A 57,469-nucleotide genomic window follows, 5' to 3' on the forward strand; every position below is an offset into this window, starting at 1 on the left:
CTGGCGCACGCCAGCCGGGTGATTGCCAACTGGATCGGGTTCTACAACCACCGGCGCCCACACCAAGCTTTGGGGATGAAGACGCCGGCGATGGCGTATCAATTAGCAGCCTGACCTGTGCAGAAAGGGCTGGGTCATTACACAAACTGGAAAAGCGCGGGCTGATCGAGGCGATACCGGTAGAGAGAACAGCAGGCAGTGGCCGGCGCATGGTGAAGCAGTACAACAGGATCAATACACCAGCCGAAGAATGAAGAATGGCCAACCCGATAGGTTGGCCATTTTACTGATGAAGGGTGCGAAGTTCGCACTTGGTTAGCAGGGGGCGCAGTGCTGTTGATCTTGAAATCGCCGCTGAGGGGAAAGCCAATCTGTGGAGCTAATCGGTCCGTGAAGCTTAGGCGCAAGACTGGTTGAATGAAATATTAGAATTACAACGGAGTAGGGCTGAACCAGAGGTTCGGCCGTGCAGACCGACAATGCTGCCTGCCAGACTGTTTACGCCCGACGTGACCCGCTTCAAAAATGGGAAGCCACACGCACCACGAAGTACCAAGTTGGCAAATTTCGGCCAAGTCGAAACAACCAACAACTGTTTAATGCTAGTAATATGGTTCGGTGGCAAAACTCAGCGCCGAAGACCTGATTTGATTGTCATTTTAGGCCTTGATTACATCTTGCAGCTCTTGCGCAAGTAACATAATTTTTTCCACAGGAAAAATCTTCACTAGTTCATCCTTAGGTTTTTGTTCGAGTTCGACGAGTGAAGGAATCACCTTGGACATAAAGGATACTCGATCCAGCGCAATATCCAGATTACGAGCAGATTGTTGCTCATTCACGGACTCTTCTGGAGACTGGAACTGGCCTTTCGTCCAATCAACGTAAAGAGACGCATTTTTTCTCGTGTTCGTGTATTCGATGGTTCCTGAGTTGAAAAGAACCTTCGGATCGAGTTTTTGCCCTTCAAGCTCCATAGATCCAAAGAATAGATAGGTGAATACTCGATCATTTACTATCTTTTCTTTGTGATCTCTAAATCGTCTATCGACTTTTTTCCAGTCGATTGAGCGACCCAAAAGACGATCAATAGCTACTTTGAAGAGCATTGCGCTTTTTCCTACCTCCTCGCGTGCTAAGTGTGACAAAGCATAAGATCTTGCGAACATTTTATTCTGATGAAGCAACTCAGATTCATTGCACAACTGCTGTGCATTTCGGACTGTTTTTAGAGCGCCTTCGATGACGTACTTTGCTTTGAGATTATTTATTCGTTCTTTTGCCATTTTGTAACCTAACGCCCAAGGTAAGCGGAGCCTGAGCACCGAAGGTGCGTAAGACACCAATACGGGATAGAGGAATGACGATGGCATGACCTAGGCTGGCGTCCGCTTGACCGCAAGTTTAGGCTGCTACCTGCCATAGATTATTTTTCGAGCCTCTGCCAGGTTTAACCAACGCTTTTCTGACGCAATGGCCTTATGTATCAGCCTATGGCAGCAAGCGCAAAGAAGCGCCATGTCGGATAACTTAGTAGTGCGTTCGTCCCCTGCTGCGAGCGGTACAACATGATGTGCCTCATACATTGATTCAGCTAGTCTTGCGGCAACAGCGCTTGGGGTTATGCCGCAGAGGTCGCAAGCCAGGCCTGGGCCCTTAGACCGAATTGCAATAAGTCGATCGCGAAGTTTTGGGTTGCGCTCTCTTCGCAGGTGAGTCTCAGTAATTACTCTGCCTTCAGCAAAGACTTCGTAGTCTGGTTCTGATTCACGGACCTCGTGAAGGGCATTAACACCGGTGCGGATGAGTATTGCAAGTTCCTTGACTTTACTTGGCGAAGAGCCCAGTTCCTCCCACACTTCTCTATCTGTTTTGGATGCGTTACTCAGGCCTTTGCCAGTAGCCACCTGCCGTAGGTTCTGTAACTTAAAAGCAACTCCATCCGGGTTGCGAAACGATTCTTTTCTTGCCGCGTCGCTATGATGTGGAAATGCACGGAGCACTTTAGATAGCGACATCACTCTTTGATCGGATGCCGATGGGACTCTCCCTCTGCATTCAAAGTACAATTCCAACGCGAGAATCACTTCTTCTCGCGTCCATTTCGGGTTTCCGTGACCGCTCGTTACTGCCATAGTTACCTAACGATTTAAGCCAACGCTATCAAGCGATCGGCTTGAGTGAATTGTTATGTGGCTATTCGCCTAAGAATGAGTGCAAAGACCTGGCTTTCTTGACGTCGTCCAAATAAGCGCCACTGGTCGGATCCTGAGCCATAAGAAGCATTGTCGATAGTATTTGTCTTAGAGCTTCTTTTTCAGATTCACTCAAATGATCAAGATCTCCTTCTTTCAGTACATCAATGATTGGATTGATACTCTCGGCAGCGATACTCTCGCTAGAGAGTATGTGTTTAATGGTGGAAATATCCATTTGATACCTTTCAGGTTAGAGGCAAGTAACCTCTACGATGTGACATAACTTGTAATAGAAATCTGTTCAGGCATCTATTATCTTATTTAATGTATAAAACATATCAATGTTTTTGTTTTTAATGATTGATTGACAAGACTTTTGCATGCAGTTAGCCGACCAAGTATACATGTTAGACGGGCTTATGTTGCTAAACATGTCAGGAGAAAATAAGCTATCGCGTTTCTATTTCGGTTGGCACTGTTTATTTCCAGCCATGGCAGAAGTTGCACATCAGAACGAAACTAAAACACTCTGCTCTTCGTTGGCTGCCAGTTAAGAGCTGCTTCAATTAGAAAAGCGTTAAATGCTCTAGTTCAAGGAGATCGCAGGGGGGTATCAAAAGTCTGGGTACCCCACCCCTCTAGACCGCACGTATTCTCACGCGCAGATTTTTTTCCCTTTTTCAGTTGGGAATTCAGCAAATGCCCTAGGACATCAATGCTCTGCGCCTTGCCTGGCAACGATTGCCGCTGATTGGGCGAGAGTATGGAAATCAGCAAATAGAGTTGATGCATTACACAGCTGAGCCCTGCCTTGTGCGGGGCTTTCCTTTTCTGGAACACCTCCCGCACAAGACTTACCCAAGACCACTCTTATAGTATGGGCTTCGGCCATGAAATGGTAATATCCGCGGGCAGCGACATTTTTTAGGTACACATTTAGGTACACAGACTATGCAGATGAATGGCACTTTCCTTAACCAGCAAGCCTTTCAGGCATGCTTGTAACATTCTGCATAGCACCATGCCACGCCTGCTTGCCGCCCTGTTGATCTTGAATTTCTGCGGGGCCGGGCAGGCAGCAGAGCCGGCTACACTGGTTTTTGCCTTCAATACCGCCGAGCCCTACAAGACGCTGGACGCCAATGGCCAGCCGGCCGGTGCCTATGTCGAGCTGATCAAGGAGCTGGCCAGCCGCAGCAAGCTCAAGCTGCAGATCGAACGCTGCCCGCTGTAACGCTGTCTGGCGCTGCTGGAAAACGGCAAGGCTGATATCGCCATCGGCATCAAGGGCAGTGGCGAGCGCGACAGCTACCTCAATTTCATCGACCCGCCATTTGCGCCCGCCAGCAAGGTGATTTTGCTGCAACGCCACGATGACCCGCGCCAGATCCGCAGCTATGCCGATCTGCGCCCGCTGCGCATCGGCGTGGTCGAGGGCGTCAAATACTTCCCGCAATTCGACGAAGACAGCAGCCTGCAGCGCGATGCCGCGCTGAATGTCGACTCGGCCCTGCGCAAGCTGCAGGCGCGCCGTTTTGACGTGCTGATCATCAACGAGCGCCAGGCGCGTGGCGAATTGCTCGCCAGCCGCCAGCCCGGCCATTACCGCCGCGCACTGTGGCAGATACAGGTTGGCGAGCCACGCCGCATTGCGCTGAGCCGGCAGTCCCCTGCCGCCAAACAGTTCAGACAGCAACTCTCCGGCAAGCTGCAAACCATGCTGGACGATGGCAGCATCAGCCGCCTGCTGGCCCCTATCGACAGCCGCCTCGCCGACTTTCCGCTACAAGCCCCACCTGCCCGCCCCTGAGCCTGTTGTTACGCCAGACGTTACTTTCCCGCCCGAAACAGCCGAAAGTGTTTGATTCGCGCTGCAGTTTCCGCCTTATCCCGCCTGCTTAGTATTAACCCTTCTTTACAAATGGTCTCACAAGACGGTTTACTGTATGACGAAATTGTTGCATTGCAATATGAACATCCGTTCGACATTGTACTGTTGCGACGCAACAACGGATTTGCAGATGCCATCATGCTGAAACAGTCTTGCGGCAAATTGTTTTCTCTATTGTTTTCAGAATATTAAAAAATTGTCTGACAGTAGACAAAGCAGACAAGACATTTCGCCAAAGGCCAATTTGCCGCGTATTGACGTCGCAAAACTGTAAATAAATTGCGCAAATCCGCAAGCCATGATTAATTAAGAATTCAAACGCTCGTTCGAAAAAAGCCTCGCACGGGCGTTCGCTATCTTCAGGTTTTTTATTTGTCATTCATCTATTTGCAGAAAGGAAGACCATGCAAATCGCTATTGCCACCGAAAGGTTGGCTGGTGAAAGCCGCGTGGCCGCCACACCGGAAACGGTGAAAAAACTCGTTGCCATGGGTCATGCCGTGGTAGTCGAGCAGGGGGCCGGGTTGGCTGCAGCCATTCCCGATTCCGCCTTTGTCGAGGCGGGCGCAACGTTGGCCGCAAGTCGTGCCGCGACACTGGCACAGGGCGACATCGTGCTTGCCGTGCGACCATTGGCCGAAGACGCTATCGCCGAGCTGAAAGACGGCGCGGTGCTGATCAGCCAACTCGCGCCGTATCAGAACAGCACCTTCCCGGCGCTCGCCGCGAAGAAGGTGTCGGCCTTCGCCATGGAGCTGCTGCCGCGCACCACGCGGGCGCAGAGCATGGACGTGCTGTCCAGCCAGAACAACATCGCCGGCTACCGCTCGGTGTTGCTGGCCACCTACTACTACCCGCGCTTCATGCCGATGCTGATGACCGCGGCGGGTACGGTGAAGCCGGCACGGGTGCTGATCATGGGTGTCGGCGTGGCCGGCCTGCAGGCGATTGCCACTGCCAAGCGGCTGGGGGCGGTGGTGGAAGCCACCGACGTGCGCCCGTCCACCAAGGAGCAGGTCGAGTCGCTGGGTGCCAAGTTCATCGAAGTACCGATGACCGAGGAGGAGAAGAAGGCCAACGACGGCGTGTACGCCCGCGAAATGTCGGACGACTACAAGCGTCGCCAGGCCGAGCTGGTGGCCAAGCATGCACGTCAGGCCGACATCATCATCACCACCGCGCTGATCCCGGGCAAGAAGGCACCGACGCTGATCAGCCGCGACATCGTGGCAGCGATGAAGCCGGGCAGCGTGATCATCGACATCGCGGCCGAAGCCGGTGGCAACTGCGAGCTGACAGTACCGGGCGAGGTGCAACGCACCGACAACGGCGTCACCGTGGTGGGCCTGTTCAATTTGCCAGGTCAGCTGGCGGCCGATGCCTCCAGCCTGTACGCCAAGAACCTGCTGACCTTCCTGTCGCTGATGCTCAGCAAGGAAGGCTTCACCCTCAATCTGGAAGACGACCTGCTGGCGGCCACTCTGGTGACCCACGACGGCCAGGTGCGCTTCGCTGCGGCCAACTAAAGGAGAACCCAAATGGTTGACCCGTTCATCACCAGTTTCACCATCTTCGTGCTGGCAGTTTTCGTCGGTTACCACGTGGTGTGGAATGTCACCCCGGCACTGCACACCCCGCTGATGGCCGTTACCAACGCCATCTCCGGCATCATCATCGTCGGCGCCATGCTGCAGGTGGTGGATATCAATGGCCAGCAGATCACCATTACTTCGGTATTGGGTGCCATCGGTATCTTCCTCGCCAGCATCAACATCTTCGGCGGCTTCATGGTCACCCAGCGCATGCTGGACATGTTCAAGAAGAAAAAGAAATAAGGAGCCAGACCCATGGAGAATCTTTCCGCAATCCTGTACCTGGTGTCGGCGGTACTGTTCATCCTGTCGTTGAAGGGTTTGTCCTCGCCCACGACTGCGATCCAGGGTAACCGCTACGGCATCTTCGGCATGCTACTGGCTGTCGGCACCACCTTCATGATCATGGACAAGCCGGTGCTGCTGCTGATCCTCGGCGCCATCGCCGCCGGCGGTGCCATTGGCGCCTGGAAGGCCAAGACTGTCGAGATGACCGGCATGCCGGAACTTGTCGCCGCCATGCACTCGCTGGTCGGCCTGTCGGCGGTGTTGATCGCCATCGCCGCCATCTTCCACAGCGGTGTCGAACACACCGGCGTGCAGAAGATCGAGCTGTTCATCGGTGCCTTCATCGGCGCGATTACCTTCACCGCTTCGGTGGTCGCTTATGGCAAGCTGTCCGGCAAGTTTGGTGCCAAGGCCGTCAACTTCAGCGGCCAACATTTGCTGAACCTGGTGCTGGCGCTGGCCATGGTGGGCTTCGGTGTCGCCTACTTCCTCACCGACAGCCACGCCGCCTTCCTGATGATGGTCGCCATCGCGCTGGTTTTGGGCATCACGCTGATCATCCCGATCGGAGGTGCCGACATGCCGGTGGTGGTGTCGATGCTGAACAGCTACTCCGGCTGGGCGGCAGCGGGTATCGGCTTCACGCTGAACAACCCGGTGCTGATCATCGCCGGTGCCTGCGTCGGTTCGTCCGGTGCCATCCTGTCCTACATCATGTGCAAGGCGATGAACCGTTCCATCGTCAGCGTGCTGCTGGGTGGTTTCGGTGCCGAAACCGCCTCCGGCGGCAGCGCCGACAGCGGCCCGAAGAACTACAAGTCCGGCTCGGCCGAGGATGCGACCTTCCTGATGAGCAATGCCGACAGCGTGATCATCGTGCCGGGTTATGGTCTGGCCGTATCGCGCGCCCAGCACGCGCTGCAGGAGTTTGCCGAGTTGCTGCACGAGAAAGGCGTCAATGTGCGCTACGCCATCCACCCGGTGGCAGGTCGCATGCCGGGCCACATGAACGTGTTGCTGGCCGAAGCCGAAGTGCCGTATGAACAGGTACAGGAGATGGAGGAAATCAACGCGGACTTCTCCAACACCGACGTAGTATTGGTGATCGGCGCCAACGACGTGGTGAACCCGGCCGCGCAGAAGGACAAGGCCAGCCCGATCTACGGCATGCCGATTCTGGACGCGCACAAGGCGCGCACCGTGATCGTGGTGAAGCGCTCGATGAGCGTGGGCTACGCCGGTCTCGACAACGAGCTGTTCTACATGGACAAGACCATGATGGTGTTTGGCGACGCCAAGAAAGTGGTGGAAGACATGCTCAAGGCCGTCATGCACTAAGCCTGCGGCAAGTTGCGGCCAAGGTTGGCCGCAAGAAAAAAGGGCGGATCTACGATCCGCCCTTTTTTTGCGTTGTTACCGGCTCAGAAAAAACGTTGCCATTGCTGGCGATACACCTCAGCCGTACCGGCTGCACAAGCCTGCCAGGTAAAGTCGCCTGCGCGCTGCAAGCCGACCGTACGTGCCTGCTGTACCCACTGCTCGTCTTCCAACATGCGCTGCAAACCATCGGCCATCGCCTGTTCGTCCAGCGTATCTACCAGCATACCCGCCTCGCCCAGAATCTCGGCCGGTGCGGAACGATGCGCCGCCAGCGCCGGTACGCCCGAAGCCATTGCCTCCAGTACCGGCAAACCGAAACCTTCGTAAATCGACGGAAAAGCCAGTGCCTTGGCCCCGGCGTACAGCAGCGGCAGATCCGCTTCGGGTACATAACCCGGCCAGATCAGCGAGTCGTTTGCCTGCAGCTTGTCCAGCTGGGCATAAAACTCCGGCGACTCCCAACCCTTGCCGCCAACCAGCAGCAGCGGATAGGCCTGCTGCAAGGCCTTGGGCAGCAGCAGATAGGCATTGATCAGACGGCGCAGATTCTTGCGCGGCTCAACCGTACCGACCACCAGCAGATAGCGCTGATACCCCAGACCGTAACGCGTCAGCGTCTCGCGACACTGCGCCTCATCCCGCGGCCGGTAGTTTTCATCCACCCCGTTGTAAGTGGTGGTGACCTTGTCGGCAGGAATCCCCAGCAGATTGATCAGCTCCTCACGGACAAAATCCGAGACCGTCAGAATGTGACAGGCACGCTCGATGGATTTCGGCAGGTGCTCGTTGAAGAAGCGGATACGGTCTTCCGGATGGCATTCCGGATGATGGATATGCGAGAGGTCATGCACCGTAATGATGGAAGGCCCTTGATAGGCACCCAGCATGTAATTGGGCTCATGAAACAGGAACTCCCCCTGCAAACGAGCAAACTCGGCCTGTGCGCGTAAATCCTTCCAGCGATGATAGAACCGGCGCACGTGATACTTGAACGGGATGAAGCGTTTAAGTGTATTGCGATTGACTGGTGTGGCAGGTTCACGCAGCGGATCAGGCCGTGCAATGATCTCGGTGCCGGAAAAATAATTGAGCTTCAGCTCTTCATATTCTTCCAGCGCCAGACCAAGACGGTAGGCATATCGCCCGACCCCGGACATCGGGTAACGGATACAATGTGCGCTATAAAGTACTTCCATTCTTTCTTTCGATATCAGTTTTTGCCGCTGACAAACCATTTGTCCAGCCAAGCCACATCCTCTCCCTTCAGATCACCCTGCAAGGATTTTAGTTGCACCCAGCTATTGACCACCTGACTCTGGGCATCAACCAGATCGCGGCGGGAGATGGACAATTGCTCTTCGGCATCCAGCAAGTCTGCCAATGTCTTCACCCCGACACTGATTCCCTTCTTGTTGGCCAGTACCTTTTTCTCACCCGCCTGTACCGAGCGGGCATAGCCTTCTATCTTCTGCAGGCCAGTCTTCAGCCCATGGTAATTCTTGGCCAACGCCATTTTTACCTGCTGTTCCATGTTGTCGCGCTCGGCCTCTGCCCGCTCCAGCCGGGCACGCATCGCTTCTCCCTGGTAGTAGGTCTGACCACCAGAAAACAAAGGAATATTCAGCTGCAAACCGATGACATTCTGCCGAGTAGTCTGGTCCCGGGTAGAAAGACTCTCCGACAAGGAGTGTGATTTGCTGGCAACCAGATCAAGGGTGGGCAGGTGATTCGATCGCGCCTTTTGCAGCTCGACTTTGGTAATGTCTACCGTCTGCTGGCTCTTGCGCAGCTCTACACTCCCCTGCACTCCCGACACAATCTGCTCGACCGTTCCCTGGGGCTGCAAATTACGGTTAATCTCCCGTTGTATTGTCGCCGTCCCGACAACCGGGCTGCCAATCATCAGTGCAAGGTTTTGTTCGGCATCACGGAGCATGCCTTCCGCTTCGATCTTGCGAGCTTCGGCCACTGACAACCTGGCTTCAGCATCCATCAGATCAATAATGGTACCTTCACCCTGCTTGTACTGGCCTTGGGCAAGCTTGACTACCTCACCCAGAGAGGTAATCAGCGCCTCCGCGATTTTCAGATTCTGCTGTTGCAGATAGACATCCATATAGGCCGACAGATACCGACCAATCAGCTTGTTACTTTCAAGCTGGTAATCGGTCACAGTCTGATCCGAACGCAAACGGCTTTGGCGATAGTCCAGATACCTGTAAGCATTGAACAAGGTCTGGCGCAACTGGATCTGCTTTGAGTCGCTCCGATAGTCCAGCGGCGTTGTACTGGTTGTACCCAGAATATTCGGTGCCTCCTGGTTGCCCGTTATCTTGCTGCGGCCAACATACGCCGAGACATTCGGCAATAGCGCGGCACGACTGACGCCTACCGAAGCCTCCCCCTCTTGCATGCCAGCACGTGCAGCTCGCAGCATAGGGTCATGCTCCAGTGCCAGACGGTAACCATCCAGCAGACCGAGTGCCTGCGCTGGCAAGGACAAGCTAGCCAGAATGCTTAATGCCAGAATTTTCTTGCGCATAGTTTTACTCTTCCGTGAAGGCAAAGTGCATGCGGTCTGCCAATGGTTTGACCAAGTACTGCAGCATGGTGCGCTCACCACTCTTGACTACCACCGATACCGGCATACCCGGGAGAATCTTTTGCTGGCCGATCTTCTTCATGCCAGCTTCGGTGACTTTCACGCGGGCAAGGAAGTATGGCATCCCGGTTTTCGCGTCAACAATGCGGTCCGCCGAGAAAGTCTCAACCTGCCCATCAATCACAGGCGTCTTGGTCTGATTCAACGCGACAAAGTTGATATCTACAGGCATGCCTGGATGTACTTTGGCACTCATTGACGGATCAATCTGCGCTTCGACAATCAGCGGTTCATTGGTCGGCACAACATCCATCAGCGGTTGACCCGCCTGCACCACACCACCAACTGTATGTACATTCAAGCCGACTACCATACCGTCAATCGGCGCCTTGATCGTGCTATTCGCCACATCAAAGCGGAATGACTCCAGTCTTTCACTCAGCGCTCGTGTCTCCTTCTGGACATCTGTCAGCTGGGTCGCAATCTCGCGCTGAAAGTCCTGACGACGAGTCAGTTGCTTGAGCTTGATCTCGGCAATACTGTTCTGGATACGTCCCATATTGGCAATGGTATCCGCCATGCCACTATTGGCTTCTGCGGCACTGCGCTCAAGTTGCAGCAAGCGATTCCGTGCCACATAACCTTCAGCCGTCAGCTCTCGCATACCCTTCAGCTCTTCACTGAACCACTTCACCTGATTGGCACGGTTATTTCTGACCTCCTTCATACCCAGTAATTGGGTTTGCAGCCCCTGGATAGTTTCATCCAGCGTGGCCAGCTCACTCTGCAGCATCGCGCGACGAGTCTGGAATAATTGCTGCTGCAACTTCTTGGCCTCATCCACACGAGGATCGCCCTTCAGTTTTTCCAGATCGGCAGAGAACGCAATATTGGCTGCATTGCTGCTCTCAGCCAGCAAACGGTCTTCAACCGCGCGAGCCGTAATGAACTGCGTCAAAGCGACTTCCAGTTGCGAACGGGGATTGGTGTCGTCCAGCTGGATAATGGCTTGACCCTGCTTCACCATATCCCCTTCACGTACATTCAGCTTGGCAACCAGCCCGCTGGTAATCGACTGGACAGTCTTGCGTTTATCCGCAACAACCACCGTACCATTCGATGCCACCCCCTGATCAAGTGGCGCGAAAGCCGCCCAGAGGATAAACCCGGCAAAGCCAATCAACAGGAAGCGGGTGCCAAAACGGGAAATACGGCGATCATCGGTATCGATCTTCAGCTGCCCAGCCGCATTTGCTGTCGCCACGCTGTCTTTTTTATCAAACAAGGCCATGGTGACGGCTCCTTATTGTTTCAACTGTTGAACCTGATTCTGCTGGGCGGCTTGAGCCAATGCCTGCAAAACCTGATCGCGAGGGCCGTAAAAGCCGACCTGCCCGTCTCGAAGTACCAACATCTTGTCAACCGCATTGATGATGCTGGTCCGGTGGGTAATCAGGATCACGGTAGTACCAGCCGCCTTCAGCGCCGCAATAGCACGAACCAATGCCTGTTCACCGATATCATCCAGATTGGAGTTTGGCTCATCCAGCACCACGATAGCTGGGCTGCCATAAATTGCACGAGCCAGACCAATCCTTTGCTTCTGACCACCGGACAATGAGCCGCCGCCATCACCCAGCATGGTTTCATAGCCTTGTGGCAAGCGCAAAATCATGTCGTGCACACCCGCACGCTTGGCCGCGTCAATAACCTTTTCGGAATCGATTTCACCAAAGCGCGCAATATTCTCGGCAATTGTGCCCTGAAACAGCTCAATATCCTGTGGCAGGTAACCAATATGCGGGCCAAGCTCATCCTTGTTCCACTGGAAAACATCTGCACCATCAAGACGAATCTTGCCAGCCTGTGCGGGCCAGATACCAACCAATGCACGTGCCAGCGTCGACTTGCCCGAGGCACTCGGACCAACGACACCCACTACATCACCGGCATTAATCGCAAAAGTCAGACCTTTCAACACCGAAGCTTGCGCACCAGGGGGCACTACAATGGCACCCTCAACACTGATATGTCCTTCGGGACGAGGCAGACTCATCTGGGTTCCACGGGCAGGATAGGTTTCCAGCAACTCCTCAAGGCGCTGGTATGCAGCACGAGCACTGATCAGCTGCTTCCAGGTACCAATGGCCAGCTCGACCGGACCCAGCGCACGCCCCATCAGAATCGAAGTCGCAATCATCATGCCGCCGCTGATATGATTTTCCAGCACCAGCAAGGCACCAAGACCCAAAACAGTCGATTGCATGGAAATACGGATGAACTTGGTGACAGCATTGATGCGAGCCGCCTTGTCCGATGCCTCGGTCTGTTTCTCCAACAAGCGGCCCTGGAAGCGGAACCAGCGTTCACGCAGCGCCGGCAGCATGCCCATGGACTCGATCACCTCGGCATTGCGCAGATTGTTGTTGGCATAGTTGCCGGCAGCAATCGCGGCACGGTTGGCCTCAGCCAGCGGTTCCTTGGTCAGTTTTTCGGTCAGGTAAGTCATGAAGACCAGAATCAGCATACCGACCAGTACAAACACACCCAGCTGCCAATGAAACAGGAAGCACGCCACCAGATAGATAGGTGCCCATGGCGCATCAAAGAAGGCAAACAGGCCATTACCCGTCAAAAACTGGCGCAATGTCGTCAAATCATGGATGGACTGTGCGGCATTACCGTTACTTTTTCGCAAATTCTGCTCGAATGCCGCAGTAAATACACGGTGATTCAGCGACATATCCAGATGATTACCGACGCGAATCAAGGTTTGCGAGCGTACCAGCTCCAATGCTCCCATCAGCATGAACATACCGACGGTCATCAAGGTCAACATCAACAGAGTCGTTTCATTACGACTATGAAGTACCCTGTCAAATACCTGAATCATGTAAACCGAAGGCATCAGCATCAGCAAATTGATGACGGCACTGAATGCCCCAAGACGGTAAAAGGCCTTGCGATACTGCTGCAATACCTTGCCCAGTTCGGAAGTACTTTGAAGTAGTTTTTTCATGACGAGAAATCAGTGATGCCATTCCTGGAAGATGCTGCATCCTAACACATCGGCTCACACGATATGTGACGATCATCACATTCTATAGGCATGCCACATTCCCTTATACCCTCTAGACGTTGCTTGTCCACAACTAACGACCTCAAACTGACACTACATAGTCATAGCAAATGGCATAATTATATAAATTCATCCAATTTGTATAAATTTCCGCGGAGGAAATCATGCCAGCAAGTACTTATTTTCGTGATGTACAAAAACTTTACTTGGGCTACTACGGTCGCGAAGCGGATGCTGAGGGCCTGGCATACTGGGCAAGTCGTGCAGAACAAGAAGGGGGAAATCTCGGTAATATCATCAGCCAGTTTGCCAACTCGAACGAAGCTAATCAGCTTTATGGCAATTTGAACAATCTGGCCCGCATCGACAAGATCTATCAGCAAGTATTCGGCCGCCTGCCGGATAGCGAGGGTGCAAAATACTATGCCGGCAAACTGGATGACGGAACCTATACACCCGGCTCGCTGGTTTTCGCCATTATCCAAGGCGCCCGAAATGAAGATCTGACAGGCCTTAACAGTGCACTGAATACCGCAATGAACAAGCTGGATCAGAATGCAATCAATGGCTATCTCGACAAGTTCCTGCCAACAAGCAACTGGGCAGAAAGCTATGCGGGTAAAGACTACGGTGGCCTCATTCTTGATGCCAAAATTCTCCAGTCAGAAGACGGTTTTGGCGCATCACTGGATGAAATGGAAACACTGGCTCTTGGCCAACTGAACAATCCCAATGCGCAGAAAGCAGCGGTGGCTTATCTAGGACGCGATGTACTGAAATTACTCGACAATCCATATGGGGATTGGATAAGCGATGAAAGCGGCTCAAATGATAGTGGCGGGATCCACCTCAAGATCGGCCAGTATCATACAGATCTGACTATCGAGGAATATGCGTCGTATGTCGTTCTGGCAAATGCAAATCAGTTTGCTGCCGCTTGGTATCCTCTCGCACTTCGAGAAGAGTCTGGCCAAAACGTCCCAGACGCAGAATGGCTCGCAGTTCTTGATCAGGTAGATGACCCTATTCTGCAGCTGATTGGGCAGTATGGTTTGTCACATGAGATGCTGATGAACAACTGAGCGTGTAAATAAAAAAGCCGAAGCATTTATTTTGCTTCGGCTTTTCTTGCGGCCAACCTTGCAGTTGGTCTGAATATGTTTGCTGGTGCCCATGGGCAGAATTGAACTGCCGACCTCTCCCTTACCAAGGGAGTGCTCTACCCCTGAGCTACATGGGCGCTCAGACAAGGGCGCGATCATACCATCGCCCTATACATGCCGCAAGCTACTCAAAAAGTGCCAAAACTCAGGGTATCGCCGCTAGCCATAAAAGACAGATCCAATTCTTTAGCTGAATCACGCTCTGCCAGTTGCTTCTGTACCGCATCCTGATGTCTGGAAAGCTCGGCAAGACGTGGCAGGTGCTGCATCGACAACATCTGGCAATACACAAGGCCCATGGCACCCACTTCGCGCAGTCTCAGGTAATCACTATCCGACAAGGCATACAGCTTTTCCTCATCAACCCGATAAAGCCCCTGCAATAGCTGTTCACCGTTTTCGCCTTGTACCTTGACGTTCCAAGGAACAATCAGCTCAAGCTGCTGGAGCACTGCACACTGCTTTACAGTCAACAAGCGATTTTGTTCCAGAGCCTGCAAGAATTCGGCAATCTGCCGGATAAAAGGAGTTGGCTCGCCATCTTCCTGATAGAAAGCTTCTCCCTCGTCTGCCAGCAGCTGGCTATCCTCATCAAAGCACAGGATCTGTTTGCCTTCCCCACCGTCAACCGCACGAAACGGGTAACTACGATAAGCCGCCGGAACATATGGCATCAACCAAGAGCCATCAGGAGCAACCAACAGGTTTCTTTGCGCAGCCAAACCCTGCAGAGCGACCGGCACAAAACCCTCATCCTGAGGGATAAATGCCAGTGGCAAATGCACCATCGCTTTCGGCATCTCCTGAGTCACCAACTGGCACACCGTATCATTTGCCGTAAACGAATAATTACTTACCCGTTGCCAGTGCTTACCGGTAAACACCTGTCGGCTGATTGGTAGCAATTTGGCCATGATCAGGCTTTCTTGCTACGTGAGCGTGCCGCTTTTTTGGCAGGCGCTGGTGCTTCGCCTGCAGGAACTGCCGCAAGCAAGGCAGCCACATAGGCATTACGTGCAGTCTGCAACACTGCTTGCTGCTGCTGCAATCGGGTCAGTTCTGCATCTACAAACTGGATATTTGCCAGCTGCTGTCTGGCTTCCTCGCTCAAGCTATCCAAAGCGTAGGTCTTCTCATTAATGGTCACAGTAGACATGGATGTATTGGTTTATTCGCAAAAAAAAAGCATTCTAACAAAACAGGGCACCCGGGTTGCCCCCAAGTGCCCTGCCAGCATCAAACCTTTGAATCAAAACAAGGAAAAATCGCTGAAAATACTGCCACTGTAAGTACCGGTATTAACAATTTCAACGAATGCCTGAGTGGATACCACAATCGCCTGACTAATCATCTGATCGTTCATTAGCGGAGGATTTGCCTCATCAGCAAACACATTCACCAGCAAATCCGTGTAAGCCTTGATAGTTGCCGAGTCACCATTGGCAATTTGTGCCTGATGGGCAAGGACAAACTGCTGCAGATCAGTGATCTCTTGCATATCGATCGATTTGAGCGCCTTGATGATCGTGCCGTAGTACAGGCTTTCAATGGTCTCTCTTGTTGCTGGCAAATCGCCTAGCTGGGTAAATCCCAACTCTGCCGTAGTCAGGACACCATCTTCTACACCTGCATACTCGCTAATATCAAATGCATCGTTGTAATTGCCGGCACCTACTTTGGCAATTACCGCATCACGCAAGGCACTGGTAGACAGGCTGCCGCTATTGCTGTTCAGCGCAATGACCGCCAGAAACTGCTGTGAAGCGTCGTCAAGAATCGAAATGCCACTACTGTCGCCACCACCACCTGAATCACCACCACCATTACCACCATGCTGGGCATTCCAGTCATCGCTTAGCTTGTCCATCTGGTTAAGCAGGTTCGCCAGCGTAGATTTGGCCGAATCCAAAGTTGCTGCATCGCTTTTCACTGTCGAAAGAAAATCTCTGACCAGTTTGGCCGCATCATCACCGGCATAGCTCAAGGCACCACTATGCTGCTGATCTGTAAACTGTTTGGCGACGTTCAAGCGGTTGCTGATCGTTGTCGCATCATCACCTTGCGCACCATACAGCACATCCAGGGCAAGATTTGCCAGAGTACGGTGGCCGGCCTGCAATTCGGCAACCCACCAGTTCTTGCCCTCGGCTTCTGCCTGACGCCCGAGCAACTGCTGATAAATCCTGTCAACGCTGTCCGCAACACTGCTATTGCCATACAGCTGCTGTGCTTCCGCAGAGTTGGCAAAGGCATTGATGATGGCTGAAAAATCACCCGAAGCCTGAGCCAATTTATCAGACCAATACACCATCCCGTCATAATCTGCCGGGCGACCATAGTAGGCGATATAGACACGCTGAACGACATCAAAAAATTGGCTGGCCATAGTTGAGCTCCTGAATCATGAATCGACAAGACAAACTAGTACGTCATCAGCATTTCAATAAATAGGTGATTAGCAGATACATGACAATACTCAATTCGAGTTTTAGCCGAGTAGCCACACATCATCATCAATAATCGTACGCATGGCCGTAAGTGTCACGGTACCCACGCCAAAACTTCCCCCTACCGGATTGAACACATCCAGGAAAAAAGTCTCATCACCTTCCTGCACGGCATCACCCATGATCTCGACCGGAATAACCGCCTTATTCTCACCGGGGTAAAGCACCAGCTTGCCACTGGTCGCAAAATAATCTTCACCAGCCTTGGCACTACCATCACGGGTACGGTAATCCACGCTCAACAACTGGTTCTGATCGCTGCGAACCCCACTGAATTCCAGCAAAAAATAAGCCCGTACCGCCTGATCATTCCCTTCGGCAATACTCGTCTTCACATTAGCTACCGTAGTTGGGGCATCGAGATACTGCGCGCGCATATTCTGGTCAATCCACTGCTGGTAATAACTGACTTTTTGCCAGGCAGACAGCTCGCCGAAACTGGCATTATTGGTTACACCATCCGCATCTGGCTTCACCCCATCACGAGTCAGGCTGACGCCATAACTGGCAACCCCGGCGACCTTGCCAGCCAGAAAAGCCGGGCCACCGCTATCACCTCCGGTCAGGACACCTTCCTCCCAACCCAGACCACGATCGTGTATGCCCATAAAACGTCCGAGAGCATCCTGCGCCGGCAAGCCATTATCAAAATCAGCCATCAACTGGCTACCAGACAATGGTTTCCATGCCATCTCGTAACCAAACAGCTGCTTCATGGTTGCCGGATCTGTATCGAAACGGTTCTTCGCCCACTGGCGAATGGCTGGACCATCATAAAGCTCGTCAATGCCGGTGCGCCCGGTACCCGGTACGCCATACCCGACAAAGGTAAAATCTTGCAGCAACTCATTGCTGTCACGGTTTATATCGTAACGCTCTGCGGCCAACGGCGCCGCAGCATCCAGCCACAGCAAGGCCAGATCGTTATTGCCGTCATTATCATAAGCCGTGTGCAACAGCACCTTGCTGACGCCAAGCGTCTGGCTGCCTTTGGCGGTATCAAAACTGACGGTCGTCACGCCATCCGGAGCATCAAACAGATGTGCTGCCGTCAGCACGGCGCGTCCGTCAAACAGCAAAGAGCCTGTGCCGTAATAGCTGCCAACCGACACCCGCACCACACCATCCCAGCCCTCGCCGGTCAACGCCCGGTTACGCTCTTCAGCAAACGACAATACTGTTGCAACCATTGTTTTTCCTATCTGCGGCCAACATTCAAGCGGCCATCAGTGTGACAGGAAAACCATGTCATGGTAAGACAGAAAAACAATTAAAAATGACAAATGGCTTAAAAAAGTAAGGGTAATCAAGAGCATGCATGACCACAAAATGAAAAATCGCCGTCTGACACCAAAGTGCAAGACGGCGATTCCAGTTGTTTAATCAATCATTACTGATTGATCAATCCAACTTAGGCCAGAACGTTGATCAGCAGATCCAGGTTCACGGTACCAGTCAGCTTGACAACGGTATCAGCAGCATCGATCAGACCAGCAGTGCCGGCATCAACGAATACATAAGTGTCGCCACCGAAGGCAAATACCAGGTTATTGTCAGCGGAAGCCGCAGCATCCTTCAGCAGGAAGTCCAGATCGGTCTGGGTGCTGGTGAATGCCTTGTAAGTAGCAGCAGTGCCAACGTTCAGGTTGTCAGACTTGGCAGCATCAACCACTTTAGCATCAGCAGCGCTAGCAACCAGGTTCAGACCGGTAACCACATCCACCTTGCCGAAAGTAGAAGCATTGATGGTAACCACGTCCAGGCCAGCGCCCAGCTTGATGGTTTCAGCAGCAGTGTTGCTGGAAGTGTAGGTCAGACCGGTAGCAGCCTTGCCGTCAGTACCAACACTGTTCAGCGCGGAAGCGTCAACTGTAGCCAGCTTGGTGCCGTCAACGTTGGTCACGGTGGCCTTGCCGTTGCCGGACAGGGTCAGCGAAGCCAGGTCTTTCAGTGCATCAGCGCCAGTACCGTTAGCAACAGTTACCGAGTTAACAACCAGAGTGTCGTCGGTAGTAACCTTGGTACCCTTGGTGTCGTTGCTGTTGTTGATCACAACCGATACGGTCTTGGCTTCGCCAGTCACGGTCAGGTTGTTGGCAGCAGGAACGTTGCCATCGTTGGCAGCAACAGTCAGCTTGGCAGTTTCAGCCAGAACCTTAACGGTGCCGGTGGCTTTTTCGGTAACAGACACGGTACCTGCGTAGGTGATCGGGTCAGTAACAGTAGCAGCCTTGTAACCATCAGCAGTCACGGTAGCGTTGCCGTTAGCCACGATAGCCTGGGAGCCCACGCCCTTGATAGCCGAACCAGCGTTCAGGTCAACGGTGGTGTAGGCAGCGGCCAGTTGCTTGGCGTCCAGATCGGTAACAACGACACCGCCAGTCAGCTTCAGCGTTTCGAAGTTGGTGATCACCTTGTTGAACACGATGTAGTCGTCAGCAACGTAAGCAGCCTTGGCAGCCAGGCTGATGGTGTCGGTACCAGCGCCACCATCGACCTTGTCGGTGGTCTTGATGGTGCCAGTCACCACTGCGGAGTCATCACCTTCGCCAGCAGCAACGGTGTAGGTAACAACGGATTCTGTGACGATGTTCAGATTGATGGTGTCCTTGCCAGCGCCTGCATCAACGTTGACAGCCACGGCAGAAGCAGCGCCTTTGGTCACGTTAACGGTCAGGGTGTCATCGCCTGCGCCAGTGGACAGGGAAGCAGCCTTGACATCAGCAGTACCAGCAAAGGCGATGGTAGCAGTGTCAGCACCAGCACCGGTCTTAACGGTAGCAACGGTGTTGGCAGCAACGTAGGTCAGGTCGCCAGTGCTGGCGGAAGCGTCAACGGTAGACACTTTCTTGGTGCCAGCGCCGTCAGTTACGGTCAGGGTGGACTTGATGCCGCTGTTTACGGACAGGGTCTCAACGTCTTTACCAACGGTAACAGCCAGAGTCTTGGCAGCAACGGAACCATTGCTGTCAGTATCTTTAACGGTGCCAGTTACTTTCACGCTGTTCAGGGTGCCAGTAGCAGAGCCGGCAACAGTCAGAGTACCGCCTTCGCTAACGTTGTCGAAAGCAACAGTAGCGGTAGCAGCAGCGTCAGCAGCAGTTACGCTCAGGTCGCCAGTAGTGGCCTTGAAGCCGGCAGTAGTAGTAGCAGCCAGCTTGGTCACAGCTGCAGCAGCGGAATGCTGCCACAGTTCGGTTACGCCTTCGAACTTGGAAGCATCACCAAAAGCAGCGGCTGCGCCGTTGTTGTTGTAGATGTTCACAACTTCAACGTTTTTCACGGAGTTGGTAGCCGCGAAAGTTTTGTTCAGATCAGTAGCAGCTGCCGGAGTACCAATTACCTTGTTATCGGTATAGATGTGCAGCGTATCTTTACCGGCACCACCATCGATGGTGTCAAAGGAAGTCAGAGTGGATGCATCAGAGCCATCAGCCTTGATAGTCAGAGCAGTGATGGTGTCGTTACCGGCAGTACCAGTGATGGTGTCGGCACCAACGGTCAGGCTGAAAGTCTGGCCCGGGTTGCTGTTGGAACCAGTCAGACCGGAAACGGAAGTCTGAGCAGCTTCAGCAGTCGGTACGGTAGCGGTGTCAGCAGTCACGACTTTCAGGAAGTCACGAGCTTGCTGGGCAGCGGTGTCGCCAGTGTAGGACAGAACTTCAGCAGCAGTGTCGATAGCAGCAGTGAACACTTTGGCAGCAGCCAGCTTGTTCGCTACAACTTTAGCGTCGTCACCAGTGGTAGCGCCGTCCAGAATGCGCTGAGCCAGGGAAGCCAGGGAGTATTCGCCGTTGGCAACTTTTTGCGCGTAGAAGTTCAGACCGGTAACGTCAGCGTCACGACCCAGGATGTTCTTGAATACGTTGTTCACCTGAGTAACGGTGGACACGTTGCCGTAGATGGACTGGGCTTCGGCGGAAGAACCGAAAGCGTTAACTACGGACTGGATGTCGCCCTTGGCAGCATCGATTTTCTCAGCCCAGTAGTTCAGGCCAACGGTGTCAGCCGGACGACCATAGTAAGCAACATACAGTTTCTGAACTGCGTCGAAGTATGCAGAAGCGGCCATTGAAGGCTCCTCTCTATAAAGCGGTTGTTGGGTGAAACACTTGATCAAGTATTCCGTCGAAGATCTTTCGACTCTGCGGATTATAGTGGCGTTGCGTCAAAAGCGGTGTGATGTTCGTCACATGCAATGTTGATTTGTATACAAGGAAAATGTTGGCCGCAAAGCCTTGTGTACCAAGGATTGATGACTACCAGATATGGTGTGTCAATGCAGTTAATTATTCACAAGGCATTATCGGAGAACTCTGCTTCAGCGCTTTTTTACCCTGAAACAGGTGGCTATCCGTGGCGGTTTACCAGCTTTTTTTCCAGCCAAGACGCCACTCATGGCTGGCAATATCGTATAGCGCGATATTGCTGCGCTGGGATTTGCGCAGCCAGGCCAGCTGCCAGCTGCTGTCCGCGCTGGCCAGCCACTGTAATGTCAACGCACTGTTGAAGGTCTGATCTGTACGGCGCGTGTCGCCAAACAGCCCGCTGAATGCTTCTGACTGCACTTCCTTGCGCCAACCGGTTTCAGCCTGCAGTACCAGCCGAGGAGCCAGCAGCCACTGCGCCTGCAGATTGATATCCGTGCGCTGGCGCTGGCCGCCGGGCCGATTCCCCAGTGCCTGATCTTTGGCAAGACTGACATCCAGCTGCCATTGCTGGCGTGCCATAGGCAGCCGATAACTGGCACCGACTTGCCAGACGCGGTTGCTGTTGGCCGCATCTTGCGGATGACGCTTTTGTTGCAAGCCGGCATTCAGCCATAGCTGGCCGGTCAGCAGCGCTTGCTGCCACGCCACGCTGCTGCTGCCGGCCTGATAGAGGGTATTCGCGTTTTGAAAGCTTTGCCCCAGCTGGGCGTTGAGATGCACGGTGCCGTAAGTACGCGGCCATTGCCAGCTAGCGCCACCGAGTATCAGTGCCTGGTTGGCATCGCGCTCGGTTTGCCATTGACGCTGATACAGCAGCAGGTAGCGGCGATGGTTGTCAGACAGGCGCTGTACATCGGCCTGGTATTGCCACTCGGCATAGCCATCGGCACGGGCCAGGTAGTACGGGTCCAGCTCGCCAAAGTCGAACTGGCTGTTGGACAGCCCCTGATTGGCATTGTTGCTGCGGCCCAGCCCTGCGCTGAAGCTGTGCTGCCAGTGCCATTCGGGTGGCGGCTCAAGGGCTTCGAGATAATGTTGTACCAGCTCGGCTATCGGCTGCGGAATAGCCGCCAGGCGGGACAGATCGTTGAAGCTGGCGCGCGCGCCATCGAGATCGCCCTGTTCGTACTGGCTAATGGCCTTGTCTAGCCGTGCGCCGGCATGGGCAGGATTGGCCGCAATGGCGGCGTCAAACAGCCGGATGGCCAGGGTGTAATCCTGCACCTTGTAGGCGGCCACGCCTTGCAGATACAGCGAATCGGCAGCCGTGCTGTCTGCCATCACCGGCAGACTGGCCAGCAACAACACGGTGGCGAGCAGCTTTTTCATAGCGGGCTGGCCACCTGCACCGCCTGCTGGCGACCACGCAATTGCTGACGACCATGGCTGGCGAGGACGGCGTGCTGCAACTGCCGGCAGGTTTCCTCGCCCAGCAGGATGTCCACCCCCAGATCGCGGCTGCGCTCTTGCAGACGGGCAGCCAGATTGACGGTGTCGCCGACTGCGGTATAGGCGCGGCGCTGGCGGCTACCCATATTGCCGACTGCGGCCGGGCCACTATTGATACCGATACTGAAGGTGATGGCTGGCAGGCCGTGTGCGGCCAACTCTGCATGCAGTTGCGGCAGATGCTGGCGAATGGCAAGGGCGCAGGCCACGGCGGCATCGGCGTGCGCGGCATTGGCTTGCGGCGCGCCCCAGAAGGCCATGATGGCATCGCCGATAAATTTGTCGAGCGTGCCTTGCTGTTGCTGGATGTGCTGCGCTAGGTAGTCCATCACGATGTTAAGAAGTTGGGCCAGTTGCTCGGGGCTGAGCTGTTCGGCAATCGGGGTAAAGCCGCGGATATCGGCAAACATCACGCTGATATTATGCCTTTGCGCTTTCAATTGGCGTGGATCGGCGCCGGATTCTACCAGTTGTAACAGCACTTCGCGTGGCAGATAGGCGCTGAACTGGCGAAAAAGTCGCTGTTCTGCCAGCTGCGCGGCAATGCTTTGCCAAGTATTGCGCAATGGCAGCAACAAGAGCAGACAGGCCAACAACGGCAAGGCGGGCAGATCGATGCCGCGCTGCCAGTACCACCACACCAGCAGCAGCCAGCCAAGGTTGGCAGCCAGTGCCAACAGCAGCAGACGACGTGGATGGCGGCGACTGCCACCGGGCAGCAGCAGCCAGCACAGGGCAAAGGTTGCCGACAGCGCCAGTGCGACAGCCCACGACGGGCGCTGCGGGGTATTTTGCTGCAAGAGCATGTCGAGCACGGCCGCGTGAATCTGCACGCCGGCCAGCCGACTGGCCACCGGAGTGGACACCAGATCGCCCAGCCCGGCAGCAGACGAGCCAATCAGCACGATACGGTTTTGCAGCAGGCTGGCCGGCAACGTGCCATCCAGCACTTTGGCTGCCGGGTATTGTGGCGCAGGGTTGGCCGCAAAGTGCAGGCGCAGACTGCCATCTTCCTGCAACGGCAGGCTCAGGCCGCTCAGACTGTGCTGCAATTGCCCCTTGCTGTATTGCCAGCTGGCGGCATGAGGCAGGCTGCCGCTGAGAGCGTCGAATACGCCCAGCGCCAGCGAGGGATAACATTGCTGCCGGTATTGCAGCAGCGGCAAGGCGCGGCGGATATTACCGTCGGCATCAATCAGCGGCGAGATATGGCCGCCACGCGGAATCGGGCCAAATGTCGGGCTGACGCCCAGCCAGCCTATAGCCTCGGGCACGCTGATGCCGGCCGGACAGGCCTGACCGGGCAAGAGCTGGCCAAAGCCGCGGCCGGGGTTGGCCGCATCTTGGTCAAACACCTGGGCAAACACGAGGGGAAATTGCTGTGCGAGACGGCCGAGACGGACATCACCAGCCGGCGGGGTGCCGGCCTCGGGAAACAGGATATCCAGCCCGACAGCCGCAACCTGGTACTGACTGAACAGCTTATCCACCAGCGTGGCCACCGTGTCACGCGGCCACGGCCAGCGGCCAACACTGGCAAGACTGCTGTCGTCGATATCAATGATGGCGATGGTGTCGCTGGCATTGGTGCGGGGCAACCATTGCCACTGCAAGTCTTGCAAACGCTCGCGCCAGACATAGGCCTGCCCCAGCCCGATCGGGCCGAATGCCAGCCAAGCAAACAGCGAGGTCAGCGCTGCTGCCAGCAGCGATCGTTTGAGCAGGGAGAACAAGACAGTAGCGGCATCAATAAGGAATGCCGCTACCTTAGCACGTTGGCCGCATCAGCGCTGCCAGCTGGTGGCGCCGGAGATTTGATTGCCATCTGGCAATTTCTGCTGGAAAACGTAACCGGCTTGCTTGCCATCACCGGACAAGGCGCCACTCAAGGTCATGGTGTTGCCATTCCAGTACTGCAAGGCATCCAGCTTGCCATCAGCACTGATCCCACCTGTCGCGCCAAGCTGTGCCGCTTGTACCAGCCCCCCACCTTGGACTTGCAAGGCAGTTGAAAATTCTTTGCTGGCAAAATCGATACTCAACCTCGCCTGACTGACTGTCAGCGTACCAGCCTGCGCCGAGTCCTGGCTCTGTAATACCGCGTTGGCAGCATTCAGTTTGAACTCAAACCGACCACGTTCAGGCAATGCCATCTCTCCGCCAGTTCGATACAAGGTATCTTGCAGACCTTGCGCCAGCATCAGACGATCAGCACTGCCATCTTGCAATTTATCCGCCCAACGCCCCCACTCGAGTTGCGCCAGCTTCTTGCCCGGATTCTGCTGTTGCAAAAGCTTGTTATCCACACCTTGTACGGTTTTTTGCAAAACATCCTGATAATCGACACTGGATGTCTTGCTGACCTTGCCTTCAAGCGACTGCTGCTCTTCCGGCAAAGCCGGGGCGATGGACTCGGGCAGCAAGGTGCCGGTCTTGTCCTGCCTCAGCATCGGCTTGTTGTCATGACTGCGCACCTGCAGCAAGGCGCTGTTGTTGCCGGCATATAAATCAGCCACCGAGCTGCCACTGCAAGGGCCGAGTGCCGCGGCCACGCAACTGGCGGTGAACGGCGACACCGCCACGCCGCCGCTGCGCACGGCAACGCGGGTTTCGTTATTACTGGTGTACACCGTGAAGTCGGTGCCGCGAATGCCGATGGCCGCCACCGGGGTGCTGAGGCGGAACTTGTCCTTGGCCATTTCGCCGCCCTTGCCCGTCACACTGCGCACCACGCCGGATTTCAGCTCGAAACGGATCGCGTTTTCTTTCGGATTCTGCGCGGAGTAGTGGTACTGATGAATCAGCAAGCGGGACGTTGGCCGCACGCTGACAAAACCGGCATCGACTGTCTTGAGATGGATATGGCCGTTATTGCCTGTCAGCAATTCGTCGCCGGCAAACACCTTGTCACCACGCTGCAAGGGACGCAATTGGCCATTCTGGCTGATTTTGACATTGCCGATGGCAAACACAACCTCTGCCGCCTGATCGCCAGCCAGCACGCCGGTACTGGCAAACAGCAAGCCCAGTGCCATGAGGGAAAGACGGATCGGGGAACGGGATTTCATGTCAAGATTTCCGCAGCGGGGAGTGAGCAATAACAGCTTAATTGTATTGATTTTCTGCCGCCGCAACCGCCTAGCTTGACGGAAAGTGTAACAACCATCACATTACGCCGCATGATCAATGCCAACCTTCTTTCCACTGTCAGCCTGTTCGCCAAACTGGATAGCGACAACCTGACCTGGCTCTCGGGCAAATGCCACTTGCGTGAATTTGCAAAGGGCGGCGTCGTCCTGAACAAAAATGAGGCTAGTTGCGATTTGATGTTCCTGCTGCAAGGGCAGCTGGTCGTCACCGATTTGACCCAGGATGGCAATGAGATCGGCCTGCACATCATCAAACCTGGCGCGTCGTTTGGCGAAATCTCCGCAATTGATGGCCTGCCGCGCGCGGCTTCCGTCAAAGCCATGGATAATTCCATCGTCGGCTATCTGCCGCGGCAAGACTTCGAGCAATTGCTGATGCGTGCGCCTCAAGTTGCCAGCCAGTTATTGCAGCAGTTTGCCTCAGTCATCCGCGCCAACAACCGCCAACGGGTGATTCTGTCGATCAATAATGTGCAACGCCGCGTGGCCGCATTACTGCTCAGCTACTCCAAACCCGATGGCAGCAAGAACAACCTGATTATCACCCGCTTGCCGACTCAGCAAGAGTTGGCCGCAATGGCCAACACGACCCGCGAATCGGTATCCCGCGTCATCAATGCGTTGGTCGAGCAAGGCCTGATCGAGAAAAAAGGCCGTGACCTGCGCATCGTGCAACCCGAAGAAATGAACCGGCTGATTCAGAACAGCGAAGTCAAACCTGCCGGGAATTGATGTCTTGGTAGACGCACCAGCATACTTTTCTTTGCCAAAGTAGCACCCTCATACAGCCTTCTGCTTTGAGTCTCCAGGCTTGCCTGCCTTGCGGTGACACCCGTCTGAAAAGCCAAGAATGCCATTCAAATTACCCATGAATTTTTGTACAATTCAATTCAAATAAATACGCACAACCATGCTTTTTTATTTCATAAAATTGTCAGATTTCCATGGATAACCTTTGCTAGTTCATAACAAATTTGTACGTCTATCATTATGGCCGGCCGGGTTGCTGGCCATAATGCTATATAGCGGCTATCTGCTGGAAGCCATTGCGATTGACCGGGCACTATATGCTGATGGTGCCAATTTTTTTGTTGCCTTGCTCGCAGACAGCCAAGGCTGGCCATTGGCCGATGATGGCAAACATATCCGGCTAATGGCGAATATGGTGAACCAACTGCCGGCAGCATTGGCGTTGCAGTCTGGCATAACTGATATACCGCTGCTGCGCAGCCTGTTTGGCGCAGGACTGTTCCTGATGCCACCATTCGTCTATCTGCTTTGCCTGTGGCTGGCGCAACGTGCCGCCGACTACCGACTGACATTACCAGCGCTGGCCGGCATGGTGAGCTGTGCCATTCCATCAGAAATGTTCATCCTCAACCAGGCGCTGCTGGCCCTGCCACTATGCTGGCTGTTACTGCACTACCTGCTGCTGGATTTGCGTTTACAGTGGCGCGACTATCTATTGATAACATTCACCGCAGCCATCCTGTTCCGCTCCCATGAGAGCATGGCTTTGTGGGGGGGCGGTCTGGCAGGAGCCGCAGTGCTGGCTGGCTGGCAACGAGGCTGGCCACCACACCGGTTAATGATCGCGATCGTCGGACTGGCACAGGCAGCCTTCGTGTTTTACTGGCAAGCGAGTCATCCTGTCGCCGCACAGACTGATGCCTTTCTGCAGTTGCTGACGCTGGCTGATCCTGCCGAGTTATGGCAAGGCAACACCCGCCTCAGTGTGCTGTTCATCGGACTGCTATTGGCTGCGGGACTGTGGCAGTTCAACAGCGAAAAAGAGGGCTGGCCCGTACGGACTGCGGTCTTGCTGTTTAGCATTCTTGCCATTTTCCTGCTGTACAGCAGCCTTGCCTTGTGGCGTAAACCCGAACTTGCCGACCCGAGCCGCGAGTATAGCTACCGTTTCCTGATTACGTTCGGAGGCAGCCTGTGGCTTGTATTGGGCGTATTGTGGCAACTGTATGGCCCTCGTCCACAGACCATGCTGCTACGCAAGCTCTGGCTGGCATTGTTTGTTGGTCTGGCCGCTGCATCCATCTGGCAACTGGCCAATAATCGCTACTGGCAACAATTCAGTGAAGCGGTACAAACCGTCCAGGCCACATCCGCCTCGCCATTGCTGGACCCGCAACAGGTTGCCACCCGTCTGGCCGCAACAGGCCAACCTACCGCCTACCGCTATCGCTGGAACTGGGCATGGCCGGTATTGGGCATGAGCATGCAAGCGAATGGTCGCGTACAGAAACTATTCCGCCCGGAAACCCATACTGAGGCTTTCGATCCCCCACGGCGCATTCCTTTCATTCCGATGCATGGTGGTGATTTGCCGGGCACCCGTCTGGGGCTATTCAACTTGGACAGCTGGCAGACAAACGCCGGCTCAATGCGATGAAACGGTTTCTCGGTTTTGCCCTGGTATCAGGAGGTGGATGGCTGCTGGATATGCTGGCTTATACCTGGCTGACTCAAGCACTCAGTACGCCCGCTGTTGCGGCCAACTTGGTCTCATCCTTTCTTGGTGTCAGCTATGTCTGGCTGCTGGCACTCAATCGCGTTTTCGAGCGCGGCCAATACGGCCTGTCAGGCTATCTGCTGGCGTACTGGGCTTACCAGGCGCTATCCATCAGCCTTTACTCCCTGCTGATCAACAGCCTGACAAGCAACCTGTGGCTGCAAGACTTGAGTGGCAACCTGATACCAGCTGCCGTTACGGCCAAGATACTGGCCACACCGCTGAATCTGCTCAGCAATTACGCCTTCATGCACTGGCTGACCGGAAGCATGCGGGCACCGAATGGAGCTCAATCAAATTGAAACCGAAAATCCTGGTTTTCATCCCCGCCTATCGTTGTGAAGCACAAATCGGCCGCGTATTAGCCCAGTTCGATGATGCTATCCAGTCGTGGATCGATACCGTGCTGGTAGTAGACAACCGTTCTCCGGATAACACGCTCGCAGCCGCGATTGCTGCGGGTGAGCGATATCTGCACCGCAGTCATTTCCTCGCTTGGCAAAACAACGACAATTATGGGCTTGGCGGCTCGCACAAGGCGGCGATCCGCTATGCCGTCGAACACGATTTTGATTATCTGGTAGTACTGCACGGTGATGACCAGGCTGATATCCGCGATCTGCTACCGCAGCTGCAGGCTGCCGCGTATCAGGATGCCGACTGCCTGCTTGGTGCGCGTTTCATGCCTGGCAGCCGTTTGCAGGGCTACTCGCTGCTTCGCACGGTAGGTAACCGTGTCTACAACAGCCTGTTCTCGCTGGTTGCCGGCCGACGCATTTACGACCTGGGTTCCGGCCTCAACCTGTATCGCGTTACCAGCCTGAGAGAGTTCTATTACAAGACCTTCCCGGACGATCTGACCTTCAACTATGTGATGCTGCTGGGCAGCTATCACCGTCGCCAGCGTGTACGGTTTTTCCCGATCAGCTGGCGCGAAGAAGACCAAGTATCCAATGTCAGGCTGTTCCGCCAGGCGTTCAAGGTTTTGCGCCTGCTGGCTGGCTATGCCACTCAACGCGGCCGCTTTCTGACCAGCGAGCTGCGAGGCATACGTTTTGACAGTTACAGCGGGAAGATCCTTCATCAGCAAACCGGCAAAGCACGATGAGTCATCATCACTCTTTGACTATTGCACTGATCATGCTGTTTGGCGGCTGGTTGTGGCATGCGTGGCCGGAGCTGGTCGGCTTGTCGGCACTACCAGACTTTGTACTGGTAATGCTGGTCTATCTTGCCGCACATTTACTGCGCATGCTGCGACTGGGCTTGCTGACGCTGGACCAGCGTAACAGCCTGTGGCCGATGGCTGCCGCCCATGCATTGACCGCCTTCCCCAGCAGTTTTCTGCCGTTCAAACTGGGTGAGATCCTGCGTTTGCTGGCTTTTTTCAGAGTATTACCCAACCGGCAAAAGGCTGTGGCCGTCTGGCTGGCAGAACGACTGGGCGACTTGATGGTGTTGAGCATCATCATCCTCGGCCTTTACCTGTTCGACTTTCCGCTACCGCCGGCCCTGCATGCTGTTTTGCTGCTGTTTGTCAGCATCAGCATGTTCAGCCTGTTTACGCTGTTGTCACTAAGCCGCCTGTGCCATTACCTGAACCGCTATCTGGTACTGGGTAGCCACAGCAAACATGGTTTTTACCTGCTGCGGGCCAGCCATGCCCTCCTGCTGCTGGAACGTGCGCTACGCCAGTCGCTGGATGGCCGTATCGGCGGTTTTCTGCTGCTGACCATGCTGATCTGGACTGCTGAAATCACTGCACTGGGCCTGTTCCTGCGTCATGCGGCCAACCCTGGTGGCGAATTCTCTTCATTATTCCTGGATAGCCTGCTGGCCAGCCTGCCACTGGCCGGACAGTATGTCCCCGCTTTTGGCCAGTATCAACTACTGGCATTGGGGCTGCTATGCATGGTCAGCATCTTGCTGAGCAGACAGGTGCGCAGCCACAACTTGCAGAAAGCTCATCATGGTGCATGATCCGAATCGATTGATCCTGGTGCTGGATGATCGCGAAATCGTCAGTGACGAAGTGGCGCAGATGGTCGGCAAACGCCGCTACGGCGACATCATTTACCGACGCCAAGCCTTGCATCAGCATTTTCTCCAGGCACTGCCGCAATGGGCAAAAAACAGCTTGCTGCATCTGCGAAACACAGACGATATCAACGCCTTGCATGCCCGCTTGCTGGCCAGCCCGGAAGACTGCGCAATCTGCGTGATTGCCGGTCGGGCCGGCTTCAGCCATACCGAACGCTTGGGGCAACTGATTGCCCGCCTGCCGTATGCAAATGAAGACTTTACCGACCGGCTTTATCAGCCCTTGCTGGTCTATCTGAAAAATGCACACCAGTTGGTCAGCCAGTGGCCGGCTTTTACTGCAAGCCCGCTACACCGTTGGCCGCAGGCCTGGCAAGGCAGCCAGCGCCTGCAGTCTTTATCCGTGCTCGACCTGGGCAGGATTCGCGATTTCCTGTCATTCAATAGTGGCGCCACAGCAACCCGCCACTTCAATGAAGTGCAGATTGACGACTACTACTACACCAAACGGTCAGCGGATAAGCAAAAGATACAGGCTGAATATGCGTTCTACGAACTGGTGCCCGAGCGTTTGCGACCCTGGCTGGTACAGCCTTTCGACTTTCGCGACGAGGGCAATACCGCCAGCTATCGCATGTTGCGTTATTACCTTGCCGACACCGCCCTGCAATGGGTGCATGCAGCATTTGACGAAGACAGCTTTGCCGCCTTTGTTGATCGCATGCTGTTCTTTCTGGCCGAACGGCCACGCCAGAACCAGTCGCGCAGTGAAGTTTCAGCCATGGCACGGACGCTGTTTGTCGAAAAAGTCGAGGCTCGTGTTGCCGCTTTTCTGGCCAGCGACAGCGGTCGCCAGATCAACCGGCTGGTAGCCGGCAGCGATCCCGCACTGGATCTGCAACAGCAGCTGGCGCGTTACTTGCGTTTGTATGCACGCCATGAAAAAGCTTTTGCTCTTGATTATCTGGTCATTGGTCACGGCGACCCGTGTTTTTCCAATGTGTTGTATGACCCGCAACGTTACTTGCTGAAACTGATAGATCCCAAGGGTGCACTGGATGAGAGCAGCCTGTGGACACATCCGCTGTACGACCTGTGCAAACTGTCGCACAGCGCACTCGGTGATTATGACTTCATCAATAATGGCCAGTATCAGTTGTTGCTCGACGGACAAAACCGTTTGCAATTGCAATTGGCGGCTTATCGTCATGATGGATTAAAGGCACTGTTCCGCCGGCAAGTTATCGCCAGTGGCGTTGACCTGCGCATCATGCGCCTGGGCGAAGCCTCGCTCTTCCTGTCCATGCTGCCATTGCATGGCGACCACCCCAACAAGATCACGGCCTTCCTGCTGAAAGCCGCACAAATCCTCGACGAGGTTGAATTTGACTGACTTCCCACTGCCGGACGACACAAGACAAGACGCGATGCTGGTTGTAGATATAGATGGCACCCTATGCGATATCCGCCAGCCTGGCCAAAGCTATGCCGAACTGCAACCACGCCATGACATGCTGGCCAGACTCCGCGAGTACCAGGCTCGCGGTTACCGCATTCTGCTGTTCACTGCCCGCAATATGCATACCCACAGCGGCAATCTCGGCCTGATCAACAAACATACCGCTCCCGTCCTGCTGGATTGGCTGGCCCGATGGGATGTGCCCTACGACGAGTTACTGTTCGGCAAACCCTGGCCACGCAACAAGGGGTTTTATATTGACGATCGCGCCATTCGCCCGGACGAGTTCCTGCGTCTGTCCGAGTCAGAAATCCATCAACTACTAGGGCAGGAGTAAAGCATGCCGGGCAATATCGTCATCACCATGGCCGGACGTGGTTCGCGCTTTTTCGACGCCGGTTATACCGTGCCGAAATACCAGATCGAAGCCCATGGGCGCAGCCTGTTCGAGTGGTCGATGCTCTCGCTGCGTCATTTTCTGGACGAAGGCAGCCGCGTGATTTTCGTCTGCCTGGCCGAAAACCGTTCCGGCCCTTATGTGCGTGAACGTTGCCACGAGCTGGGACTTCACGATGTGCACATTCTGGAGCTGGATACCCTCAGTGATGGCCAGGCCAGCAGTGCCTGGTTGTCACGTGAATTGTGGCTGCCACAACAGCCGCTGCTGATCTACAACATCGACACCTTTGTCCAGCCAGCAGCCTTGCGGCCGGCAATGATCCGCGCCGGTGCCGACGGCTGGGTGCCGTGCTTTGATGTACCAGGCGAGCACTGGAGCTTTGTCAAAACCGGCCATGACGGCTGGGCAACCGATCTGGCCGAAAAACAGCGAATTTCAGACCACGCTTCCATCGGCCTGTACTGGTTCCGCAGTGGCGAGTTGTATGATCAGGCCTACCGCCGTTTTTTTGCCGATGCGGCCAACCTGGTCCGTGGTGAACGCTACATCGCACCGCTGTACCGTCAGTTACTGGCCGATGGTGGCAAAGTCGCCATCAGCGAGCTGGCTGCCAGCGATATCCATGTTCTGGGTACACCCGTCGAGTTGCAACAGTTTCTGGCACGCGCCCCAGTCAGCTTGTAGGACGATGCACACATCAATGCTGCTGCAAAAAAAACACGGTTTTCCCTCAAGGGGAAAACCGTGTTTTTAATTACCAATTGCCATAACTAGACAGGTAGGCAAACGGCAAATCGACCGGCAATTACACTCCAGTCAACCGTCTCTGTCACGCGCTGCCGTGCCGCGAGGCAACGTTGTTCGCGTGCATCGGCATCCAGCGCCAACACCTCGGCGACCTTGGCGGCCAACCCTGATGGCTCGGCCGCCCACAGATGCGCGTCTTCCAGCAGAATGCCACCCCGCGCACCAAAGCGGGTGCTGACCACAGGCACCCCGCAGGCCGCGTATTCGAGGATCTTCAGATTGGTGCCGGAACCGCCAAGCATAGGATTCAGACCGATATCGACACAGGTGAGCCATTGCTGTTTCTCAGCTTCGCTGACAAGACCCAGCAAGGCCAGATTGGCAGGGCCATCCTGCAACTCCGGGACATGGCAGACAGTACCCATCAACAGGAAATCCCATTGCGGATACTGTACAGCCATCTCGCGCATCAGCAGCGCCGCTTCGATATTCGGCTGGTGGAGGCTGCCCATGAACAACAGAGCAGGCCGGCTCATACCGATGGCAGCCTGCTTTTGTTTCCGCTCCTGCTGACTGGTGTAAGGCGCGCCGGCAATATCGACACCGTTGGCCGCAATATTCAGACGTGCAGGCTCGACACCATATAGCTGCTGCAAACGGTCGGCGTCCTCACCACTGCAGGCAAAAACCTGCGCGGCCTCACGCGCGCAGTCGCGCTCTAGCCGGAATACTGCATCCAGCCAAGGGCTGTCAGCCGGATACATCGCGGCTTTCAGTGCATATTCGACATTGTGTGCGTCATACCAGAGCGGGCAGCTGATGGCCTGCTGCAAGGCCGTAAAGCCATAGCAATGCGAGGCAACAGCCACATCCGCATCCTTGCCGGCCTCATGCAGTGCACCAATGAACTCCGGTACCAGTTCGGGCATTTGCGAGACTGACAGATCACCCGCCGACACACCCAGCTCGTTTTCCAGCCAGGCATCAAACTCCAGCAAGGCGGCACTGCGCGGCACCAGTACCTCGCTGAAGTGCTCAGCAAGCTGACGACTCTCCACCATCTGGCGGTCATGACAGAGGCTGACCACCGTCACGTCGGCATACTGCGACAGCTGTCGATACAGATGGTACATGCGCAGCTGGCCGCCACTTTGCGGTGGATAGATCGGGAAGGTGTTGGCCACGACTACCTTGCGACGACGCACAGGCCGGTTCAACAATTGCTGCGCCGTCTGCTGCCAGTCGATATGCGCGACCGCCGGCATCGCCCGCTCGCCGTCTGCCTGCGCCAGTGCAGTGTTGGCCGCATATTCGGCAAAAACGGCAGCAAGACTCGCGACATCCGGCGTGACGACCCGGCCGGTAACACCGTGTTCGACCAGTTCGTTGACGCCACCGGCGTCACTGACCGTCACCACCGGCTTGCCAGACTGCATCGCCTCCAGCGTGATCAGGCCATAGTCTTCCTGATACGGCACAAAGGGCACAAACAACGCACGACGATATTCGTCGATCAACGCTTCCTCGCTGATGCGGCCCAGAAAACGGATGCCGGGGCTCGTGGCCGCCAGTGCCTTGAGTTCGGCTTCGGCCGGACCACTGCCGGCGATATGAAAAGGTATCTCCAGACCAGCCTGCTGATAGGCCTTGATCAGCAGATCGATACGTTTGGCACCGTCCAGCCTGCTGGCGGTGAATATCGCCTCACCGGCCAATGGCCCGCGTGTCGCCAAGCTGGTCGGGTGGTGGATAACCTCGACCGGCACATCCGGCGGGAAGTAATCCGCGCGCTGTTTCACCGTCTCGGAAATCGCCAGATAACGCGCAATCCTGCCCGGGGCCAGCGCAATGCGATCCAGCTGGTGCACGATGGCTCGCAGCAAGGGGCCGGGCAATTGCATGGCCGGATGCTCAGGGTTGGCCGCCAGCCATTGTTGCAGGCTACCAAACAGCTCAGGCAGGATGTCGCGCCCCGGTTTGTCCAGCAACAGCAAGCGCTGCAATTCCGCTGGCAAGGGGCAATCCTGCTGCCAGTCAGTAGGCAAACCGGCTGGATAGGTGTCGTACAGGCCACGCAATTTGTGCTGTACGTACACCACATGATTGGGGTGATCGATCATCCACGCCGGGTATTTGGTGCTGATGACCTGGTCGAAATGACTCAGATCCAGCTGTGAAAATTGCTGGTAACTGGCAATGATCTCGACAGCATTACGCTCCGGACTTGGCAGCTTGATCAGGTCAGCCTGGATACCGTCGATACGGTTGAACGCAGCCAGCAGACCTGACCAAAGGTTTTCCGCGCCACCGATGACGAATGGCACCGGGCTGGGAGCGATGATGGCAAGTTTCATGGCTTATCCCAGCAGGCTGGCGACGACTTGCTGCCAGCTGATGTCCTTGTCGGCAATCGACTGGCATGCCGCCTGCCCCATATCACGCACCTGAGCAGAGTTGGCCGCAATCCAGGCCAGCGTGTCGGCAATTTCAGCAGCGTCCGGCGTGCATACCCAGCCGGTTTCGCCATGCCGGACAAACTCCAGTGGCCCGCCAGCATCCTGACAAGTCAGCACCGGCTTGCCGGATAGCATGGCCTCGAGCGTGATATAGCCGTAGTCCTCGTCAAATGGCGCAAAAAATACCGCGCTGGCATGGGCATAAAACGCGTATTTCTCTTCTTCGCTGACATGGCCGAGAAAACGCACCTTGTCAGCCAGACCATAGTCTGCGGCCAACTGTCGGCAGTGCTCTAGCGTACCGCCGATACCGCTGAAGACCACATTCGGCGGCGACGGCATGCGGGCCATCGCTTCAAGCAACAATTGCTGACGCTTGAGCGTTTCGAAACGGCTCGGGCAAAAGATGTAAGGCAGCGCTTCGGCACAATAAAAACGCTCGGCACCGGCAGGCGGGTGATAAAGCGGTGTGGCACTGACCTGATTGAACTGGTACAAGCGGTCGGCAACACGCTGCGAATTGGCAAAAACCTGCTGGCACCTGGCAAAGCTGTCGTTATCGTAGGCGGTAATACGCTCGCGCAAGGCACGCAACTCATCATCAGCCTGCTGCTCGTCATACAGCTCGTACACGGCGCGGTGCTGATGCATTACCCAGGCAATGTGATCCGGATGACGGATGGCAAAGGCCGGAAATTGCAGGCTGATCAGTTTGTCGACACTCTGGCCGTTTGGCCGCGACAGATCCAGTTTGGCGCAGTAGTCCATCTGTTCGCTAATGGCGGACAGCGGATGAAAGAAAAAAGGCAGACGGATCAGGTCAACATCATGGCCATGCTCGCGTAACGCCGCGGCAAGGCCGTTGATGTGGAAGTCGGCACCGCCCCGCAGAAAAGGGGTAATGTTGGCTGCAACAATGATGTTCATGGCTTATTTGCGCGCAATGATGGCAAAGTCCTGCGGGCCGCAGAAGTGACCGTTGACGCGTTCGGTCAGCGGGTCGTGCCCCGGAACACGGGCATTTTCCGGATACGGATTCAGTCTCTCGATGTGGATATCGCTGAAACCGTGATAACGGAACAGGAAGCTGATCGCCGACGGCGTGACCGGATTGCGGTGCGAGAAGTCGTGGTAAAAAGTATGACTGCCTACCAGCACATTCTCGGGGTTAGGCGTTTCGAAAATCACCATGCCGCCCTTGGCCAACACGCGTGCTGCCTGTTCGACAATGCCATACAGCACAGCAAATGGCAGATGCTCGATAATATGGAACCCCGAAATCAGCGCCACGCTGTCATCGGCCTGCAGCTTCAGGTATTGCAGGGCATCCTGCTGGACTGCGACCAGTTGCTGTTCACGACAATAAGCCACCATGGTGGCATTCATGTCCACGCCGACCGCCTGGAAATGCTGCTCTGCCAGCAAATGTAACCATTCACCCCGTCCACACCCGATATCGATGGCTGCTTTGGCCGCGATTTCCGCTTTCAGTTTTGCCAGGAAAGGGAGGTATTGCTCCTGTTTGGTGCGAATTTCGGCCAGCGTGCCACGATTGGCATCTTCGAATGCCTTGTAATAGCTGTCGAGAGCAGCCTCTTCCGGCAGGATGTCAGTACTGTATTCAGCCTGTGGTGCAGGCTGCCAGGCAGGTACTTTCTGATCAAGTGCCGCGTTTTGCAATTCAGCCAATTGCCCGGCAAGGTGATCGCCTTGGGCATGTAACTGCACCTGCTGTTTTTTCAGTTCATAAACCGTTTGCAGCTTGCCATTTGCTGCCTGTATTTCTGCCCGTAACTTGCGGCTCTGTATTTCCTGCGCCACGACAATCTGCCGAATAATGGCAAAATCTCTTTCAAGATAGTTAGCCAATAATCTCAGCAAACGGCCAACTCCAATCTTGATGCCACGTTTTTCCAGCATTTTGCCAACTTGCAATGCGCGACGACAAACTGTCAGCAGCGGGCTGTACTGCCAATGTGGAAAACGGCTACGTCGTTCATCGGAAAACAGCAGCGGAATAATCACTGCCAGCTTGCCGCTATGCACCATCACATCGCGGTAGATGGCAGCGCCTTGCTCATCCGCTTCACGCCCAAGAATCCTGCGATAGCAAGCTGCAACAAACTTGCTGTCCTCTTCCAGAAACAGCACGCGATAATCGAAATAGCCGGCACTGTCGCCGGCTGTTTCCGTGTTTGCTGCACCACTGGCAGCATTCGCACGTACACGTTTTACCAAATCATCAATCTGCGCCATCAGGCTGCGTCCTCGCTTGCCGGCAGGAGAAACTGGCAGGGAATATCCACCACGCCACTGAAAATCTCTTTGTCAGGTTTGACCATTTCGAAAGTCAGTGCCTGATCCCACCAGTCGTAGTTGTTGTCTATATGATTGAACTCGCTGTGCAAGGCGAATGACACATTGTAACTGCCCGCTCCCAATGGCAGAGCCGGTATCTCGATACGGGTTTCATGCATACCCGGTAACGAAGGTAGCTGGCAGGCCTTGTGAAAGGTATTGGTGCCATAAATCTCGTTACCCAGCCGGTCGCGAATCAGAAAACCCAGAGTCAGGCCATCCGGCAACGCCTCGTTTACCTGGTAGCGAATCGCAATCTGTACTGCATCACCGGTTCGCAGCAAGCGGGTAGCTACCTTGGCCGCGGAATACAGCTCTATCGTCTGTAAGCTCGCCTTGCCATTGCCGGAACGGGTTTGCGCCCCGCTGGCAATCAACTGGTCATGCTCGTCGGCAGCGGCTTCGTCCAGAGCAATCAGCGCGTTGTAGTAATCAAGCACCTTGTCCGGGGTGTCATCCATCACCATGCGGCCTTTTTCCAGCAGGATGGCGCGCTCGCACAGCGATTTGATCGCCAGCGGATCATGCGAGACAAACAGCAGGGTCACGCCTTGCTGCTTGAAGTCGCGGATACGCTTGAAGCATTTGTGCTGGAAGTAGGCATCGCCTACCGCCAGTGCCTCGTCAACGATCAGGATCTCAGGTCTGACCGCCGTGGCCAGACTGAAAGCCAGCCTGACCTGCATGCCACTGGAGTAGGTTCGCACCGGCTGGTCGATGGCATCGCCGATTTCAGCAAAAGCAAGGATATCGGGCATGATCGCGCTGATCTCGTCCCGTGTCAGCCCCATCATCTGGCCAGACATATAGGCGTTTTGCCGGCCGGTAAAGTCCGGATGAAAACCCATGCCCAGCTCGAGCAGTGCCGACAGGCGGCCGGCTTTTTCGATACTGCCGGTGCTGGGCAGCAAGGTGCCGGTCAGCATTTTCAGCAGGGTACTCTTGCCAGCGCCATTGCGGCCGATGATGCCGATAGTTTCACCGGCACGGATCTCGAAATCCAGATCGCGCAAGATCCATTTTTGCTGGTAGGTCTGCTTTTGCAGGCCCAGCCATTCTTTCAGACGGGCAATGCGGCGCGGGTAAATCTTGAAGTGCTTGCCCAGCCCGCTAACCTTGATCGTTCCCATCAGATTTCATCCAGCATGTCGCCGTACAGGCGGCGGTAAACAGCCATGGCCATCACGGCGAGGACGCCAGTCAGGGCCAATGGATACAGCAAAAGCTGCAGGGAATAAGCGATGCCCAGATGCAGCTGATGGCTGAGTGTCATCAAGTTGTACAGCGGCAACCACGACAGCCAGCTTTTGGCGGCTTCCGGCAGGATGCTGGCCGGGTAGACAATTGGTGTGGCCCAGAACAGCAGTTGCAGGCTCAGCGGCACCAGCTGACCGATATCACGGAAGAACACATTGAATACGGCAAGGATGATGCCGGCAGCAAAAGCCATTGCCACCAGCACGGCCAATACCAGCGGATACACCAGCAAGAGCTGCAGGCTGAGCAAGCCCTGACTCAGCATGAACAAGGCAAACAGGCCATAGATAATGCCGAAATTGACGAGGCTGCCCAGCGAGGCGATTACCGGCAAGGAAATCACCGGAAAGCTGGCTTTCTTGATCAGATTGGCATTATCCACTACAAAACTCTGGGTGCGGCCAACGACCTCGGCAAACAGGTTCCACTGCAGCAAACCGGCACAAAGATAGACGCTGTAGGCATAGGCCATCTCCATACCCGGCAGGCGCGAGTGCATGATGCGCGAAAACACCAGCGTGTAGATCAGGATCATCACCAGCGGCGAGCCCACCAGCCACCACAAGCCCAGCACCGAATCCTTGTATTTGAGCTGTACCTCACGCTGGACGCTGGCGCGGATGAAACCGCGATAGCGCCACAGCTCGCGCAGACTACTGACGGCCATAGTGATCCTCGAAACGGACGATATCGTCCTCTTCCAGATACTGGCCGCTCTGCACTTCGATAATCGCCAGATCGATCACGCCGGGGTTGGACAGGCGGTGAACATGACCGGCCGGGATATACGTCGACTCGTTAGGGCCGAGCAGGAATTCCTTGTCGCCATTGACCACCTTGGCCATGCCGGATACCACGATCCAGTGCTCGCTACGATGATGATGCATCTGCAAGGACAGCGACTGGCCCGGCTTCACCTCGATACGCTTGATCTTGTAGCCGGCGGCTTCTTCCAGCACGGTGTAGCTACCCCAGGGGCGGTACATGGTGTTGTGGACTTCATGCAGCACGCTGCCTTCTGCCTTGAGCCGGTCAACGACTTTTTTCACATCCTGCGCACGATCCTTGCGCGAAATCAGCAGTGCATCCGGCGTGTCCACCACCACCAGATTGTCCAGACCAATCGCCGCCACCACGCGTTTACCGGTCTGGAAATAGCAATCCTGCGAATCGATATTGATCAGATTATCTGGTGCAGCCTGCTCGCCCAGCGCCGCCACTGCATCCCAGGAGCCGATATCGCTCCAGTCAAAGTCGGCGCTGACCATCGCCACATTGGCGCTTTTCTCGACCACAGCGTAATCGACCGAAATATCCGGGCAAGCTGCAAAGCTGTCCTTGCCGAGGGCAAACATCTGCCAGTGCTCGTTATCGGCACGCGAAATATCCCAGCAATGCTGTACCGCGTCGGCAACATGGCTGGCGTGTTCGGTGAATTCGGCCAGCATCTGGCCAGCCGTGCAGCAGAACATGCCGCTGTTCCAGTAGTAGCCACCTTCGGCCAGCATGCGCTCGGCCTTGGCCAGATCCGGTTTTTCGTGGAAGGAGCTCACCAGATGGCAGCCTTCGCTGCCATCAATGGCAGTGCCTGCCTGGATATAACCAAAACCGGTATGGGCGAATTGCGGCTTGATACCGAAAGTCACCAGCTTGCCTTGTGCCGCGAGGTTAGCGGCCGCCGTCGCCGAGCGGGCAAAACCGGCCTGATCGTGAATCAGGTGATCTGCCGCCACCACCAGCATCACTGCCTCGCTGCCATAACGCTCTTTTACATAGTGGGCGGCCGCCAGAATTGCCGGCGCGGTATTGCGGCCAACCGGCTCCAGCAGGAAATCGGCCTTGCCGTCGATCTGTTTGAGCTGCTCGCGCGACTGGAAGTAGTAATCGCGGTTGGTGATGATCAGTGGCAGCTGGCTGTCAGCCAGGGTAGCGACACGCTGCCAGGTTTTCTGCAACAGACTGCCACTGCCGTCAAAATCCAGAAACGGCTTGGGGTAAGCTTTACGGGAAGCAGGCCACAGTCGCGTGCCGGCACCACCGGACAGGATGACCGGAATAATCATGTTTGAATCCTGGTTTGTTTTGCTAAGGGAGCAAAGCCAGACAACGCTGACTGGCTCCCTGATGTAATCGGGTAAATTGTCGTGCAGCCCGGGCAATCGCTTCACGCTCGGCCGCCTGCGACAACAGACGCAGGGCTGTGGCTACCAGCTCATCTGCGTGGGCAATCTGCACGGCTACGCCAGCCTTGATCGCCAGTTTTGCCGCCTCGGCAAAATTATAGGTGGATGGGCCCAGCAACACTGGTACACCGGCGCTGGCCGGCTCGATCAGGTTCTGCGAACCGAAGTCCAGCAGCGAGCCACCAATAAAGGCCACATCAGCCGCTGCATAATAGGCAAACAGCTCGCCCATGCTATCGCCTATCCACACTTGGGTGTCAGGTAAAAGCGGCAAATTATCACTACGGCATTGTACGGAAAAGCCTTTTTCTGTTGCCGAGTGTGCGACTGCAACAAACCGTTCCGGATGACGCGGCACGATCACCAGCAGGCTGCGGCCAACCTCTGCCTGAAGCCAGGCATCCAGGATCAGCGCTTCTTCCCCTTCGCGGGTACTCGCACAAACCAGCACCGGCCTATCGCCAATGCGCTGCTTGAACTGCTGGCCCAGCGCCAGTTGCGCCGGTGGCGAGCTGATGTCGTACTTGGTATTGCCGCAGACGGTGATATTGCTGGCCCCCAGTTGCGCCAGACGCTGTGCATCGTCCTCGCTTTGCGCCGCCACTGCCGTCAACGCCTGCATGGCCGGGCGAATCAAGGGCAGGATGCGGCGATAGCCGCGCAAGGATTTTTCCGACAGCCGGGCATTGCACAAAAACAGCGGGATCTGCTGTGTCCGGCAGGCATGCATGAGATTGGGCCACAGCTCGGTTTCCATCAGGATGCCGAATGTTGGCCGCATCGCCGCGACAAAACGCTGCATGTAATCAGCACGGTCGTAGGGCAGGTAACGGATCTCGGCAAACGGGTATAACTGGCGCGCCGTATCACGGCCGGTCGGCGTCATCTGGGTAATCAGCCAGCGCGCCTGTGGATAACGCTCGCGCAACAGCGCAATCAGCGGCTGTGCCGCGCGCGTCTCGCCTACCGATACCGCATGCAGCCAGATCAGCTGGCCTTCACCACGCGCGGGCAGATCAATGGCAAAGCGCTCGTCCCAGTGTTCGAGGTAAGCCGGCGCCTTGCGCGCCCGCTTGCGCAAGTAGCGCCGAATCAGGGGTGTCGCCAGCCACCAGGCTGCATTGTAAAGGCTGCGGGCAATACTCATGCGGCCAACACCTTGTCGACCGCAGCAAGCACTTCATAAGTAGCAGGAATCACCCCAATATCACCACAATCCGCCACATTGTTGCCGCCTAACATGCCGACCATACGCGGGTTGCTGTCGGTAAAGATGGCCACTAGCGGAATCGCAAAAGCATTGGCCAGATGGGTCAGGCCGGTATCAAGGCCAATGCCGACTGCAGCATGACCGACCAGCGCGGCGGCTTCAGCCAACGTGAGGCGCGGCGCGACCACGCTGCCGGGCACGGCTGTGGCCAACCTTTGCGCGCGTTGCTGTTCGGTAGCATTGCCCCATGGATAGACAGCCACGATGCCTTTGGCAGCCAGATGTCGGGCCAGCGCAATCCAGCTGGCTTCCGGCCATTCCTTTTCTACCCGGCTGGTAGCGTGCATCAATACGGCATACGGGCCGGACGGCAACCATGCCAGCCTTTGTCCACAGCGCACGCCGTAATGCGGCGGCTGTTGCAGCGTATAGCCGCAGGCGGCGGCAAAGATCTGCCGGTTGCGCTCGATCGCGGTCAGGCCACGGCCAATAGGCAACTTCACATCATAAAACAGGCTGGCAAGCGGATCACGGCTGTGTCCCCAGGCCTGGCCAACCAGTTTGCCACCGGCCAGCTTGCCCGGAATGGCCGACTTGAACAGGCCCTGCGGGTCAATCACCAGATCCCATTTTGTTGCACGCAAAGTCTGGAAAAACGCTGACATCTCCTGTCTTGTCTTGTTTGAAAACAAAGACTTGCGCCATCTTCGCCAGGCTATCGGCACAATCTGGTGCACAAAGGGATGCATGGCAGGGATATCCAGAAACGATTCTTCGCACACCCACACCAGCCTGGCATCCGGGTAATGCCGTGCCAGATCACTGACCGCCGGCCAGGTATGGATAAGGTCGCCCATCGACGACATGCGCAACAACAGGATGTTTTTCATGCGCCGGATTTTACGGGCAGGGCTGTGGTTAACCAAGTAAAATCCGGTCCACCGGAATGTGGATAACTGGCTTGTGGACAAAACTGCCAGATTTATCCACAAGCTATCCTGTCCGTGCAGACAGGGTTAAACCTGTGCTCGCAAACAAGCTAAGCTACTGAAAATGATGGAATAATAGTGATTATCCACAGTTTTTTGCCGACTATATCTTCTTTATCTAATTTATAAACGGTAAACAGGGAAAGCAGGATGAAGCACTGTTTCGACATTTTGCCGGACATGAACGACAGCAGCGGGCAAACTGTGCATAACACCGATGTTTGCAGAAGCGTCAAACTTATCCACAAGCTGCCCACGCAGGCTCCCTGCAGGCAATGACAGTTTTTGAATCAAGCTAAATCACTGTAAAAAAAAAGAAAAAAGTGCTTATCCACAGACGTGGCTTGCCTTCAACTATCCTTATCTTTTTATAAATCGAAAGTACTAGAAAGAATGCGACAAGCACTGAGCGTGGTGCTGATCACCAAAAACGCCGAGGCATTGCTGGAAAAATGTCTGCAAAGTTGTCGCTTTGCTGACGAAGTGATCGTGATGGATTCGGGAAGTACAGACAGGACATTGGCAATAGCTTCTGCCTATAAGGCAAAAGTTATCCACCAGGACTGGTTAGGTTTTGGTCCGCAGAAGCAATTGGCAGTCAGCAGTGCCAGTCATGACTGGGTGTTGTGTCTGGATGCAGACGAGTGGTTATCTGAAGAACTTTGTATTGAAATCAATAACTTGCTGAATGATCAAGCAATGTTGGCCGCCTGCGGTGCCTGGCAGATGGCACGCAGCAACAAGTTCATGGGTCGCTTTCTGAAATTCGGTGAAGGCTATCCGGACTACAATCTGCGTCTGTTTGATCGTCGTCGTGCCCGCTGGTCTGATGATGTTGTGCATGAGCATGTGCAGACCACGGAAAAGATTGGCACCCTCAAGGGCGATCTGATGCATGAATCGGGTGAAGACATCGCGCTGTATCTGGCCAAACAGAACCGCTACACCACTTTGCAAGCCGAAACCCTGTGGAAAAGAGGCAAAAAAGCGGGGATAGCCAAGCTGGTGTTGAGCCCCTTGCTGCGTTTCGTGAAGTTTTACCTGGTGCGTCAGGGTTTTCGCGATGGTTTGCCCGGACTTGTCCACATCAGCATTGGCTGCTTTAACAGTTACATCAAATACGCGAAGCTGAACGAGCTTCGCCGCTTGGAAAAATCGCCAGGAAAATCGTGATGAAAGTATTAGTTACCGGTGCAGCCGGTTTTATCGGCCGTGCCGTGTGCGAAAAACTGCTCGATCGCGGCAATGTCAGCGTGGTCGCTGTGGATAACCTCAACGACTACTACGCGGTGACGCTCAAGCACGACCGTTTGGCGACCCTGCAAGGCCGCGACGGTTTTGCTTTTCACAAGCTCGACATTGCCGACTGGGATGCTTTGAATAACTTGTTCGCTGCCGAAAAGCCGGACTACGTGATTCATCTGGCTGCCCAGGCTGGTGTGCGTTACAGCATCGAAAACCCGCATGTCTACGCGCAGAGCAATCTGGTTGGCCACACCAATATCCTCGAAGCCTGCCGCCGCCATCCGGTGCAGCATCTGGTGTTTGCCAGCTCGTCCAGCGTGTACGGCAAAAACGCCAAAGTGCCGTTCAGCGAGGATGACCGTGTTGACGAGCCGGTGAGTTTTTACGCGGCCAGCAAAAAAGCCAACGAGGTGATGGCGCACAGCTACGCCCACCTCTATCAGTTCCCGATCACCGGCCTGCGCTTCTTTACCGTGTATGGCCCGTGGGGCCGCCCGGACATGGCGCCGTGGCTGTTTACCGAGGCGATTCTGAAAGGCGACACCATCAAGGTGTTCAATCACGGCCAGATGCAGCGCGATTTCACCTATATCGACGACATCGTCGAAGGTGTGTTGCGCGTGATGGCCAAACCCGCCAGCGGCGCGGTGCCTTTTACCGTCTACAACATCGGCAACCACAATCCGGTGGCGCTGATGGACTTTATCCAGGCCACTGAAGCGGCCTGCGGCAAGGAAGCGGTGAAGCAATACCTGCCGATGCAGGATGGTGATGTGCCGATTACCTATGCTGACACCGCCCGTCTGCGTGCCGACACCGGTTTTTCGCCGGATACGCCGCTGCGTGACGGCATGCAGGCCTTTGTCGATTGGTATCGCGCTTATCACGGCGTATAAACCGCGAGACTTATCCACAAGCGCAATCGGCCAGCCGTGTTTTTGCACGGCTGGCCGTTTTTATTTTGTCTTTGCGGGATTGCGCTGATGCTGGACGGTTTATCCACAGCGAGGCTGCCCGGCCAGCCATTCAGGGCTGTTTGAGAAGGTCGGGCGCAGCACAAAAGGGCTTGCGGCCAACGTTTTGTCATTTTTCGGGCACTGTGGTGCAATGGCTGACCCGATCACGCCACAGGTCTTGCCATGACTATCCGTTTTCCTGCCCCGTTAAAGCCCGGTGACGCGATTGCTGTCTGTGCGGTGTCCTCCGGTGTACCCGAAGTGCTGCAAGGCCGTCTGGATGCCTCCTTGCAGGCGCTACGCGATGCCGGTTATCGCGTGATCGAGGGAGCCACCCTGCGTCAGCAGCATAAAAACGCCAGCGGCAGCGCCGCCGAACGGCTGGCGGATCTGAACCGCTTCCTGTTTGACCCCGAAATCAAGGCCATCTTGCCGCCCTGGGGTGGCGAGCTGGCGATGGAACTGCTGGCCGGCATCGATTGGCCGCGGCTGGCGACTTTGCCGCCCAAATGGTTTGGCGGCTTTTCCGATGTGTCGACACTCGCGGTACCGCTGACGCTGCGTGCCGGCTGGGCGACATTGCATTCGCCCAATCTGTTTGATTTGAGCCTGCCTGAGCGGCGCGAGGAAATGGCCGCGCTATGGCATGGCCTGCAGCACGGCATACCGCCCGCGCAACAGTCGTTTGCCGAATACTGGCGCTGGGATGATCAGGCCAGCCGCTTTGCCGGCAAGGTGCGATCGCTGCATGGTGAGGATTTTGTCGCTGAAGGGCGGCTGATCGGCGGTTGTCTGGACACGTTGTCGCGCCTCGTGGGCACGCCGCATTTTGATTTGCACGAATTCAAGCGCGAAGCGGTCATCCTGTATCTGGAAAACTGCGAAATGCCGCCCTGCGAGCTGCTGCGCGCCCTCACTGGTATGGGGCTGGCGGGCGTATTTGACGGCTTGGCGGCGCTGGTGTTGGGGCGCAGCAGCGGGCCGGATGCGGCCAACCCTGCTGACCTGACTTACGACGAAGCCATTGCGCGGGCATTGGCCGGGCTGGCGTGCCCGGTGCTGCTGGATGCCGATATCGGCCATGTGCCGCCACAATGGACGCTGCTTAACGGCGCATCAGCGCGTTTGAGCCTGCAGGGCGGAACTGCCAGTTTGCTGCAGCACATGGAGTGAAAACACGATGAAACCCTTGTTGTTGATTCCCGATGATTACAGCGGTTTTTGCCGACGTTTTGCCGCCCGCGCCGAGGCTGCCGGTTACCGGCTGGCGGTGTGCGGCGATCTGGCGCGCGAGCCGCAGGCAGATACGCTGCTGGCCGAGGCGCATACGCTGCTGTTGCTGCGCGAACGCACACAGATAGACGACGCCTTGCTGGCGCGCTGCCCGCAGCTCAAGCTCGTGAGCCAGACCGGCAAGATCGCGCGCCATATCGATGTGGATGCCTGTGCGCGGCATGGGGTGGCGGTGGTGGAGGGCAGTGGCAGCCCGATTGCTCCGGCCGAGCTGGCTTGGCTGCTGCTGATGGCGGCGTGGCGGTGCCTGGTACCGGCGGTAAATGGCCTGTATGGCGGGCAGTGGCAGACGACCATCGGTCGCGCCGTGCATGGCCACACCTTGGGGATTCTCGGTTTTGGCAAGATAGGCCAGCGCATGGCGCTGTTTGGCCAGACTTTCGGCATGCGGGTGCTGGTGTGGGGTAGCGAAGGCTCAAGGTTGGCCGCCAGCGCCGCCGGTTACGAGGCGGCAGCCAGCCGCGAGGCGTTTTTTGCCGAGTCCGACATCCTGACCGTACACCAGCGGTTGGTGCCGGCCACGCAAGGGCAGATCAGCGCAGCGGATCTGGCGCTGATGAAAACGGACGCCTTGTTCGTCAACACCAGCCGTGCCGAGCTGGTGGCCCCGGGAGCCTTGCTGGCGGCGCTGCAGGCCGGCCGACCAGGCTTTGCCGCGCTGGATGTCTTCGAGCACGAGCCGCTGTATGACGCGACGCATCCCTTGTTGCAGCTGCCGAATGTGCTGTGTTCGCCCCATCTGGGCTATGCCGAACAGGCGGGGCTGGAAGGTTATGTGCAGACCGCGCTGGATAATGCGGCGGCTTTTCTGGCGCGGGAAACCGGCGGGGTTTGATGTGGCGCAGCGAAGTCGGCCAGAAATGCTGATATTTCTTTTGTATATTGAATGACATACCCGAACCGGAAGCCACAGCGTGCGCATCATCATCATCGACGACAACGCTTCATTGCGTAAGGTGCTGGGGGCCTTGTTCCTGCAGCATGGCCATGAGGTGTTGGCCGCACTGGCAGATGGCGAGCTGCTGGAATCCTGCCTCGACAAGCTCAAGCCCGATCTGATCTGTCTCGATTACCACTTGCCCGGCCGCGATGGCCTGCAGCTGATGCAGGTGATCCAGCAGCGCGCCCCGCATGTGGCGGTGCTGTTCATGACCGCCTCCAGCCAGGCTGATCTGCAGCAAAGGGCGACCGATATCGGCGTCAGCGGCTTTATCAACAAGCCGTTTTCGCCGCAGCAGATCCTGCAGGAACTCGACAATGTGCTGATGCTGAACCAGATGGTGGCGTTGCTTGGCGGGCACGATGCCGAGCCGGCCCGCGAAAGCCAGAAGGGCACGGCGGTGATTGCCGATGATTCGCCATCGGTGCGGCTGGCTTTGCAGGCGATGCTGCAGGATTGCGGGGTGAAGGTGTTGCAGGCAGTGGCCAACGGCCGCGAGGCGATCGAGGCCACCAGCCGGCTGCAGCCCGAGCTGTTGTTTCTCGACATCAATATGCCGCAGCTGGGCGGGGTGGAGGCGCTGCCGCAATTGCGTCAGCAGCAGCCGCAAACCAAGGTGGTGATGATCAGCGGTGCGGCCGACCGCAAGCTGGTTACCGAATCGGCCCAGCTTGGCGCGGTGGCCTATATCGTCAAGCCGTTGCGCGCCAGTTATGTGGAGAAAGTCACCAGCCGGCTGCTGGGCTGAATGGCGCAGCGCGGCCGTGCGCGTCTCAATCGCGGGTCAGCACTTCAAGCAATTCGATCTCGAAAAGCAGATTGCTGTTGGGCTTGATGTGTTCGCCGATCTGGCGTTCGCCATAAGCCAGTTCGGCCGGCACCCACAGCCGGCGTTTGCCGCCCACCTTCATGCCGTCTAGGCCGATGATCCAGCCCTGGATCACACGGTTTTTGCTCAGTACACACTCGAAAGGCCGGCCCTTGCGGTGCGAGGAATCAAACTCGGTGCCGTCTTCCAGCCAGCCGGTGTAATGCGCGGTCACCAGTGCGCCGCGCTCGGCCGCCTTGCCCTCACCCAGCACCAGGTCTTCGATCTTCACGCTGTCGCTCATGTCTTGCTCCGGATAAAAGCCGCATTCTAGCCTTTGTCATCCGGCTTGCGGCCAACCTTGCTGCTGGCCGGGCGGCGCTGGCGTGGCTTGCGTGCCGGCGGGCTGGCTGCCGGATCGGCGCTGGCGGCAGGTGGCCAGTCGAGCGCAAGGTTGGCCGCAACCTGTGTCAGGCGTTCGCGCTTGCTGTCGCTCAAGGGGCCGGCGGTGCCCAGCAGATGCAGGGCGAGGTCAAACGCCATTTGCCGCTGCGCACGGTCGGGCAGCAGCTGGCCCAGGGTGGCGAGGGCGCGGGCCGGATCGTGGCGGGTCAGCCAGGTCTGGCGGCGGATGCTGCATTTGAGCTGGGGCAGGGTGACACCTTCGCCGAGCGGGGTCTCGGCCATCACGCGGCGGATGGCATTGAACGGCCGCACATCGACCACGCCGTTGCCGATGGCGGTGTAGATCAGCAGCCGCAACAGGCCGTCAAAGGCGGTGCCTTCGACATAATGCTGGCTCAGCTCCTGCTGCTTGAGCCGCAGCAGCTCTTCGCGCTCCCAGCTGTGCTGGCGGCTGGGGGCTTGCCAGCCCTGATCCGGCGGCAGGCCGACCGCGGCGCGCAGCCACGGTGCGCCGTAAACGCTGTTGAACCACAGCTCCTGCGCGTTATCGCGCCACTTGCCCCATTGTGCGAGGCCTTCGGCCATGATGTCGCTGGACAGCTGCTGCCACAGCCAGAACGGGTTGTTGCGGTCGATTTCGCGCCGTTCGGTACGGATGTTGGCCGCAGTCTGCGGCAACCAGGCCAGCCACGGGTTGTTGCTTGACAGCCATTCGCGCTCGACGCGCGAGGGGTGGGCCTCGCGCAGGGTTTCCGCCAGCTCGGGGCTGATGCTTTTCTGCAGGGCCGGCGACACGAAGCGGTCGTACAGCTGCTGGTTGATTTCGGCGACGCGGCGCACTACCTCGAAGGCGGCTTCGTCATCGCGGCCATCATCCAGCGCCAGGATGTCGTCGACCTCGCGCGGCTCGAAACGCACGATGTAGCGACCTTGCAGGTATTCAAGGCCGGCGCTCTCAGGATGGGTGTCGGTAATCACCGCCTCGTACAGGCCGGGCGGCAGCACGTCGATCAGATCCAGCGCGCTGGCTAGCTCGCTGTGTTCCTTGTTGGCGACGCCGGCCGAGACAAAAATGCCCAGATGGCCGACCTGTTCGTGCAGGCAGTAGACGATGGTCTGCTCGTTGCTGATGATGTCGGCGCTGTTGCGGTAGAGATCGGGAATCCAGTTCAGCGCCTGCTGTGGCGGGGTGATGTTGTCGCCCCAGCTGGCAAAGATGATGATGGGCGAGCGGATATTGCGCAGGTCGACGCGCAGATCGCTGCGCGCCAGCTCGATATCGCCGGCAGTCAGGTGATTGCCGACAAACAGGTTTTGCGTGATCCACTCCATCTCGCGCTTGGCCAGCAGAAAGTGGCCGCCCCACCAGCGCTCGAAGTCGAGAAAGCGTTCGCGTTCTTCATCGATATGGGCGTACAGATGGTAGGGCTTTTCCCACAGGGTGTTGGCCGGATTCAGGCTTTCGAAGTTGCTGACGAGGTGGGCGCCGTCAAACAGGCCGCCGCCGAGGTCGCCGGCCAGCGAGGCCAGCCAGGTGCCGCCGTGCAGGCCGCCGGCGTAGCGCATCGGGTTCTTGCCATCGACGCCGGACCAGTAAGCCAGCGGCGAGCCGGCCAGGAGGATGGGGCCAACCTTGTCCGGCGCGGTGGCGGCCAGCATGGCCAGCGCCCAGCCGCCCTGGCAATTGCCGATCACGAAGGGTTTGCCGGCCTGATTGTCATGGCGCTCGGCCACGGTCTGCAGAAACAGTTTTTCGGCCCGCAGTACGCATTCGACGGTCTGCTCGGGCTCCGGCAGCGGGAAGAACATCACGAAATAACACGGATGGCCCTGGCGCAGCGCGATGCCGATTTCGCTGTCCATCTTGAAGCCGCCGATGCCGGGGCCGTGGCCGGCGCGCGGGTCGATCACGACAAAGGGGCGCTTGCTGTCATCGGTGGCCGGATAGCCTTGCGGCGGGCGAATCGCCGCCAGGGCGTAATTGACTGGGTCGCCAAGCTCGCGGCCGTCGACAATGATGTCGTAGTCAAAGGCCAGCACCGGCGGCTTGCCGTCGGCGTGATGCTGGCGGTAGATGTCGCCGCGCTCGCGCAGCACATCGAGGGTAAGGATGCTGCGTTGCCAGGCATCCTGCAGATAATCCTGCCAGGCGGAGAAGAGGTCTTGAGGCTGGCTGCTGGTGTTCATGGCGGGCGCTCGCGGCTGGCAGAGCTTTCACCATAGACCAGCCATCGCCAAAGGTTGGCCGCAAGCAGCACAAACGACAAGGCCCCGCTGCGCGGGGCCTTGCTGTCGCGGATACCGCTCAGAACTGGTAAATGCCGTCGCGCGCCGGTGGCGTGGCGGTGGTTTCTTCGTCGCGCATATCGCGCACCATGCGTTCGATTGCATAGCAGATGGCCGACAGCGGCAGGTCATTGCCTTCCTTGCCGAAGGGCTCTTCCAGCTCGTCGCCAAGGCAGTCCAGCGCCAGATAGGTGTAGGCGATGAACACGGCGATGATGGGGGTGAGCCAGCCTATGCTGGTGACGAGGCCCAGCGGCAGCAGCAGACAGTAGAGGGTGACGGTGCGGTTCAGCATCACGCGGTAGGTATACGGAATCGGGGTGCTGATGATGCGCTCACAGCCGCCCACCGCCTCGCTGATGCCGTCCAGATTGCGGCTCAGATCCAGCCACTGGTTTTCGCTGATGCTGCCGCGCTGGCGCAGGCCGTTGTTTTCGGCATGCAGCCAGGCCAGCAGGCGCGAAGGTGCGCTGCGCGCATCGCGCAATATCAGCGGGGCAGGGCTGCCGAGCAGACGGTCGAGATGGCTTTGCACATCGTCGTCGCGCAAAAAGCCCTTGAGCGCGTAGTTGATCGCCAGCATGGCATTGAGCATGCCGGGCACGGCGGCATCGTCGACGGCCGACAGCTTGCCGGTCAACGAACGGTTGACCACCAGCAGCTGGCCCCACAGCTTGCGCGCCTCCCAGAAACGGTCGTAACTGGCCGAATTGCGAAAGCCGAGAAAGATCGCCAGCGACACGCCCAGCAGGGTAAAGATGGTGACGTTGAGACTGGAGTCGGCATGCTGGCTGACCCACCAGTGCTGTACGCCGGCCGACAGCAGCGACAGCAGGAACACGATCAGCAGCCGGGTCATGATGCGGGGCAAGACCGAGCCCTGCCAGACAAACAGCAGCCGTAGCCAGTTATAACGCGGAAGAACAACCATGACGGCACCCGGGCGCAAAGAAGACTATGCTACCGCGCTGCAACATGACACGGCAATCACCGTTGGCCGCGTCGTTCAGTGTTTGGTCAGCTCCGGCTTGAACAGCGGTTTTTTGGCGGCATCCAGCAGCTGGTAACGCTTGGCCATGGCTTCGTACAGGCCATCCTTGCGCAGCTTGGCCAGCGCCTTGTCAAAACGGTTGCGGTAGCCGGGGTTCTGGAATGACAGCGAATAACTGGTCGGCTGGAACAGGTCAAAGCTGCACAGTGCCTGCCAGGTGTTGATCGGCAAATCGGTTTGCCGTCTGGCCAGCTCGCGGAAGATATAGATATCCGAAATCACCACATCGGTGCGTTTGCTGTACAGCAGATTGACGAGGGTGGCTTGCGGCGAGCTTTCGATGTATTGCGGGTTGCCGGCGGCCATGGCAGCAAAGTCCTGGCCGAGGAAGCGATGGGCATTGTGAAAGGCTGCCACACGCCATTTGCCCAGTGCGGCGATGCTGTCGGCTTTCAGCTGGCTGGAACACAGTGCAATCGCCATATTGCGATAGGCAATATAGCGCTCGGAAACATAAGGGCCGGACAGCGAAATCGCCGCATCGACACGGCCCTCGGCCAGCGACTGGATGGCGCGCTGATTCGGCATATGCACCACTACCGGGCTGAAGCCGGCTTCGCGCAGGATGCTGGTGACCAGATCGTATTCCACGCCAGCCTTGCTCTCGGCCAGGATGTAAGGGGGTTTGTTCTCGCCCAAGGCCACGGTAATCGGCTCGGCCATGGCTGGCAGCGCCAGCATGAACAGACTGCAAGACAGCAAATGGCTGCACGGATTACGCATGGGTTCCCTCCTTGTAGCGACATTATTCAATAAAAACTCCTGCGGCGTCGTGGCAAATGCACAAGGCCGCCCGAATGGGCGGCCTTGCTGTCAACAACGCGGCTTGCTTGCCAGCAGCGCTGACTGATTGCAGACGACGCGAGCTGGCACGCTGCGGCGCCATTGCCACAGCACACCGGCGGCAAACGGTAACAGCAGCAGCGTCAGCCACCAGCCGGACAGCGCCGGCGGCTGCGGTTTCAGCAGGATGCCCTGTACCCGCTGCGGCGTTTTCACGGCGGCCTTTTCCAGCACATCGGCCACCGCTTGCGGCATCGGCATGCCGGGCGGAACCGCCGAACGTGGTGCCGGCAAGCTCGCACCGGCGGCCTGACGGCTGACGCCGCGCACCTTGTCGGCGCTGGTCTGCCGGGCTGTCACAGGCTTGGCTGCAAGCGGCACGGCCTCGCCCAGCTGCTGGCGCACCCAGTCGCGTACCACTGTCAGTTCGGTCGGCAAGGCCGCCTGCTGCGTGAGTTCGCGATAGCGTGCGGCCAGGGTTTGCTGTGTGGCGGCGTCCGGCTGCCAGTGGCCGTGGCGCTGCGCCTGGATCAGCCGCTCCAGCGTCTGCGCATAGGCTTGCGGGTGGCTGCGCAGCCACTCGGGGATGCCTTGCTGGTGTTTGTCGGCCACCAGCACATCGTAAAAGCCCTGCCAGTGGTCGGCGCGCACGCTGTCGCTGACGATGCTCTGCCAGCCCCAGCTGTTTTGCACCGCCTTCAGCACCTGCAGCGTGCCGGCATAGCCTTCGGCCTTCAGCGCGCGGATCCAGCCCGGATGCAGGTAACGGCTTTGCATCTCCAGCGCGATGCTGTCTTGTGCGCTCTGGCTGTAAGGCTCGTCGGCGTTTTGCAGCTGATTGACGTACAGCGCCAGCGGCTCGGCCTTGCCGGCCACGCGTGCGGCGGCGGCGAGGCCACCCAGATACTGGAAAGGGTCATCCGAGGTGACCATGCCGTACAGGTGCGAGCTGCGCGCCATGATGGCGGCGTCGGTACGCTTGAGGCGCGCCGACAGCGTGGCGATCGCCGTCGCTTCGTCCAGCCCGGTCACCGCCTCACCGGCCAGATACGGCTGGCTCAGGCGGCGCAGGAACAGCTGGCCGAGGCGGGCATCTTCGCGCTGCAGGCGGCCATCCTGCACCGCCGCGTCGATGCCGGTGCCGTAGTCGCCGATCGGGTTGCCGAACACGCGTGCCTGCCCCAGCGCCGCAGCCAAGGTTGGCCGCACGCCGCGTTTGCCCAGCTCTTGGCTAACCTCACGGCTGTGGCGCGCGATATTGCCGTCCGGCTCGGCCTGGCTGACCGCCGTCACCGCCTGATCGAGCAAGGCCATCAGGGCGGGAAACTGGTCGCGGTAAGAGCCGGTAATGCTCAGCATCACGTCCACGCGCGGGCGGCCGAGTTCGGCCACGGGGATTACCTCCAGCCGCGTCGGACGGCCGGCGTTATCCCAGATTGGCCGCACACCGAGCGCCACCAGTGCCTGCGCTTCCATGATGCCCTGATGGCGCAGCGTCTCGCCGGCCCACAGCGACAGCGCCAGCTGCTGCGGCTCGCGGCCAACGTTGGCCGCACGCCATTGCTGCAGCCAGTTGCCGAACAGCAATTGCGCCACGGTGTAAGCCTGGCGCGTCGGCAGGCGGCTGGGGTCAAGGCCGGTCAGGTTGCGGCCGGTCGGCAGGCTGTCGGGGTTGCGGATCGGGTCGCCACCATAGGCTGCGGCGACAAAGCGTCCGTCCAGCGCGGCCAACAGGCCCGGCAGCTCGTTTTCCTGCTGCAGCAAGGCATCGAGGCGTTGCGCCTCTTGCGCCAGCTGCAACAGCGCTTCGCTGTCGATGCCGCGTTCGCCGGCGCGATTCGGCACTGCATTGCCCTGGCCTTCACGGCGCAAGTCGAGCCGGCTGGCCGCCTCGGCGTCGCTCAGCGCCAGTTGCAGCCAGCGCATCGGCCGCGACTGCGCGATCTTGTCCTGATCGAGCAAGAAGGCCTCGTCCACGTCCTCGCCCAGCGCATCCAAGAGCGGCGTGCGCAGCATCTGCAGGATGATCTTCTGCCGCAGCGCCGCCTCCGGCACCTGACCGTAGCTGGCAAGGCCTTGCGGCTGGCTGCTGTGGGCGAGCTGGTCCAGCCACGGGTGCAGCGCCTCAAGGAAGTCGTCCAGCCGTGCGCGCACCTGTTCTTCGGTCCACTTGAGGTCGTGATGCAGGCGTTCGGACACGATCAGGCCGACCACGCGTTCGGCCGCCTGCTGCTTGGTCGGGCCGTTGTCGGCAATCGCGTACTCGTGCATCAGCTCGTGCAGCTCGTGCATGCCCGGCGACAGGCCGGTGGTGGCGAATACCGGCGTGCGGTGGCTGAGCATCAGCGCACGGCCACGACGTTTGGCGGTCAGTGCCTCGCCGAGGTTATCCACAATGTAGGGGTAAATCACCGGTACATCACCCAGCGGCAGCAGCGCGTCATCCAGCACATCCAGCGCGCGCGATTTGCCGTTGGCCCATTCCTGCGTGCCGTGGGTGCCGAAGTGGATCAGCGCCTGCGCCTGCTGCGCCCACAGATACACCGCCAGATAGTGGTGCGACAGCGGCTGGCGGCTGCGGTGCATGAAGGGATTGCTGCCGCGATGCAGGGTTTCCTCGCGCGGCGGCTGCGGCAAGACCGACAGTTGGCCGCGTTGCAGGCGCGGAATCACGAATACCGGCTCGCCCTGCCAGCTCACCACATAGCGGCTGGATTCCGGCTCGCCCCAGCGGCTTTTGATGCGTTCGCGCTGGGCGGATGGCAGGTTTTGCCACCACTGGCGGTACTGGCGCACGGGCAGGGCGGCGGCCTGATTATTGCGCAGCAGGCCGAGCAGATCGCTGCCCTCGTAATAGGCGGCCAATAGCGGCTTGAGGCTGTCTATCCAGCCTTGCTCGGCCAGCGGCGTCACGCGGTAACCGTTGGCCGCAAGGCCCTGGCTGACGGTTTCGAGGCTGCGCGGCACGTTGAGGAAGGACGCGCCAAAGTGATTGCCGCCCGGCGGGTAGTTGTAAACCATGGCCACCAGCTGGCGTTGTGCGCGTGGCAGATCAGCCAGCTGGATCAGCCGCTTGGCCTTGGCGGCAACGGCATCGGCCTGACGGGCGATCAGCTCGGTCTTGCGGCCGCCCTCCTGCAAGGCGGTGACCAGCATCGGGTCGATGGCACCGGCGGCCTCGGGCTGCACCAGATAAAACGGCGTATCCGACAGCTTGAGGCCGTTGCCATCGGCCTGCCAGCTGGCGGCATCGCCGTGGCGATAGGGCTGGGTGGCCAGCACCGGCACGCCCCAGCGCAAGAACAAGGGCTGCAGGGCGGCGGCCTGTGTCACCAGCTGATGCAGCACCAGCACGCGCGGATGCGCCTGCTCGCCCTGGCCCAGCAGGCTTTCCAGCCCCTTGGCGTCCAGTTGCTGGCCGAAGACGGCATAGGCAAACAGCCCTTGCTGGCGGAAGCGGCGCAGCCAGTCATCCAGCCAGGCGGTTTCGCCGTTAACAAAATGGTGGCGATGCACGAGCACTGCCACCGCTGCTTGGCCGCGCAGCGCGGTCTGGCTTTGCCGCCACGTTTCCAGCTGGCGGCTGTCGGCAAACAGCGCCGGTGCGTCGGGGTGATACAGCGCCTGCCGTGGCAGGGGCTGTGGCGGTGGCTCGCTGGCGGCGAAGCTGTCCGGCTGGCCGGCTGCCAGCCAGCGTTTGGCGTAGGCGAGGGCATGGCGGGTGTTGGCCGCACCGCCGGCCGCCAGCCAGGCGGCTTGCTGCTCGCCGGCCTTGCGGCCAACCCTGGCGTCCGGCGCGATCCACACCAGCGGCTTGCCACTGGCCTGCAGCTGGCTGCCGAAGGATTGCTGCAGACGCTGCAACACCGACTCGTGCGGCACATCCAGCCACACCAGATCGGCCTTGGCCAGCGCCTTGGCCAGCGCGGCGCGTTCGCCCTCCAGCCGTACAGGGTTGGCCGCGAGCGGATGATCGAGGCTGGCAAACTGCCAGCCCTGGGTGCGCGCTTCGTTTTCGACCAGCGCGGTGCGCGCGGCCGGGGTGATGTCCACCGTCAGCCATAACAGGCGCTGCGCCAGCGCCTGTTGCCCGGCCAGCAAGAGGCAGAGCGCGAGGCCGGTGCAAAATGCTTGCAGTCTCACTTGGCGGCCCCGTCTTCCGGCACATAGATGATGCTGCCGTCCGCCAGGCGGTAGGCGACCCCGGCGCGCACGCCGTCGCCCTGCTGCAGGCTGCCGCTGCCCTGATAACGGATTTTCTGGCCGTCCTGTTCGATGGTCAGCTCGACCTTGCCGGGCTGATTGCTGTGCTGCTGATTGAAGCTGACGGCCGCCAAGAGGGCAACGATCAGCACCAGAAACACATCGACCAGATTGATGGCCGACAGCATCGGATCATCGTCTTCCTCGGCGAGGATGTTCAGCTCGGGGCGGCTCATGCGGCCTCCTGACGGCGGCGGATGGCCACCAGCTCGGCCAAGAGCCAGCGACGGCGCACCGAGTACAGCACCAGGCCCAGCGAGGCGGTGGCCAGCGCCAGCACCACGCCGGCAAAGGCATTGCTGAA

At 57.3% G+C, this 57,469-nt stretch carries 50 protein-coding genes and 1 tRNA gene (1 of these 51 cut by a window edge); 20 read left to right on the forward strand and 31 right to left on the reverse strand.

Annotation, left to right across the window (positions count from 1 at the left end; all coding sequences use genetic code 11):
* Positions 1-18: 18 nt before the first annotated feature.
* The gene (locus tag ACZ9W6_RS15720) at positions 19-114 is read left to right on the forward strand and encodes an integrase core domain-containing protein (RefSeq protein ID WP_465191464.1); all 96 of its coding nucleotides are present in this window, start codon (positions 19-21) and stop codon (positions 112-114) included.
* A gap of 545 nt (positions 115-659) precedes the next feature.
* Here the strand turns inward: ACZ9W6_RS15720 and ACZ9W6_RS15725 are convergent.
* From ACZ9W6_RS15725 to ACZ9W6_RS15735, 3 genes are all read right to left on the reverse strand, one after another.
* Positions 660-1,286 (reverse strand): AbiV family abortive infection protein, encoded by a 627-nt coding sequence (locus tag ACZ9W6_RS15725; RefSeq protein ID WP_465192122.1) that lies wholly within the window; start codon positions 1,284-1,286, stop codon positions 660-662.
* 126 nt (positions 1,287-1,412) lie between these two features.
* A complete protein-coding gene (locus ACZ9W6_RS15730; RefSeq protein WP_465192123.1) occupies positions 1,413-2,135 on the reverse strand; it encodes an HNH endonuclease signature motif containing protein in 723 nt (240 codons plus the stop codon).
* 61 nt (positions 2,136-2,196) lie between these two features.
* A complete protein-coding gene (locus tag ACZ9W6_RS15735; RefSeq protein WP_465192124.1) occupies positions 2,197-2,433 on the reverse strand; it encodes a hypothetical protein in 237 nt (78 codons plus the stop codon).
* A gap of 786 nt (positions 2,434-3,219) precedes the next feature.
* Between ACZ9W6_RS15735 and ACZ9W6_RS15740 the strand changes: the two genes are divergently transcribed.
* From ACZ9W6_RS15740 to ACZ9W6_RS15760, 5 genes are all read left to right on the forward strand, one after another.
* Positions 3,220-3,432, forward strand: coding sequence for a hypothetical protein (locus ACZ9W6_RS15740; RefSeq protein ID WP_465192125.1), 213 nt, complete (start codon positions 3,220-3,222; stop codon positions 3,430-3,432).
* A 117-nt stretch (positions 3,433-3,549) separates the two neighbouring features.
* Complete coding sequence (locus ACZ9W6_RS15745) at positions 3,550-4,008, forward strand: hypothetical protein (protein WP_465192126.1); 459 nt, start codon at positions 3,550-3,552, stop codon at positions 4,006-4,008.
* 485 nt (positions 4,009-4,493) lie between these two features.
* Positions 4,494-5,615, forward strand: a complete 1,122-nt coding sequence (locus ACZ9W6_RS15750) for a Re/Si-specific NAD(P)(+) transhydrogenase subunit alpha (protein WP_465192127.1) — start codon at positions 4,494-4,496, stop codon at positions 5,613-5,615.
* Positions 5,616-5,627: 12 nt separating this feature from the next.
* Positions 5,628-5,924 carry a proton-translocating transhydrogenase family protein gene (locus ACZ9W6_RS15755; protein ID WP_465192128.1) on the forward strand — a complete coding sequence of 99 codons (297 nt, stop codon included), beginning with the start codon at positions 5,628-5,630 and terminating at the stop codon, positions 5,922-5,924.
* A 12-nt stretch (positions 5,925-5,936) separates the two neighbouring features.
* Positions 5,937-7,307, forward strand: coding sequence for an NAD(P)(+) transhydrogenase (Re/Si-specific) subunit beta (locus ACZ9W6_RS15760; protein ID WP_465192129.1), 1,371 nt, complete (start codon positions 5,937-5,939; stop codon positions 7,305-7,307).
* 83 nt (positions 7,308-7,390) lie between these two features.
* Here ACZ9W6_RS15760 and ACZ9W6_RS15765 read toward each other — a convergent pair whose 3' ends face one another.
* The 4 genes from ACZ9W6_RS15765 to ACZ9W6_RS15780 are packed head-to-tail and all read right to left on the reverse strand — an operon-like array spanning position 7,391 to position 12,970.
* Complete coding sequence (locus ACZ9W6_RS15765) at positions 7,391-8,545, reverse strand: glycosyltransferase family 4 protein (RefSeq protein ID WP_465192130.1); 1,155 nt, start codon at positions 8,543-8,545, stop codon at positions 7,391-7,393.
* 14 nt (positions 8,546-8,559) lie between these two features.
* Positions 8,560-9,891 carry a TolC family outer membrane protein gene (locus ACZ9W6_RS15770; protein ID WP_465192131.1) on the reverse strand — a complete coding sequence of 444 codons (1,332 nt, stop codon included), beginning with the start codon at positions 9,889-9,891 and terminating at the stop codon, positions 8,560-8,562.
* Between the two features lie 4 nt (positions 9,892-9,895).
* A complete protein-coding gene (locus ACZ9W6_RS15775; protein WP_465192132.1) occupies positions 9,896-11,242 on the reverse strand; it encodes an HlyD family type I secretion periplasmic adaptor subunit in 1,347 nt (448 codons plus the stop codon).
* A 12-nt stretch (positions 11,243-11,254) separates the two neighbouring features.
* On the reverse strand, positions 11,255-12,970 hold the full coding sequence (locus ACZ9W6_RS15780) for a type I secretion system permease/ATPase (RefSeq protein ID WP_465192133.1): 1,716 nt from the start codon (positions 12,968-12,970) through the stop codon (positions 11,255-11,257).
* Positions 12,971-13,194: 224 nt separating this feature from the next.
* Here ACZ9W6_RS15780 and ACZ9W6_RS15785 point away from each other — a divergent pair, with 224 nt between their 5' ends.
* Positions 13,195-14,112, forward strand: coding sequence for a DUF4214 domain-containing protein (locus tag ACZ9W6_RS15785; protein WP_465192134.1), 918 nt, complete (start codon positions 13,195-13,197; stop codon positions 14,110-14,112).
* An 83-nt stretch (positions 14,113-14,195) separates the two neighbouring features.
* Here ACZ9W6_RS15785 and ACZ9W6_RS15790 read toward each other — a convergent pair.
* The 9 genes from ACZ9W6_RS15790 to ACZ9W6_RS15830 form a co-directional block, all read right to left on the reverse strand.
* A tRNA-Thr gene (locus ACZ9W6_RS15790) sits at positions 14,196-14,270 on the reverse strand.
* 51 nt (positions 14,271-14,321) lie between these two features.
* Positions 14,322-15,107 (reverse strand): SapC family protein, encoded by a 786-nt coding sequence (locus ACZ9W6_RS15795; RefSeq protein ID WP_465192135.1) that lies wholly within the window; start codon positions 15,105-15,107, stop codon positions 14,322-14,324.
* Positions 15,108-15,109: 2 nt separating this feature from the next.
* A complete protein-coding gene (locus ACZ9W6_RS15800; RefSeq protein ID WP_465192136.1) occupies positions 15,110-15,349 on the reverse strand; it encodes a hypothetical protein in 240 nt (79 codons plus the stop codon).
* 93 nt (positions 15,350-15,442) lie between these two features.
* Entirely contained in the window at positions 15,443-16,579 is a 1,137-nt protein-coding gene (locus ACZ9W6_RS15805; protein WP_465192137.1) for a DUF4214 domain-containing protein, read from the reverse strand.
* Between the two features lie 102 nt (positions 16,580-16,681).
* Entirely contained in the window at positions 16,682-17,890 is a 1,209-nt protein-coding gene (locus tag ACZ9W6_RS15810) for a Calx-beta domain-containing protein (RefSeq protein ID WP_465192138.1), read from the reverse strand.
* 221 nt (positions 17,891-18,111) lie between these two features.
* Positions 18,112-20,772: a beta strand repeat-containing protein gene (locus ACZ9W6_RS15815; protein WP_465192139.1), complete on the reverse strand. Its 2,661-nt coding sequence runs from the start codon at positions 20,770-20,772 to the stop codon at positions 18,112-18,114.
* A 292-nt stretch (positions 20,773-21,064) separates the two neighbouring features.
* Positions 21,065-22,240 carry a tetratricopeptide repeat protein gene (locus tag ACZ9W6_RS15820; protein WP_465192141.1) on the reverse strand — a complete coding sequence of 392 codons (1,176 nt, stop codon included), beginning with the start codon at positions 22,238-22,240 and terminating at the stop codon, positions 21,065-21,067.
* Positions 22,237-24,093, reverse strand: coding sequence for a CHASE2 domain-containing protein (locus ACZ9W6_RS15825; protein WP_465192142.1), 1,857 nt, complete (start codon positions 24,091-24,093; stop codon positions 22,237-22,239). The genes ACZ9W6_RS15820 and ACZ9W6_RS15825 overlap by 4 nt, the downstream gene beginning before the upstream one ends.
* A gap of 51 nt (positions 24,094-24,144) precedes the next feature.
* Positions 24,145-25,428, reverse strand: coding sequence for a FecR family protein (locus ACZ9W6_RS15830; RefSeq protein ID WP_465192143.1), 1,284 nt, complete (start codon positions 25,426-25,428; stop codon positions 24,145-24,147).
* A gap of 111 nt (positions 25,429-25,539) precedes the next feature.
* Here ACZ9W6_RS15830 and ACZ9W6_RS15835 point away from each other — a divergent pair, with 111 nt between their 5' ends.
* From ACZ9W6_RS15835 to ACZ9W6_RS15870, 8 genes are all read left to right on the forward strand, one after another.
* On the forward strand, positions 25,540-26,241 hold the full coding sequence (locus ACZ9W6_RS15835; protein WP_465192203.1) for a Crp/Fnr family transcriptional regulator: 702 nt from the start codon (positions 25,540-25,542) through the stop codon (positions 26,239-26,241).
* Positions 26,242-26,764: 523 nt separating this feature from the next.
* A complete protein-coding gene (locus ACZ9W6_RS15840) occupies positions 26,765-27,916 on the forward strand; it encodes a hypothetical protein (RefSeq protein WP_465192144.1) in 1,152 nt (383 codons plus the stop codon).
* On the forward strand, positions 27,913-28,338 hold the full coding sequence (locus tag ACZ9W6_RS15845) for a GtrA family protein (protein ID WP_465192145.1): 426 nt from the start codon (positions 27,913-27,915) through the stop codon (positions 28,336-28,338). The genes ACZ9W6_RS15840 and ACZ9W6_RS15845 overlap by 4 nt, the downstream gene beginning before the upstream one ends.
* Entirely contained in the window at positions 28,335-29,144 is an 810-nt protein-coding gene (locus ACZ9W6_RS15850; RefSeq protein WP_465192146.1) for a glycosyltransferase family 2 protein, read from the forward strand. Before ACZ9W6_RS15845 ends, ACZ9W6_RS15850 begins: the two co-directional genes overlap by 4 nt.
* Entirely contained in the window at positions 29,141-30,016 is an 876-nt protein-coding gene (locus ACZ9W6_RS15855) for a hypothetical protein (RefSeq protein ID WP_465192147.1), read from the forward strand. Before ACZ9W6_RS15850 ends, ACZ9W6_RS15855 begins: the two co-directional genes overlap by 4 nt.
* Entirely contained in the window at positions 30,006-31,469 is a 1,464-nt protein-coding gene (locus ACZ9W6_RS15860) for a hypothetical protein (RefSeq protein WP_465192148.1), read from the forward strand. The genes ACZ9W6_RS15855 and ACZ9W6_RS15860 overlap by 11 nt, the downstream gene beginning before the upstream one ends.
* Positions 31,462-31,872 (forward strand): HAD family hydrolase, encoded by a 411-nt coding sequence (locus tag ACZ9W6_RS15865; protein WP_465192149.1) that lies wholly within the window; start codon positions 31,462-31,464, stop codon positions 31,870-31,872. The genes ACZ9W6_RS15860 and ACZ9W6_RS15865 overlap by 8 nt, the downstream gene beginning before the upstream one ends.
* A gap of 3 nt (positions 31,873-31,875) precedes the next feature.
* A complete protein-coding gene (locus ACZ9W6_RS15870) occupies positions 31,876-32,619 on the forward strand; it encodes a glycosyltransferase family 2 protein (RefSeq protein ID WP_465192150.1) in 744 nt (247 codons plus the stop codon).
* 86 nt (positions 32,620-32,705) lie between these two features.
* Here the strand turns inward: ACZ9W6_RS15870 and ACZ9W6_RS15875 are convergent, their stop codons facing one another.
* From ACZ9W6_RS15875 to waaC, 8 genes are read right to left on the reverse strand one after another with little or no spacing between them, the layout of a single operon-like run.
* Complete coding sequence (locus ACZ9W6_RS15875) at positions 32,706-35,036, reverse strand: glycosyltransferase family 4 protein (RefSeq protein ID WP_465192151.1); 2,331 nt, start codon at positions 35,034-35,036, stop codon at positions 32,706-32,708.
* A gap of 3 nt (positions 35,037-35,039) precedes the next feature.
* A complete protein-coding gene (locus tag ACZ9W6_RS15880) occupies positions 35,040-36,065 on the reverse strand; it encodes a glycosyltransferase family 4 protein (RefSeq protein ID WP_465192152.1) in 1,026 nt (341 codons plus the stop codon).
* Positions 36,066-36,068: 3 nt separating this feature from the next.
* The gene (locus ACZ9W6_RS15885; protein WP_465192153.1) at positions 36,069-37,394 is read right to left on the reverse strand and encodes a class I SAM-dependent methyltransferase; all 1,326 of its coding nucleotides are present in this window, start codon (positions 37,392-37,394) and stop codon (positions 36,069-36,071) included.
* Positions 37,394-38,626, reverse strand: a complete 1,233-nt coding sequence (locus tag ACZ9W6_RS15890) for an ABC transporter ATP-binding protein (protein ID WP_465192154.1) — start codon at positions 38,624-38,626, stop codon at positions 37,394-37,396. The genes ACZ9W6_RS15885 and ACZ9W6_RS15890 overlap by 1 nt, the downstream gene beginning before the upstream one ends.
* Positions 38,626-39,420: an ABC transporter permease gene (locus tag ACZ9W6_RS15895; RefSeq protein ID WP_465192155.1), complete on the reverse strand. Its 795-nt coding sequence runs from the start codon at positions 39,418-39,420 to the stop codon at positions 38,626-38,628. Before ACZ9W6_RS15895 ends, ACZ9W6_RS15890 begins: the two co-directional genes overlap by 1 nt.
* On the reverse strand, positions 39,407-40,816 hold the full coding sequence (locus ACZ9W6_RS15900) for a mannose-1-phosphate guanylyltransferase/mannose-6-phosphate isomerase (protein ID WP_465192156.1): 1,410 nt from the start codon (positions 40,814-40,816) through the stop codon (positions 39,407-39,409). Before ACZ9W6_RS15900 ends, ACZ9W6_RS15895 begins: the two co-directional genes overlap by 14 nt.
* A gap of 22 nt (positions 40,817-40,838) precedes the next feature.
* Positions 40,839-42,083 carry a lipid IV(A) 3-deoxy-D-manno-octulosonic acid transferase gene (gene waaA / locus ACZ9W6_RS15905; RefSeq protein ID WP_465192157.1) on the reverse strand — a complete coding sequence of 415 codons (1,245 nt, stop codon included), beginning with the start codon at positions 42,081-42,083 and terminating at the stop codon, positions 40,839-40,841.
* Positions 42,080-43,036, reverse strand: a complete 957-nt coding sequence (gene waaC, locus ACZ9W6_RS15910; RefSeq protein ID WP_465192158.1) for a lipopolysaccharide heptosyltransferase I — start codon at positions 43,034-43,036, stop codon at positions 42,080-42,082. The genes waaA and waaC overlap by 4 nt, the downstream gene beginning before the upstream one ends.
* A gap of 438 nt (positions 43,037-43,474) precedes the next feature.
* On the opposite strand from waaC, the gene ACZ9W6_RS15915 reads away from it, so the two are divergent.
* From ACZ9W6_RS15915 to ACZ9W6_RS15935, 5 genes are all read left to right on the forward strand, one after another.
* Positions 43,475-44,308, forward strand: coding sequence for a glycosyltransferase family 2 protein (locus tag ACZ9W6_RS15915; protein ID WP_465192159.1), 834 nt, complete (start codon positions 43,475-43,477; stop codon positions 44,306-44,308).
* Positions 44,308-45,276, forward strand: a complete 969-nt coding sequence (locus tag ACZ9W6_RS15920; RefSeq protein ID WP_465192160.1) for an NAD-dependent epimerase — start codon at positions 44,308-44,310, stop codon at positions 45,274-45,276. Before ACZ9W6_RS15915 ends, ACZ9W6_RS15920 begins: the two co-directional genes overlap by 1 nt.
* A gap of 243 nt (positions 45,277-45,519) precedes the next feature.
* Positions 45,520-46,509: a S66 family peptidase gene (locus ACZ9W6_RS15925; protein ID WP_465192161.1), complete on the forward strand. Its 990-nt coding sequence runs from the start codon at positions 45,520-45,522 to the stop codon at positions 46,507-46,509.
* 7 nt (positions 46,510-46,516) lie between these two features.
* The gene (locus ACZ9W6_RS15930) at positions 46,517-47,464 is read left to right on the forward strand and encodes a D-2-hydroxyacid dehydrogenase family protein (RefSeq protein WP_465192162.1); all 948 of its coding nucleotides are present in this window, start codon (positions 46,517-46,519) and stop codon (positions 47,462-47,464) included.
* Between the two features lie 79 nt (positions 47,465-47,543).
* Complete coding sequence (locus ACZ9W6_RS15935) at positions 47,544-48,317, forward strand: response regulator (protein WP_465192163.1); 774 nt, start codon at positions 47,544-47,546, stop codon at positions 48,315-48,317.
* A 25-nt stretch (positions 48,318-48,342) separates the two neighbouring features.
* Here ACZ9W6_RS15935 and ACZ9W6_RS15940 read toward each other — a convergent pair whose 3' ends face one another.
* From ACZ9W6_RS15940 to ACZ9W6_RS15970, 7 genes are all read right to left on the reverse strand, one after another.
* Complete coding sequence (locus ACZ9W6_RS15940) at positions 48,343-48,681, reverse strand: FKBP-type peptidyl-prolyl cis-trans isomerase (protein WP_465192164.1); 339 nt, start codon at positions 48,679-48,681, stop codon at positions 48,343-48,345.
* A gap of 26 nt (positions 48,682-48,707) precedes the next feature.
* Positions 48,708-50,969 (reverse strand): DUF3141 domain-containing protein, encoded by a 2,262-nt coding sequence (locus ACZ9W6_RS15945; protein ID WP_465192165.1) that lies wholly within the window; start codon positions 50,967-50,969, stop codon positions 48,708-48,710.
* Between the two features lie 118 nt (positions 50,970-51,087).
* On the reverse strand, positions 51,088-51,999 hold the full coding sequence (locus ACZ9W6_RS15950) for a bestrophin family protein (RefSeq protein WP_465192166.1): 912 nt from the start codon (positions 51,997-51,999) through the stop codon (positions 51,088-51,090).
* A 75-nt stretch (positions 52,000-52,074) separates the two neighbouring features.
* A complete protein-coding gene (locus ACZ9W6_RS15955; protein ID WP_465192167.1) occupies positions 52,075-52,842 on the reverse strand; it encodes a substrate-binding periplasmic protein in 768 nt (255 codons plus the stop codon).
* Between the two features lie 90 nt (positions 52,843-52,932).
* Complete coding sequence (cobN, locus tag ACZ9W6_RS15960; protein ID WP_465192168.1) at positions 52,933-57,045, reverse strand: cobaltochelatase subunit CobN; 4,113 nt, start codon at positions 57,043-57,045, stop codon at positions 52,933-52,935.
* Positions 57,042-57,341: a DUF2149 domain-containing protein gene (locus tag ACZ9W6_RS15965; RefSeq protein WP_465192169.1), complete on the reverse strand. Its 300-nt coding sequence runs from the start codon at positions 57,339-57,341 to the stop codon at positions 57,042-57,044. The genes cobN and ACZ9W6_RS15965 overlap by 4 nt, the downstream gene beginning before the upstream one ends.
* On the reverse strand, positions 57,338-57,469 hold the 3' portion of the coding sequence (locus ACZ9W6_RS15970) for a hypothetical protein (protein ID WP_465192170.1). 324 nt of this gene lie beyond the right edge of the window; the window shows 132 of its 456 coding nt (coding positions 325-456); its start codon lies off the right edge, out of view — the gene reads right to left on this strand; its stop codon occupies positions 57,338-57,340. Before ACZ9W6_RS15970 ends, ACZ9W6_RS15965 begins: the two co-directional genes overlap by 4 nt.

This window comes from Vogesella lacus, assembly GCF_979366295.1.

What these genes read in the sequence shown, in the direction of transcription:
- ACZ9W6_RS15725 (WP_465192122.1), bottom strand. Translation starts at nt 1,286, where the DNA reads ATGGCAAAAGAACGAATAAATAATCTCAAAGCAAAGTACGTCATCGAA.
- ACZ9W6_RS15730 (WP_465192123.1), bottom strand. Translation starts at nt 2,135, where the DNA reads ATGGCAGTAACGAGCGGTCACGGAAACCCGAAATGGACGCGAGAAGAA.
- ACZ9W6_RS15735 (WP_465192124.1), bottom strand. Translation starts at nt 2,433, where the DNA reads ATGGATATTTCCACCATTAAACACATACTCTCTAGCGAGAGTATCGCT.
- ACZ9W6_RS15740 (WP_465192125.1), top strand. Translation starts at nt 3,220, where the DNA reads ATGCCACGCCTGCTTGCCGCCCTGTTGATCTTGAATTTCTGCGGGGCC.
- ACZ9W6_RS15750 (WP_465192127.1), top strand. Translation starts at nt 4,494, where the DNA reads ATGCAAATCGCTATTGCCACCGAAAGGTTGGCTGGTGAAAGCCGCGTG.
- ACZ9W6_RS15755 (WP_465192128.1), top strand. Translation starts at nt 5,628, where the DNA reads ATGGTTGACCCGTTCATCACCAGTTTCACCATCTTCGTGCTGGCAGTT.
- ACZ9W6_RS15760 (WP_465192129.1), top strand. Translation starts at nt 5,937, where the DNA reads ATGGAGAATCTTTCCGCAATCCTGTACCTGGTGTCGGCGGTACTGTTC.
- ACZ9W6_RS15765 (WP_465192130.1), bottom strand. Translation starts at nt 8,545, where the DNA reads ATGGAAGTACTTTATAGCGCACATTGTATCCGTTACCCGATGTCCGGG.
- ACZ9W6_RS15770 (WP_465192131.1), bottom strand. Translation starts at nt 9,891, where the DNA reads ATGCGCAAGAAAATTCTGGCATTAAGCATTCTGGCTAGCTTGTCCTTG.
- ACZ9W6_RS15775 (WP_465192132.1), bottom strand. Translation starts at nt 11,242, where the DNA reads ATGGCCTTGTTTGATAAAAAAGACAGCGTGGCGACAGCAAATGCGGCT.
- ACZ9W6_RS15780 (WP_465192133.1), bottom strand. Translation starts at nt 12,970, where the DNA reads ATGAAAAAACTACTTCAAAGTACTTCCGAACTGGGCAAGGTATTGCAG.
- ACZ9W6_RS15785 (WP_465192134.1), top strand. Translation starts at nt 13,195, where the DNA reads ATGCCAGCAAGTACTTATTTTCGTGATGTACAAAAACTTTACTTGGGC.
- ACZ9W6_RS15795 (WP_465192135.1), bottom strand. Translation starts at nt 15,107, where the DNA reads ATGGCCAAATTGCTACCAATCAGCCGACAGGTGTTTACCGGTAAGCAC.
- ACZ9W6_RS15800 (WP_465192136.1), bottom strand. Translation starts at nt 15,349, where the DNA reads ATGTCTACTGTGACCATTAATGAGAAGACCTACGCTTTGGATAGCTTG.
- ACZ9W6_RS15805 (WP_465192137.1), bottom strand. Translation starts at nt 16,579, where the DNA reads ATGGCCAGCCAATTTTTTGATGTCGTTCAGCGTGTCTATATCGCCTAC.
- ACZ9W6_RS15810 (WP_465192138.1), bottom strand. Translation starts at nt 17,890, where the DNA reads ATGGTTGCAACAGTATTGTCGTTTGCTGAAGAGCGTAACCGGGCGTTG.
- ACZ9W6_RS15815 (WP_465192139.1), bottom strand. Translation starts at nt 20,772, where the DNA reads ATGGCCGCTTCTGCATACTTCGACGCAGTTCAGAAACTGTATGTTGCT.
- ACZ9W6_RS15820 (WP_465192141.1), bottom strand. Translation starts at nt 22,240, where the DNA reads ATGAAAAAGCTGCTCGCCACCGTGTTGTTGCTGGCCAGTCTGCCGGTG.
- ACZ9W6_RS15830 (WP_465192143.1), bottom strand. Translation starts at nt 25,428, where the DNA reads ATGAAATCCCGTTCCCCGATCCGTCTTTCCCTCATGGCACTGGGCTTG.
- ACZ9W6_RS15835 (WP_465192203.1), top strand. Translation starts at nt 25,540, where the DNA reads ATGATCAATGCCAACCTTCTTTCCACTGTCAGCCTGTTCGCCAAACTG.
- ACZ9W6_RS15840 (WP_465192144.1), top strand. Translation starts at nt 26,765, where the DNA reads ATGCCACCATTCGTCTATCTGCTTTGCCTGTGGCTGGCGCAACGTGCC.
- ACZ9W6_RS15845 (WP_465192145.1), top strand. Translation starts at nt 27,913, where the DNA reads ATGAAACGGTTTCTCGGTTTTGCCCTGGTATCAGGAGGTGGATGGCTG.
- ACZ9W6_RS15855 (WP_465192147.1), top strand. Translation starts at nt 29,141, where the DNA reads ATGAGTCATCATCACTCTTTGACTATTGCACTGATCATGCTGTTTGGC.
- ACZ9W6_RS15860 (WP_465192148.1), top strand. Translation starts at nt 30,006, where the DNA reads ATGGTGCATGATCCGAATCGATTGATCCTGGTGCTGGATGATCGCGAA.
- ACZ9W6_RS15870 (WP_465192150.1), top strand. Translation starts at nt 31,876, where the DNA reads ATGCCGGGCAATATCGTCATCACCATGGCCGGACGTGGTTCGCGCTTT.
- ACZ9W6_RS15875 (WP_465192151.1), bottom strand. Translation starts at nt 35,036, where the DNA reads ATGAAACTTGCCATCATCGCTCCCAGCCCGGTGCCATTCGTCATCGGT.
- ACZ9W6_RS15880 (WP_465192152.1), bottom strand. Translation starts at nt 36,065, where the DNA reads ATGAACATCATTGTTGCAGCCAACATTACCCCTTTTCTGCGGGGCGGT.
- ACZ9W6_RS15885 (WP_465192153.1), bottom strand. Translation starts at nt 37,394, where the DNA reads ATGGCGCAGATTGATGATTTGGTAAAACGTGTACGTGCGAATGCTGCC.
- ACZ9W6_RS15890 (WP_465192154.1), bottom strand. Translation starts at nt 38,626, where the DNA reads ATGGGAACGATCAAGGTTAGCGGGCTGGGCAAGCACTTCAAGATTTAC.
- ACZ9W6_RS15895 (WP_465192155.1), bottom strand. Translation starts at nt 39,420, where the DNA reads ATGGCCGTCAGTAGTCTGCGCGAGCTGTGGCGCTATCGCGGTTTCATC.
- ACZ9W6_RS15900 (WP_465192156.1), bottom strand. Translation starts at nt 40,816, where the DNA reads ATGATTATTCCGGTCATCCTGTCCGGTGGTGCCGGCACGCGACTGTGG.
- waaA (WP_465192157.1), bottom strand. Translation starts at nt 42,083, where the DNA reads ATGAGTATTGCCCGCAGCCTTTACAATGCAGCCTGGTGGCTGGCGACA.
- waaC (WP_465192158.1), bottom strand. Translation starts at nt 43,036, where the DNA reads ATGAAAAACATCCTGTTGTTGCGCATGTCGTCGATGGGCGACCTTATC.
- ACZ9W6_RS15920 (WP_465192160.1), top strand. Translation starts at nt 44,308, where the DNA reads ATGAAAGTATTAGTTACCGGTGCAGCCGGTTTTATCGGCCGTGCCGTG.
- ACZ9W6_RS15925 (WP_465192161.1), top strand. Translation starts at nt 45,520, where the DNA reads ATGACTATCCGTTTTCCTGCCCCGTTAAAGCCCGGTGACGCGATTGCT.
- ACZ9W6_RS15930 (WP_465192162.1), top strand. Translation starts at nt 46,517, where the DNA reads ATGAAACCCTTGTTGTTGATTCCCGATGATTACAGCGGTTTTTGCCGA.
- ACZ9W6_RS15940 (WP_465192164.1), bottom strand. Translation starts at nt 48,681, where the DNA reads ATGAGCGACAGCGTGAAGATCGAAGACCTGGTGCTGGGTGAGGGCAAG.
- ACZ9W6_RS15945 (WP_465192165.1), bottom strand. Translation starts at nt 50,969, where the DNA reads ATGAACACCAGCAGCCAGCCTCAAGACCTCTTCTCCGCCTGGCAGGAT.
- ACZ9W6_RS15950 (WP_465192166.1), bottom strand. Translation starts at nt 51,999, where the DNA reads ATGGTTGTTCTTCCGCGTTATAACTGGCTACGGCTGCTGTTTGTCTGG.
- ACZ9W6_RS15955 (WP_465192167.1), bottom strand. Translation starts at nt 52,842, where the DNA reads ATGCGTAATCCGTGCAGCCATTTGCTGTCTTGCAGTCTGTTCATGCTG.
- ACZ9W6_RS15965 (WP_465192169.1), bottom strand. Translation starts at nt 57,341, where the DNA reads ATGAGCCGCCCCGAGCTGAACATCCTCGCCGAGGAAGACGATGATCCG.